The 45,000-nt window shown below is 37.6% G+C and carries 32 protein-coding genes, 2 tRNA genes, 5 rRNA genes and 2 riboswitches (2 of these 41 running past the window's edge); of the genes, 33 read left to right on the top strand and 6 right to left on the bottom strand.

The window, feature by feature from the left end; genetic code table 11:
- The 9 genes from WCV66_RS02030 to tsaD all read left to right on the top strand — a co-directional run.
- Positions 1–777, top strand: a 23S ribosomal RNA gene (locus tag WCV66_RS02030) (it extends 2,153 nt beyond the left edge of the window).
- 209 nt (positions 778–986) lie between these two features.
- Positions 987–1,102 (top strand): 5S ribosomal RNA (gene rrf / locus WCV66_RS02025).
- A 40-nt stretch (positions 1,103–1,142) separates the two neighbouring features.
- Positions 1,143–1,219, top strand: a tRNA-Met gene (locus WCV66_RS02020).
- A gap of 3 nt (positions 1,220–1,222) precedes the next feature.
- Positions 1,223–1,299, top strand: a tRNA-Asp gene (locus WCV66_RS02015).
- 213 nt (positions 1,300–1,512) lie between these two features.
- The gene (thiL, locus tag WCV66_RS02010; RefSeq protein WP_338787797.1) at positions 1,513–2,496 is read left to right on the top strand and encodes a thiamine-phosphate kinase; all 984 of its coding nucleotides are present in this window, start codon (positions 1,513–1,515) and stop codon (positions 2,494–2,496) included.
- A gap of 15 nt (positions 2,497–2,511) precedes the next feature.
- Positions 2,512–2,985 (top strand): tRNA (adenosine(37)-N6)-threonylcarbamoyltransferase complex ATPase subunit type 1 TsaE, encoded by a 474-nt coding sequence (gene tsaE, locus WCV66_RS02005; protein ID WP_338787796.1) that lies wholly within the window; start codon positions 2,512–2,514, stop codon positions 2,983–2,985.
- A complete protein-coding gene (gene tsaB / locus WCV66_RS02000) occupies positions 2,966–3,655 on the top strand; it encodes a tRNA (adenosine(37)-N6)-threonylcarbamoyltransferase complex dimerization subunit type 1 TsaB (RefSeq protein WP_066335712.1) in 690 nt (229 codons plus the stop codon). Before tsaE ends, tsaB begins: the two co-directional genes overlap by 20 nt.
- A gap of 13 nt (positions 3,656–3,668) precedes the next feature.
- Positions 3,669–4,121, top strand: coding sequence for a ribosomal protein S18-alanine N-acetyltransferase (rimI, locus tag WCV66_RS01995; protein WP_338787795.1), 453 nt, complete (start codon positions 3,669–3,671; stop codon positions 4,119–4,121).
- Complete coding sequence (gene tsaD, locus WCV66_RS01990) at positions 4,118–5,140, top strand: tRNA (adenosine(37)-N6)-threonylcarbamoyltransferase complex transferase subunit TsaD (protein WP_338787794.1); 1,023 nt, start codon at positions 4,118–4,120, stop codon at positions 5,138–5,140. Before rimI ends, tsaD begins: the two co-directional genes overlap by 4 nt.
- A 605-nt stretch (positions 5,141–5,745) precedes the next feature.
- Here tsaD and WCV66_RS01985 read toward each other — a convergent pair.
- Positions 5,746–7,683: an ABC-F family ATP-binding cassette domain-containing protein gene (locus tag WCV66_RS01985; protein ID WP_338787793.1), complete on the bottom strand. Its 1,938-nt coding sequence runs from the start codon at positions 7,681–7,683 to the stop codon at positions 5,746–5,748.
- A gap of 384 nt (positions 7,684–8,067) precedes the next feature.
- Between WCV66_RS01985 and moaC the strand changes: the two genes are divergently transcribed.
- From moaC to tatC, 4 genes are all read left to right on the top strand, one after another.
- Positions 8,068–8,562, top strand: coding sequence for a cyclic pyranopterin monophosphate synthase MoaC (gene moaC / locus WCV66_RS01980; protein WP_066335697.1), 495 nt, complete (start codon positions 8,068–8,070; stop codon positions 8,560–8,562).
- A gap of 197 nt (positions 8,563–8,759) precedes the next feature.
- Positions 8,760–9,404, top strand: a complete 645-nt coding sequence (locus tag WCV66_RS01975) for a redox-sensing transcriptional repressor Rex (protein ID WP_066335693.1) — start codon at positions 8,760–8,762, stop codon at positions 9,402–9,404.
- Between the two features lie 23 nt (positions 9,405–9,427).
- A complete protein-coding gene (locus WCV66_RS01970; protein ID WP_066335688.1) occupies positions 9,428–9,622 on the top strand; it encodes a twin-arginine translocase TatA/TatE family subunit in 195 nt (64 codons plus the stop codon).
- A 17-nt stretch (positions 9,623–9,639) separates the two neighbouring features.
- Complete coding sequence (tatC, locus tag WCV66_RS01965) at positions 9,640–10,398, top strand: twin-arginine translocase subunit TatC (RefSeq protein ID WP_066335685.1); 759 nt, start codon at positions 9,640–9,642, stop codon at positions 10,396–10,398.
- 4 nt (positions 10,399–10,402) lie between these two features.
- Here the strand turns inward: tatC and WCV66_RS01960 are convergent, their stop codons facing one another.
- Together WCV66_RS01960 and WCV66_RS01955 are read right to left on the bottom strand one after the other, a co-directional pair.
- Positions 10,403–10,606, bottom strand: coding sequence for a YdiK family protein (locus WCV66_RS01960; protein ID WP_066335683.1), 204 nt, complete (start codon positions 10,604–10,606; stop codon positions 10,403–10,405).
- Entirely contained in the window at positions 10,603–11,337 is a 735-nt protein-coding gene (locus tag WCV66_RS01955; protein WP_338787792.1) for a type II CAAX endopeptidase family protein, read from the bottom strand. The genes WCV66_RS01960 and WCV66_RS01955 overlap by 4 nt, the downstream gene beginning before the upstream one ends.
- A 332-nt stretch (positions 11,338–11,669) precedes the next feature.
- On the opposite strand from WCV66_RS01955, the gene groES reads away from it, so the two are divergent.
- The 4 genes from groES (at position 11,670) to WCV66_RS01935 (ending at position 14,310) form a co-directional block, all read left to right on the top strand.
- On the top strand, positions 11,670–11,954 hold the full coding sequence (gene groES / locus WCV66_RS01950; protein WP_026561982.1) for a co-chaperone GroES: 285 nt from the start codon (positions 11,670–11,672) through the stop codon (positions 11,952–11,954).
- 57 nt (positions 11,955–12,011) lie between these two features.
- Positions 12,012–13,649: a chaperonin GroEL gene (gene groL, locus WCV66_RS01945; protein ID WP_066335680.1), complete on the top strand. Its 1,638-nt coding sequence runs from the start codon at positions 12,012–12,014 to the stop codon at positions 13,647–13,649.
- Positions 13,650–13,786: 137 nt separating this feature from the next.
- On the top strand, positions 13,787–14,014 hold the full coding sequence (locus WCV66_RS01940; protein ID WP_338787790.1) for a hypothetical protein: 228 nt from the start codon (positions 13,787–13,789) through the stop codon (positions 14,012–14,014).
- A gap of 23 nt (positions 14,015–14,037) precedes the next feature.
- The gene (locus tag WCV66_RS01935; RefSeq protein ID WP_338789384.1) at positions 14,038–14,310 is read left to right on the top strand and encodes a tyrosine-type recombinase/integrase; all 273 of its coding nucleotides are present in this window, start codon (positions 14,038–14,040) and stop codon (positions 14,308–14,310) included.
- Between the two features lie 655 nt (positions 14,311–14,965).
- On the opposite strand, the gene WCV66_RS01930 is transcribed toward WCV66_RS01935, so the two are convergent.
- The gene (locus WCV66_RS01930; protein WP_338787789.1) at positions 14,966–15,457 is read right to left on the bottom strand and encodes a hypothetical protein; all 492 of its coding nucleotides are present in this window, start codon (positions 15,455–15,457) and stop codon (positions 14,966–14,968) included.
- Positions 15,458–16,043: 586 nt separating this feature from the next.
- Between WCV66_RS01930 and WCV66_RS01925 the strand changes: the two genes are divergently transcribed.
- Both WCV66_RS01925 and WCV66_RS01920 read left to right on the top strand, forming a co-directional pair.
- The gene (locus tag WCV66_RS01925; RefSeq protein WP_338787788.1) at positions 16,044–16,460 is read left to right on the top strand and encodes a hypothetical protein; all 417 of its coding nucleotides are present in this window, start codon (positions 16,044–16,046) and stop codon (positions 16,458–16,460) included.
- An 819-nt stretch (positions 16,461–17,279) separates the two neighbouring features.
- The gene (locus WCV66_RS01920; RefSeq protein ID WP_413789655.1) at positions 17,280–18,302 is read left to right on the top strand and encodes a DUF3231 family protein; all 1,023 of its coding nucleotides are present in this window, start codon (positions 17,280–17,282) and stop codon (positions 18,300–18,302) included.
- 274 nt (positions 18,303–18,576) lie between these two features.
- Here WCV66_RS01920 and WCV66_RS01915 read toward each other — a convergent pair whose 3' ends face one another.
- Positions 18,577–19,746, bottom strand: coding sequence for a DUF4317 domain-containing protein (locus WCV66_RS01915; RefSeq protein ID WP_338787786.1), 1,170 nt, complete (start codon positions 19,744–19,746; stop codon positions 18,577–18,579).
- Positions 19,747–20,056: 310 nt separating this feature from the next.
- Between WCV66_RS01915 and WCV66_RS01910 the strand changes: the two genes are divergently transcribed.
- Positions 20,057–20,944 carry a DMT family transporter gene (locus WCV66_RS01910; protein WP_338787785.1) on the top strand — a complete coding sequence of 296 codons (888 nt, stop codon included), beginning with the start codon at positions 20,057–20,059 and terminating at the stop codon, positions 20,942–20,944.
- Between the two features lie 221 nt (positions 20,945–21,165).
- On the opposite strand, the gene WCV66_RS01905 is transcribed toward WCV66_RS01910, so the two are convergent.
- Complete coding sequence (locus WCV66_RS01905) at positions 21,166–23,685, bottom strand: NB-ARC domain-containing protein (RefSeq protein ID WP_338787784.1); 2,520 nt, start codon at positions 23,683–23,685, stop codon at positions 21,166–21,168.
- 261 nt (positions 23,686–23,946) lie between these two features.
- Between WCV66_RS01905 and WCV66_RS01900 the strand changes: the two genes are divergently transcribed.
- The 13 genes from WCV66_RS01900 to WCV66_RS01840 form a co-directional block, all read left to right on the top strand.
- A complete protein-coding gene (locus WCV66_RS01900; protein ID WP_066335665.1) occupies positions 23,947–25,008 on the top strand; it encodes an NAD(P)-dependent alcohol dehydrogenase in 1,062 nt (353 codons plus the stop codon).
- Positions 25,009–25,300: 292 nt separating this feature from the next.
- A complete protein-coding gene (locus WCV66_RS01895) occupies positions 25,301–26,695 on the top strand; it encodes an MFS transporter (protein WP_338787783.1) in 1,395 nt (464 codons plus the stop codon).
- Between the two features lie 141 nt (positions 26,696–26,836).
- A complete protein-coding gene (locus WCV66_RS01890; RefSeq protein ID WP_413789654.1) occupies positions 26,837–27,769 on the top strand; it encodes a carbohydrate kinase family protein in 933 nt (310 codons plus the stop codon).
- A 251-nt stretch (positions 27,770–28,020) separates the two neighbouring features.
- A complete protein-coding gene (locus tag WCV66_RS01885; RefSeq protein WP_338787781.1) occupies positions 28,021–29,019 on the top strand; it encodes a DUF3231 family protein in 999 nt (332 codons plus the stop codon).
- Positions 29,020–29,277: 258 nt separating this feature from the next.
- Positions 29,278–30,240: an AAA family ATPase gene (locus WCV66_RS01880; RefSeq protein ID WP_066335648.1), complete on the top strand. Its 963-nt coding sequence runs from the start codon at positions 29,278–29,280 to the stop codon at positions 30,238–30,240.
- Positions 30,240–31,460: a DUF58 domain-containing protein gene (locus WCV66_RS01875; RefSeq protein ID WP_338787780.1), complete on the top strand. Its 1,221-nt coding sequence runs from the start codon at positions 30,240–30,242 to the stop codon at positions 31,458–31,460. Before WCV66_RS01880 ends, WCV66_RS01875 begins: the two co-directional genes overlap by 1 nt.
- The gene (locus WCV66_RS01870) at positions 31,457–33,667 is read left to right on the top strand and encodes a DUF3488 and DUF4129 domain-containing transglutaminase family protein (RefSeq protein WP_338787779.1); all 2,211 of its coding nucleotides are present in this window, start codon (positions 31,457–31,459) and stop codon (positions 33,665–33,667) included. Before WCV66_RS01875 ends, WCV66_RS01870 begins: the two co-directional genes overlap by 4 nt.
- Positions 33,668–33,693: 26 nt before the next feature.
- Positions 33,694–33,795, top strand: a riboswitch (purine riboswitch).
- A 384-nt stretch (positions 33,796–34,179) separates the two neighbouring features.
- Complete coding sequence (gene guaA / locus WCV66_RS01865; protein ID WP_396652627.1) at positions 34,180–35,700, top strand: glutamine-hydrolyzing GMP synthase; 1,521 nt, start codon at positions 34,180–34,182, stop codon at positions 35,698–35,700.
- 83 nt (positions 35,701–35,783) lie between these two features.
- A riboswitch (purine riboswitch) is annotated at positions 35,784–35,885 on the top strand.
- A gap of 167 nt (positions 35,886–36,052) precedes the next feature.
- The gene (locus WCV66_RS01860; RefSeq protein ID WP_338787778.1) at positions 36,053–37,375 is read left to right on the top strand and encodes an NCS2 family permease; all 1,323 of its coding nucleotides are present in this window, start codon (positions 36,053–36,055) and stop codon (positions 37,373–37,375) included.
- Between the two features lie 341 nt (positions 37,376–37,716).
- Positions 37,717–39,266: ribosomal RNA gene (locus WCV66_RS01855) — 16S ribosomal RNA — on the top strand.
- A gap of 363 nt (positions 39,267–39,629) precedes the next feature.
- Positions 39,630–42,560: ribosomal RNA gene (locus tag WCV66_RS01850) — 23S ribosomal RNA — on the top strand.
- An 80-nt stretch (positions 42,561–42,640) separates the two neighbouring features.
- Positions 42,641–42,756, top strand: a 5S ribosomal RNA gene (rrf, locus tag WCV66_RS01845).
- Together the 16S, 23S and 5S rRNA genes form the textbook arrangement of a ribosomal RNA operon.
- Positions 42,757–43,661: 905 nt before the next feature.
- Positions 43,662–45,000 carry the 5' portion of a DUF6044 family protein gene (locus WCV66_RS01840; RefSeq protein ID WP_338787777.1) on the top strand. The gene runs 338 nt beyond the window's last position, so the window shows 1,339 of its 1,677 coding nt (coding positions 1–1,339); its start codon is at positions 43,662–43,664; its stop codon lies off the right edge, out of view.

Here is a 45,000-nt window from a genome sequence, read left to right as displayed (position 1 = left end):
AGGAGCCTGAGAAGCCGGAGCGCTAGCTTCGGTGGAGGCGTCGGTGGGATACTACCCTGGCTGTATTGAAATTCTAACCCACAGCCCTTATCGGGCTGGGAGACAGTGTCAGGTGGGCAGTTTGACTGGGGCGGTCGCCTCCTAAAATGTAACGGAGGCGCCCAAAGGTTCCCTCAGAATGGTTGGAAATCATTCGTAGAGTGTAAAGGCACAAGGGAGCTTGACTGCGAGACCTACAAGTCGAGCAGGGACGAAAGTCGGGCTTAGTGATCCGGTGGTTCCGCATGGAAGGGCCATCGCTCAACGGATAAAAGCTACCCCGGGGATAACAGGCTTATCTCCCCCAAGAGTCCACATCGACGGGGAGGTTTGGCACCTCGATGTCGGCTCATCGCATCCTGGGGCTGTAGTCGGTCCCAAGGGTTGGGCTGTTCGCCCATTAAAGCGGTACGCGAGCTGGGTTCAGAACGTCGTGAGACAGTTCGGTCCCTATCCGTCGTGGGCGTAGGAAATTTGAGAGGAGCTGTCCTTAGTACGAGAGGACCGGGATGGACGCACCGCTGGTGTACCAGTTGTCTTGCCAAAGGCATAGCTGGGTAGCTATGTGCGGAAGGGATAAGTGCTGAAAGCATCTAAGCATGAAGCCCCCCTCAAGATGAGATTTCCCATAGCGTAAGCTAGTAAGATCCCTGAAAGATGATCAGGTTGATAGGTCTGAGGTGGAAGCGCGGTGACGTGTGGAGCTGACAGATACTAATCGATCGAGGACTTAACCTAAATAGAAAAGCGGAAGAAGCCCGCTTAAATCCATAGGGAATTGGAGCGATCGAGAAGAAGTCGTTCTTTGACTTCGTACGAGAGAGTGAAATTACCGTAGGATTTGGCTTCTGTAGCTGGACAAAGTAAAAGCGTAAACTCAGTTAAGTGAATTGAATTGTGAATCGTTATCTAGTTTTGAAGGAATATCCCTTCAACTTAATATTTTATCTGGTAATGATGGCGAAGAGGCCACACCCGTTCCCATGCCGAACACGGAAGTTAAGCTCTTCAGCGCCGATGGTAGTTGGGGGTTTCCCCCTGTGAGAGTAGGACGTTGCCAGGTGATTTCTTAAGTTAATTAATAACTAAATACTTTTTATTATCGCGGGGTGGAGCAGTCTGGTAGCTCGTCGGGCTCATAACCCGAAGGTCGCAGGTTCAAATCCTGTCCCCGCAACCAAATGGTCCGGTAGTTCAGTTGGTTAGAATGCCTGCCTGTCACGCAGGAGGTCGCGGGTTCGAGTCCCGTCCGGACCGCCATTTTTTGATTGTTACGAAACATAGATGTTTCGTTTTTTTTATGTCCTTTTTTAATTACCTTTGAGCAAAAAAAATTGTAATGCCAACATAAAGATAAATGTGATACGATAGAATGTGAAAAACTTGGATAAACTACAACTATTAGCTAAACTAAAAAGAGATCATTCCTTAGGAAACAATTCCTAAGGTTTTTTCATAATTTAGGAGAAAGACATGGATGAATTTGATTTTATTAGTAAAATAAAACCCAATCGAATATTTCAAAAAAATGTAAAAGTAGCAATTGGTGATGATGCTGCTGTTTATGAGCCTTCAGTTCATAAAAATCAAGTAGTATGTGTTGATTCAATGGTAGAAGGTGTACATTTTCTTAAAACTTTATCTTCTCCGCGAGAAATTGGTTATAAGTCGTTAGCTGTGAATATAAGCGATATTGCAGCAATGGGCGCAAACCCTATCTATTATTTGGTTTCTATTGCTATTCCATCTAGTTGGGAAGAACATGAGCTTTTAGAGATATTTAAGGGAATGCAAGAGCTTGCGGAAATGTATCAAATGGATTTATTAGGCGGTGATACGGTTTCTACTGCAGACAAGCTTACTATAACAGTTACGGTTATTGGTGAAGTAGAACCCAACGTACTGACGCTTAGAAGTAATGCTAGAGATGGAGATATCGTTTTTGTTACAGGGAATATTGGAGACTCTTCTGCTGGATTAGCTGTATTATTAGACCAAGTAGCGATTGAAGATAAAAAGAATAAGAATTATCTTATTAATCGTCATAAGAAGCCAATTCCACAGGTTAAAGTGGGTAGGCTTATCGCAAAACTGGAAAGAGCTTCTTTAAATGATATTAGTGATGGTTTAGCAAGTGAGCTTCATGAAATTGCTGATGCAAGTCAGTTAGGAATAGAAATTAATGAAATTGATCTTCCAGTTAGTAGTGAATTGCTCTTATTAAAGAATTTTAATGATATAAACAAGTGGATCCTTTTTGGTGGTGAGGATTTTGAGTTAGTTGGTACTACCTCAATAGAATTATGGACTGAATTAAAACAAGCATGTGATGAGCAAATGATTAAAATTACCAAGATTGGCCTGGTTACTTGTAGCCATTCTGGCGTTTTACTAAAGAGAGAAAATCAAGAAGTGATAAAGCTTGAAAAGTCTGGTTACAACCACTTCAATAGATAAGTAAGGTGAGTAAGAGTGGAAGAATTCGAATTTAGTACAAATAGCTCTGAAGAAACATTAGAAATTGCAAAGCGCCTTTCTGAAAAGGTGAAAAAAAGTGATGTTGTGACACTTGAAGGGGATTTAGGTGCAGGAAAAACAACATTTACAAAAGGTTTAGCAAAAGGTTTAGGAATAAAGCGCAATGTAAACAGTCCGACTTTTACAATTATTAAAGAGTATAAAGATGGAAGATTGCCTTTATATCATATGGATGTTTATCGTTTAGAGGACGCTGATGAAGATTTAGGCTTTGATGAGTATTTTCATGGAAATGGAATTACAGTGGTAGAGTGGGCACATCTAATAGAAGACCAATTACCAAGTGAACGATTGGATATAAAAATCTTATATGTAAATGATTCAACAAGGAAAATCATGATGACTCCATATGGTTCTCATTATGTTGAAATATGTAAGGAGTTAAGCAATGAAAGTATTAGCAATTGATACGACCAATTATGTGCTCGGAATAGCGTTAGTCGATGAAGGAAATGTAATTGGTGAGTATATTACAAATTTGAAAAAGAACCATTCTGTACGTGCAATGCCAGCTATAGATAGGTTACTAAGTGATTGTGACGTAACCCCGCAGCAGCTTGATAAAATAGTGGTAGCTACTGGTCCTGGATCATATACTGGGGTTCGTATCGGAGTATCAATCGCGAAAACAATGGCATGGTCTTTGAAAATCCCAATAGTAGGTGTCTCTAGTCTAGAAGTGTTAGCAGCAAACGGAAGATATTTTAATGGATTCATTTCTCCTATATTTGATGCGAGAAGAGGCCAAGTTTATACTGGCTTATATCAATATGCTAATGGAGGATTAGTAACAATTAAAAACGATCAAAATCTTTTACTTGCTGATTGGCTAAAAATACTTGAGGATAAAAAGGAACGGGTTTTATTTGTAGGTAATGACGTTGTGATTCATAAAGAAACAATTGTTAGCACGTTAGGAGATATGGGTGAATTTGGACAAGTTACGTTAAATAACCCGAGACCAAGTGAACTAGGGTTAATTGGCTTAACAAAAGAAGCGTCAGATGTCCATTCCCTTGTTCCAAATTATATCCGACTAGCTGAAGCAGAAGCAAAATGGCTAGAACAGCAAAAGTAAGATGGTGGAGAACTTGGATAGTAGGTTTACGATAAGAAAGATGCAAAGAGAAGATGTTGAAGAGGTTTATCAAATCGAATTGCTTTCATTTTCAGCACCTTGGTCGAAAGAGTCATTATTTTATGAACTCGAGCAAAATTTATTTGCAAAGTATTTAGTAGTGGAATTTGAGGGGAAAGTAATTGGCTACTGCGGCTTATGGGTGATTATGGATGATGCACAAATTACAAACATAGCAGTACACCCCGATTATCGTAAAATGAAGATTGGTGAAGCTCTTCTAAGGTTTTCAATCCAGTTAAGTAAAGAAATGAATGCAAAACGGTTATCCTTAGAGGTAAGAGTTTCTAATCATATTGCACAATCTTTATATAAAAAGGTCGGGTTTTTATCAGGTGGAATAAGAAAGAGATATTATACAGATAATCAAGAAGATGCTTTAGTAATGTGGGTGAATTTAGTATGAATCGAACAGATCAATATATATTAGGTGTTGAAACAAGCTGTGATGAAACAGCTGTAGCTATTATTAAAAATGGTCGTGAAATCGTAGCAAATGTAGTAGCCTCACAAATTGAGAGTCATAAGCGATTTGGAGGTGTAGTCCCTGAGATTGCTTCTAGACACCATGTTGAACAATTAACAATTGTCTTTGAGGAAGCAATGAAACAAGCGAACCTTGACTTTAATGACTTATCAGCCATTACTGTAACTGAAGGACCAGGTCTGGTTGGTGCCTTATTAACAGGGATTAATGCCGCAAAAGCATTAGCATTTTCCCATGGTATACCACTTATAGGTGTTCATCATATAGCCGGCCATATTTATGCAAATCGTCTTATTAAAGAGTTAGAGTTTCCGTTATTAGCTTTAGTGGTATCAGGTGGGCATACTGAGCTTGTTTATATGAAAGAACATGCTAATTTTGAAGTGATCGGTGAAACATTGGATGATGCAGCAGGGGAAGCATATGATAAGGTTGCAAGAACTTTAGGGCTCCCTTATCCTGGTGGTCCACATATTGACCGATTAGCACATGAGGGAAAACCAACAATTGATTTGCCAAGAGCTTGGTTAGGTGCAGGATCATTTGATTTTAGCTTTAGTGGACTCAAATCAGCAGTTATAAATACGCTGCACAATGCAAAGCAAAAGGGAATAACATTGGAAGCTAAAGATGTTGCTGCTAGTTTTCAAGCAAGTGTTATTGATGTGCTCGTGACAAAAACATCACAAGCTGTGGATAAATATCCTGTAAAACAACTGTTACTAGCTGGTGGTGTTGCAGCAAATAAAGGCTTGCGTACAGCTTTAGAAAAAGAGTTTTCTTCAAGGGATGGGTTAGAATTAATTATTCCACCTTTGTCCCTCTGCACAGATAATGCAGCAATGATTGCGGCTATTGGTAGCATTCTATATGATAAAGGCATTAGAAGTGATTTAGCTTTAAATGCGAATCCTGGACTTGAATTAACATCATATTAAAAGGTGGCTCAATTGGGTCATAACCTTCCTAGTTTACTTATATATAGATCTTTTACCTTGTATTGATCTATATATTGAGCTGAAGGTATGATTGAGTCACCTTTTTTATATGTAAATGAGAGTTATGAACAAAGTTATCCACAGAATATGCACGATATTTGTAGAATTGTGTAAAACGAGTAAAAATCCTGTCATATCAGCATAGTTTAGGTTGTGTATAACTAGGATAGTTTTTAGATTTTTTGTGGATAATGTGTATAAGTCTGTTGATATGTTGGAAATAAAGGAATTATAGTGTGGATAAAAGTAAAGAAAACCTTACTGATCTCTCTATTATTATCTATGCGTTAAAAATATGTCGAAAGATATATGTAACTCACATTTAAAGTAAAAAACAGCGAAGTTGCTTCGCTGTTTTTTTAAAAAGTAAAGAAGTATAACTTTTATACTTAGTTTTGGTGTCTAGCTCCAGCGCCTAGCGCCTAGTGAACTTCACACTCCTTATACGCTAAGTCAACATCGAATCGCTAACGCTCTTCGTGTTTCCTTTATCTCATACGGAGTGCTCTTGTTTCTCGTCGCTGAGCAAGCCGCTTCCGCTTTTCTTAGTGTAACTCTTCCCATTCATTCATTAAATTTTCTAGCTTTGATTGAAGAAGTTCATTCTCAGAGTTAATTCTTTGTACTTCTTCATGATTTTGATAGATGTTTGGATCACAGAGAAGAGCTTCATTTTTTTCAATTTGTTCCTCTATATGACCTATCTCAGCCTCGATCTCTTCTATTCTTCGTTGCTTCTGTCTTTCAAGCTTTTTTTGTTCTTTTTCTTGTTGATAGGAAAGTTTACCTTCTGGCTGTGCTGTCATCACCTTTTGAGAAGCCGATTTTCCCCCAGCCTCCTGTTCTAACCGTTCTAGCTCTAATTGTTCTTCCTTTTTAGTTAGGAAATAATCATAGTCTCCTAAGTACTCTCTCAAATTATTAGGTGAGAGTTCAAATACTTTTGTAGCGATTCTATTGATAAAATAGCGGTCATGTGAAACAAATAAAATTGTTCCAGGGTAATCAATTAATGCGTTTTCTAAAATTTCTTTACTATCTAGATCAAGATGGTTTGTCGGTTCATCCAGAATAAGAAAGTTCGCGTTTTGAAGCATTAGTTTTGATAGAGCAAGTCTCGCTTTTTCTCCACCACTGAGAGTTGAAACAGACTTTAAAACATCGTCACCAGAAAATAGAAAGTTTCCTAGAACTGTACGAATTTCCTTTTCGGTCTTCTGTGGATATTCATCCCAAAGCTCGTCCAGCACACGCTTATTAGATGTTAAATCTGCCTGCTGTTGATCGTAATAGCCAATTTGCACATGGGAGCCAAGGGCAAATGAGCCAGTTAATGAGTCGAGCTTCTGAACAATAGATTTGAGTAATGTAGATTTACCAATACCATTTGGGCCAACTAGTGCGATACTATCACCACGTGAAATAGAAAAGGATATGTTTGAAATGACAGGATGAACCGAGTCATATGAAACAGAGATGTCTTTAGCCTTTAAGACATCATTTCCACTTTGTCTTTCAATATCAAATTGAAAGTTGGCTGATTTTTCGTCACCAAGTGGCCTATTCATTAAATTCATTTTCTCTAACTTTTTTCTTCTGCTTTGTGCGAGCTTAGTTGTCGAAGCACGGGCTAGGTTACGTTGGATAAAGTCTTTTAACTTAGCTACTTCTTCCTGTTGTCTTTCATAGCTTTTAAGCTCTTTTTCGTAGTTTTCTGCTTTATACTGTAAGTAGCTGCTGTAATTACCGAGATATTTTGTACTCGTATGTCGACTAATCTCGTATACTTGGGTTACAATTTTATCCAAAAAGTATCTATCATGAGAAACAATTAAAATCGCTCCAGGGTAGTTTTGCAAGTATTGTTCAAGCCATGTCAAGGTTTCAATATCTAAGTGGTTAGTTGGTTCATCTAATATTAAAAGGTCAGGGCTTGTTAATAGTAATTTCCCTAGTGCGAGGCGGGTTTTTTGGCCACCACTCAACGAAGATATTTTAGTACCTGGATCAAACTCGCTAAATCCGAGTCCATGAAGGATAGATCGAATATCAGCTTCATATTGATAGCCACCATTTTCTTTGAATTTCACTTGTAAGATGTCATATTCTTTTAGGAGTTTCTCGAATTTAAGTGATTCATGGGCAGGGTCAACTGTTGCCATTCTTTGCTCAACAAGTCTCATTTCTTTTTCCATTAACTGAAGCTCTTTAAATACTAAATTCATTTCTTCCCATATTGATAATTGAGATTCTAATCCCGTATCTTGAGCTAAGTAGCCGATTGATACATCTTTTGGTTTAATGATATCACCAGAATCATGTGACATGACTCCAGCAATTATTTTTAAAAGGGTTGATTTTCCAGCCCCATTACGTCCCACAATGGCAACTTTGTCTCTTGTTTGTACTTCTAGCTTAATATTCGATAAAATAGGGTCAGCGCCGAAATATTTACTAAGTTGATTTATTTGTAACAATATCATTGTTTTCACCTCTACTAATGCTTTAAGTTTAGCTTAATAGGGACTTATGGGCAACAAAGATACAATAGATATCTATATTGTTGGACGGAGTGTTCTTTTTCTACGTCTCTTAGCAAGGCGCTTGCGCTTTTGTTCTCGTTTAGGAAATTATAAAATTCTTAAACTGTGGATAAGCGCACGACATCCAGCTCCAGCGCCTAGCCCCTCGAGGTCATAAGCTAATTTAGAATTGAAGGCAAAGAACGCCTTCTATTCTAAATCATCTTATGCTTGTCGGGGCTGTTCAAGGCGCTTGCGCTTTTGGTCTATCCATATAATTGTCACAATAACAAACAGACAGATTTTAAAAAATAGTGTATAGTCTACGTATAAGGAGATATGAATATGTCAGAATTTACCCATTTTAATGAGCAAGGCAGAGCGAAAATGGTTGATATCTCTGCAAAAGAAATAACAGTTAGAACAGCACGTGCAAAGACAAGCATTCAAGTGACAAAAGAGGTATATGAAAAGATCACCAATCATGAAATTGGAAAAGGTGATGTATTATCTGTTGCACAGGTTGCTGGTATAATGGCAGCTAAACAAACATCAAATGTCATCCCTATGTGTCATCCTATTCCAATTAAAGGTGTAGATATTGAGTTTGAATGGGAAAAAAGTGATAGTACATATATACTTTTGATAAGTTCAACTGTAAAAACAAAAGGCAGTACAGGTGTCGAAATGGAAGCGTTAACCTCTGCAAGCATTTCAGCGCTTACAGTTTATGATATGTGTAAAGCTGTGGATAAAGGGATGGTTATCGGACCAACCTATCTAGTAGAAAAAACTGGTGGCAAAAGTGGAGATTTCATCAGGGAAGATATAATGAGCTAGTGAATAACAAATAGTTGATTGATAAAACATCTTAGTTAAAAGCAACTAGTTCTTGCAATAAATAGTATTTATTATGTTGCGCCGTTCACGCCGCCATATTGGTGTTGGGCTTGTAGTTATACACAGTTCTTCCCTTCATTTTGGATGGTGACGTTGGTACGTCATAGCACGTTTTGTATGAATGTGAGGGATAAAGAGTGAATATAGAACAATCTAAAATTCCGCAGGCAACTGCTAAGCGTTTGCCTTTATATTACCGGTTTTTAAAAAATTTACACTCATCTGGCAAGCAGCGTGTTTCTTCTGCCGAGCTAAGTGATGCTGTAAAGGTAGATTCTGCCACTATTCGGAGAGATTTCTCATATTTTGGTGCGCTAGGTAAAAAAGGGTATGGTTATAATGTGAATTATTTGTTATCCTTTTTTAGAAAAACATTAGATCAAGATGAAACAACGAAGGTATGTTTAATAGGTGTCGGTAATTTAGGGACAGCTTTTTTACATTATAATTTTACCAAGAATAATAATACTGTTATTTCACTTGCATTTGATGTTGATAATAAGAAAATTGGAACAGAAATTGGTGGAGTTCCTGTCTATGATTTAGATCATCTCGAAGAAATTATTCCAGAGGATGTAACTGTAGCAATTTTAACAGTACCTGCAACTGTCGCTCAGTCTATTACTGACAGACTTATTGTCAAAGGAATTAAAGGGATCTTAAACTTTACTCCGGCCAGATTAAATGTTCCAGATGAAATACGGATCCATCATATTGATTTAGCGGTTGAGCTTCAGTCGTTAGTTTATTTTTTAAAACATTATCCTAATGAAGATAAATAATAAAGACAGGGAGGTGGATTTCGATGCCAACACTTGGATTCGGAAGCCTATTATTAATTGCATTTGTTGCATTACTTATTTTTGGACCAAAAAAGTTACCTGATCTTGGTAAAGCAGTAGGTAATTCATTACGTGAATTTAAAAATGCAACAAAAGGTTTAGCAGATGATGAAGAAGATGATGTGAAAAAGATAGAAAAGAAGGACGAAGTCAAGTAAGATAGGATGAAACCGATATGAAAAATAATGAAATGTCGGTCATTGAACATATAACAGAGCTTAGAAAACGACTTGTTATTGTTGTCGTTTTCTTTTTCATAGCTATAATTGCTGGCTTTTTACTTTCAAGACCGATTATCGTTTATTTACAGCAAACAGATGAAGCAAAGAATTTAACACTAAATTCGTTTAATTTAACAGATCCATTAATGGTTTACATGCAATTTGCGTTTCTTATTGCATTTGTCATAACGTCACCTGTTATTTTGTATCAGCTATGGTCGTTCGTTAGTCCGGGCTTATACGAGAAAGAAAGGCGCGTTACTTTAAGTTATATCCCAATGTCACTAGGGTTGTTTTTTGTCGGGGTTTCCTTTTCATATTTTATCTTGTTTCCATTTGTGGTTGATTTTATGGAAAGGATCTCAAATGATCTAGAAGTTAATCAAGTAATTGGAATTCATGAATATTTTACTTTTTTATTGCAGCTAACTGTTCCGTTTGGGCTGCTGTTTCAGTTACCTGTAGTTATTATGTTTCTTACAAGATTAGGAATTGTTACGCCGATGTTCTTATCTCAGGTGCGAAAATATGCCTACTTTGTTCTACTTGTCATTGCGGCACTTATTACACCACCAGAATTAACATCACATTTAATGGTTTCGATACCGTTGTTTATTTTATATGAAATTAGTATTTGGGTATCCAGAATTACATATAGGAAAGCTCAGAAGCTAAGGTTCGAGGAAGAGAATGCAAAAAATGAGACTGAATAAAGTCTCATTTTTTTTTGTTCATTTTTTTGATTTTACTAGATAGGATAAACATTCTAATTGCCACTCCGATATCAAAGGTTGCAATTAGAATTAAAACGATTGTCGGAAAAGAAAAAATTCCATTTTCAGCACTGTTAATTGCTAAATACGTAAACAGCAACCCCATCGTTAAATAAAAGAATCCCATGGATATAGGGTTTGTTCTCATGTTAAAAGGCCTCCAATAATAACTTGCACTTGCTGCATGTCTTCAACTTGCTTCATCATTTTTTCAATGTCCTCACGAAATACAGTTTGAACTATGATTACCATCGTATTCATTGCCACATGGGCAAAGATAGGTACTATGATCCGCTTTGTTTTTACATATAAAAAGGCAAAGGTAAAACCCATCGACGCATATAAAAGAAGGTGCTGAGGCTCACCATGCAAAAGCGAAAAAAGAAGTGAGCTGATAAGGCCAGCAATGATAAAGTTCGTCCTTTTATATAACACACCAAAGATTATTTTTCGGAAAATGATCTCTTCTAATATCGGTCCGATAATTGAAGTAACAATAATGACTAATGGTGTTACTTCGATGACACTAACAATCATTTCTGTGTTTTCTGATCCAGGCTCTACACCAAATAGATTAATTTCGATGTTTGCAGCAAGGCTCTGGGCGAAAATAGCTAATAAGAATCCGCCAATTGCCCAACCGACAGAAGCGCCAACAGATGAAGGTTCCCCGCGAAGTAAACTCTCATTCTTACGTTCTTTCCTTAATAAAAAGAGAATAATGATAAACGCAAGGGTAAAGCTAAAGATTGTCCAATATGCAAATCTTTCAACCTGTGTAGCTCCTATATCTAAAAAATGAAATAATCTGATCCCAGCAACCCCTGAAAGCTGCATGAGCATATATGTTAATAAAATAAACCAATAATGCTTTTTCATAGAGGCCTCCTTCATTTGACTAATGATGAGATATTTGACAGAAACATCTGATCAAGGAATTGAACTTGGGCAAAATTAATCAAACCCTATTGTATCATACCTTCCTATTATCATATGTATGATAACTATGGTGAATTAATCAAAAGTTGTTTATTCAATTTACAATTTAGACATAATCTATTAGGCAAGTTCTTCAAAAAAATTTTAACTTCAGACTTGAAATTAGAAGAGATCTTATATAATATAATAATTGTGTTAGCACTCAAGGACAACGAGTGCTAATAAAAAGGAAAAATAATCATTTTTTAACGAATTTGAGGAGGTTGTTTCACTTGTTAAAGCCATTAGGTGATCGCGTTATTATCGAGTTAGTTGAATCAGAAGAAAAAACTGCTAGTGGTATCGTCCTTCCAGATAGTGCGAAAGAGAAGCCACAAGAAGGTAAAGTAGTAGCTGTTGGTACAGGTCGTGTATTAGATAGTGGAGAAAAAGTAGCTCTTGAAGTAGCAGAAGGCGATCGTATTATCTTCTCAAAATATGCTGGTACTGAAGTGAAATATGAAGGTACAGAATACTTAATTTTACGTGAAAACGACATTTTAGCTGTTATCGGTTAATAGAAACAGCACACATATCATAGAAAACATTTAAAACTTTGAGGAGGTCTTGTAAAAATGGCTAAAGATATTAAATTCAGTGAAGATGCTCGTCGTTCAATGCTTCGTGGTGTTGATGCATTGGCAGATGCTGTTAAAGTTACATTAGGACCTAAAGGACGTAACGTCGTATTAGAAAAGAAATACGGTTCTCCTTTAATTACAAATGATGGTGTTACAATTGCGAAAGAAATCGAATTAGAAGATGCTTTCGAAAACATGGGTGCTAAGCTTGTTGCTGAAGTTGCTAGCAAAACAAACGATGTTGCTGGTGACGGTACAACAACTGCAACTGTTTTAGCTCAAGCAATGATCCGTGAAGGCTTAAAGAACGTAACTGCTGGAGCTAATCCAATGGTTGTTCGTAAGGGAATTGAAAAAGCTGTTGCTGTTGCTTTAGAAGAGCTACAAGCGATTTCTAAACCAATCGAAGGTAAAGAATCTATTGCACAAGTTGCTGCAATCTCTTCAGCTGATGAAGAAGTAGGTCAATTAATCGCAGAAGCAATGGAACGCGTTGGTAACGACGGTGTTATCACAATTGAAGAATCTAAAGGTTTCTCTACTGAATTAGAAGTAGTAGAAGGTATGCAGTTTGACCGTGGTTATGCATCTCCATACATGGTAACTGATTCTGATAAAATGGAAGCAGTTCTTGAAAACCCATACGTATTAATCACTGATAAAAAAATCACAAACATTCAAGAAATCTTACCTGTTTTAGAGCAAGTTGTTCAACAAGGTAAGCCTCTATTATTAATTGCAGAAGATGTAGAAGGTGAAGCATTAGCTACTCTAGTAGTTAACAAACTTCGCGGAACATTCAATGCAGTAGCAGTAAAAGCACCTGGCTTCGGTGATCGCCGTAAAGCAATGCTTGAAGATATTGCGATCTTAACTGGCGGTGAAGTTATCACTGAAGAATTAGGTTTAGATCTTAAATCTGCTAATATTGATCAATTAGGCCGTGCATCTAAAATTGTTGTTTCAAAAGAAAATACAACAATCGTTGAAGGTGCTGGAGAAGCTGAACAAATTGCAGGCCGTGTAAGCCAAATCCGTGCTCAATTAGAAGAAACTACTTCTGAATTTGATAAGGAAAAATTACAAGAACGTTTAGCTAAACTAGCTGGCGGTGTAGCAGTAATCAAAGTTGGTGCTGCAACTGAAACTGAATTAAAAGAGCGTAAACTACGTATCGAAGATGCTCTAAACTCTACTCGTGCTGCAGTAGAAGAAGGTATCGTTTCTGGTGGTGGTACTGCTCTAGTAAATGTATATAACAAAGTAGCTGCACTTCAAGAAGAAGGCGATACTCAAACAGGTATCAACATCATTCTTCGTGCACTTGAAGAACCAGTTCGTCAAATCGCACACAATGCAGGACTTGAAGGGTCTGTTGTTGTTGAGCGCTTAAAGAAAGAAGAAGTTGGAATTGGCTTCAACGCTGCAAACGGCCAGTGGGTAAACATGTTTGAAGCTGGTATCGTTGACCCAACTAAAGTAACTCGTTCTGCGTTACAAAACGCAGCTTCTGTAGCAGCTATGTTCTTAACAACTGAAGCTGTTATTGCTGACAAACCTGAAGAAGGTGGCGGCGGCATGCCTGATATGAGCGGCATGGGCGGTATGGGTGGAATGGGCGGCATGATGTAAGGCTTTTGAGCCAAACATCTGAGAAATAGTTAATGCTATTTTTCACCCGATTTCACTTAAGTTGTGAAGTAGTCATGTGAAAAACTTATATCGATAGCAATAACCACTTCCTATAAAAAATTAGGGAGTGGTTTTTTATGTTGTTAAAATTTGCGTATCAAGACTTTTTGGATGACAGACGTTTCAAGAATACGACCAAGACGAATATCAAAAATTATGAAATGCTTTTAGGGAAGTTTGTGGATTATTGTATTGAGAATCAAGTGGTTAATGTTGAAGAGATTACGTATAGTCATGTTAGGCAATATCTTTTAAATTGCCAAAAAAAGGTAACGAAGCGAGTACCATCAACTCAAAACTATTAAGAGTTCGTGCATTTTTGAATTATATGGTGGAATGTGAAGTCATTAAAAACAATCCTGCGAAAAAAGTTAAGAGGCAAAAAGATGATGTAAAGATTGATGTTTTTAGTGATGAGCAAATTAAACAAATGTTGAACTTTTACAGACGTATCAAACAAAGAGATAAAAGTTATGTTGCTTATCGTGATTATATGATTATTGTGACCATTCTTGGTACAGGGATAAGAAGAGGTGAGATTATTAATCTTAAATGGTCTGATGTTGACTTCATTAACAAAACAATTTCTATTTTTTGGTAAGAGTAGAAGAAAGGATACTATTCCAATTACAGATAAGTTGTCAAAGGAATTAGCGGGATACAAAACCTTCTGTAAACAATATTGGGGAACTTTAAGTGATTATGTTTTTGTGAAACGGGATAACACCATAATGACTGATAATTCATTGATGTTAGTTTTCAGATATTTAGGGCAAAAAAATGAATTTCAAAGATGTTCGTGTTTCCGCTAATTTGCGGCAGGTTGGAAAAAAGTGAATAATAAATAAGATAGCCAGTTGATATGACTGTTATACCTATGCATATCTCATGTGGAATTTACTTCATAAAGAGTAATGGAAAGAGAAAATCCGATCCCAATTCAGGATCGGTTTTTTTATAGTTTCTTATGTAATATACTTTATAAAGAGAAAAAGAGTGTTGAGATTTCAAGAATTTCCATTTACCGATAATTTTAATAGCCGCTTCAATTTTGTCTCGATTATTTTTATTTCGAGTAAAGTTTAATTAGTTTATCTACACCATGGGTTCTATTTGTAATCTTATTACTTTTTGCTTGGTCATATAGAGTTTCAACATTATCACGAGCATTTCATCAATTGTGTCTATCAAATGGACAAGGTTTTTTGTTTTTAAATTTGAATAATTATGCCAGACAGGCATTTTCTATAATAACCCTAACACAAGACTATTATTCTATAGGGTGTGGTTTGGGCTGGGATACTTTTTGTGGCAGGTCCGTAAATAACAATTAGATCTCGGTTCGCAGGGGTTCTTGAAAAGAGTTGCCCATTTGTTAATACTATTTGAGTATATGGAGAAATATTTAATCGTAATCGTCCATCACTACTCTCCAACTCACTATTAAAATAATCTACTTTTACATTCTGATATGGGCTATCTTTTACCATGACAAGTGCTTGATATTGTGGAGGGTAGATAAGAAGAGCAGGTGCATTTCCGTCATAATATCCAGTCACTCGATCTCCTACTGCCACCATTACATGGTCTACAAAGTAAGTTGTGGGTGACACCACGAAATTTACTAATGCTCCCAATCCGTTTTCTACAGATATTAATTTATAACAGCCTTCTCCTTCACCATTTTGACCTGTAAAAAAATCACTAATCATAGTGACAGTCCCTTGAAAAGAATAAAAATTTGTCATACAATACCTCCATTGCTTACACATTTGAACTTAAGCAAGCGTCACTTTTCAACAGAGCTTAGCATTTATCCTGCTTTATTTCGTATATGAATTGTTGAAATTCCCATCTCAAATTATTAGTGTAATATGATCTGTGAAGATTCTGGTTTCAACGTTTTTTCTTTGTTTTAAATAGACGAAATCAATTATATCGTCACCTATAACGTCACCTTGCTTCTTGTCAAGCAACACTACGTTACCAGAATAAGTATAGTTACCATACGTTTGTTCTTGAAATTGCCTGTACAAATAACTCCGCCCTTATAAACATTTGGTAATTAATTTATGTACCATATGCAGGTAAATACCTATATGACACCATAAGTTAAGAAAATGTTTTGTATAGTTATGTTTAGGGGATTCAAAAGTGAAAAAATGTGTATTATTAATAAACCATGAAAGGGCTATTAATTTGTGAGGTCTGCAAGGATCTTTTCCAAGAAACAACTATTTTATAGGTAAACACACATTTCTTAGAGTACAAGTTGATGGGTAAATGACTAAAGAATATGATGATGTGAGATTAAAAAGAAAAGGAGCTCATTTTATGTATCCTAGTCATATAAATCTGTATTATAATTATCCGAATATTCAAGAAGCTTATTTATATTCAACTCCATTCCAAGCTGAGAATTATTACTTTGCAAACCCTGATGAAAGACAATTTGGTGGGTTTCCATCTCCGCATGCACCACCTAGTCAAGGTTCAACGGCAGGACCACCAACTTCACCACCGCCATCTTTTCTTCCTCAACAACAAGTAGAAGCATATGCAGTTGACCCAGGTGGTATTGCAGGATGTTTATTCAGATACACGTATGTATGGATGAGAGGTTTTGAACAATTTTGGTTTTATCCAACATTTGTTGGTCGAAACTCTGTCGCAGGCTATCGTTGGACTGGATTTAGATGGGTGTATTTTGGAATAGACCTACGACAAATTCAATCGTTTACTTGCTTTTAATAAGAAAGGGTTTGTGAATGAATATATTAATAAGTGAGTTCTGAATGTCATAAATATCGAAAGGTTTAATTGTTTAAAAAAATAAGTGATTTATACCTTTTCATTTTATAAACAAGGAGATCTAAAAATAATTAGTAAATTAAAGGAAAATAAAATAACTTTTAATGTGTTTTAAAAGGGTGGGAAAAGACCTACCAAATGATCAAAAAAAATGCTCATGATTTTGCTCATCGCCTTTTTTTCTTCAGTTTTGAAATATTTTAAGTGAAAGATGAAAAACCTATAATATCAATGATTCTATAAATGTATTTTCCTTTATTAAATATCTTGATGAATGTGCGGCATGATGTAAGGCATTTGAGCCAACAGGTGAACTTGTCAAGTAAATGCTTTTTTCTAAACGATAGACTACTTCCTAAATCAAAAAAGTAACATCAGGTTATAGATCTTACAGACATAAACTTGTAAAACATTATTATACCGCAATTTTAGAACATGAAGTTAAAAGTATTACACACTCTCATCTTACGGGCTTTATGATGTAATAAACATCATAAAGCCTTGACATATAGGGATTTTTAAGAATAAAATCATAATTTTGCCCATAGGTAGGCAAAAAATGCTCACTTTTTTCTCGAAAATCACCATATCAGAGAAGGTCTTTCATCAGTTTACAACTGGTGGGAGGCCTTTTTTTCATTTTGGCGGTCATATGAGCGTAGATATTCAATGTAACATATCACTTTACATAAAATTAAATCTTAACGGTAATCCTAAACAAAAATGCGTGAAAGGGGATTACTGATGGATTTAAATCCAATGGATATTTTAAAACCCATTAATTTAAGCACAAAAGAATTAGATGAATCTCAATCTTTAACATCAGTTGAAATGGGTAAACTTTGGGCTACTTATAATGGAAACAGCATGTCAATTCAAATCCTAAGTTATTTTCTTCGACATTGTGATGATGAATATATTAAGACGCTATTGGAAAATGGTATAGCATTAAGTAAGGATTTTATACAGAGGATAGAGGTTTTTTTAAAAAAAGGTAATTTCCCAATACCTGTAGGATTCACTAATGATGATGTAAATCTAGGTGCCCCACGTTTATACGAAGATGTATTTTATGTACACTATTTGAAATATGCAGCTAAGGCAGGGCTTAGCATTTACGCCGTGGCAATCCCATTAGTAATGAGGGAAGATATAAGAGAATTTTTTGTTTATTGTATGCAATCCACAACTATCTTCTTGGGGCAGATAAATAATGTTTTATCTGAAAAGAAATTAATTTCAAAACCTCCTATTATACCAACACCTGAAGGAACTGATTATATTCAAAAACAGAATTACTTAAAGGGTTTTGTTGGTGATGTCCGACCATTACATGCATTAGAAATTACTCATCTTTATGATAATATTGAAAATAACACAACAAGTAAGGCGTTATTATTGGGATTTTATCAGATCGTTAAGGATGAAAAGATAAAGGCTTTGTTTAAACGAGGTTTAGAGATGACTGATAAAGCAGTTAAGCAATATATGGAAAAATTTCATAAAGAAAACCTATTATCACCGTCATTTATCGACCATTTAGTCACAACGTCTACATATCCACCTTTTTCCGATAAAATAATGTTATTTCATAAGGTTGACATGTTCTCCATGAAAATAAGGTCGTTTGGAAATTCACTAGCGGTAAATGGAAGAAGAGATTTAGCAATGTTATATGGAAGAACTCTCATAAACATTGGATTATTTGTTGATGATGGTGCAAATATTTTAATTGAAAAGGGATGGATGGAATCACCTCCAAAAGCATATGATCGAACTTAATTATTAGCCAATTTGTCAGTTCTGTTGCTATTTATGGATTTTAGATCGTTCATCGTTTTTTTTACTTAATTTTATAAACTTGTGAAAATAATTCTCTGTGAGGTAAGTATCTGATAATTTTTAAAAAAATCAATCATTAGAAGAAAATTTGTTTTAAGTATTTTTTTTGCTCATAAAAGAGTTCTGAAGATACTTCCTTTAACCAAGTGAAGAAGCTTCAGAACCGTGGCCATTCCTATGTTAGTATTAAATATAACCAACTTTTCTTGTTTATTTAGTTCCCACCAAAAGCTTCTGGAATCATTGTAAAGCCTTCGATGACTGTATCTTCTTCTACTTCAATCATGAGGTAGCGTTTACCACTTAAATTAACTTGTTTGACGTATCTTAAATCTTGTGGACTTATAGAAATATTCGCTATTTTCGTGTTGATTTTAATTGATTTTGAAGTATACTTCGGGATGACGCTACTTGCTTTTAACTCATATTTGTCATCATCAATTACTTTTTGGAAGGCTGTTTCTACCTTTTCCCCATTTATATCTTCAAGGCCGCTTATCTTTAAAACACGTTCAATGTCTTTGGAGTCTAATTTTGGTTGTTCTTCTTCTTCATTTTCTTCTATCATACGGTTAATCTCTTCATACACATTAGAAAGAGTAGATGTATTTAATTGATCTCCTGTTGCTTCTTTAATAATTTCCTCAAAAACAATTTTGTCATCTTTTGCAGTCATTGTTTCTTCGCCATTTAAAACTTCCTCGATGAATTGGTGATCCGGCTCATGTACCTTTCCAGATGAATACAGAATGTGGTTGACATCTGCTACATTATCGGTAAAACAAGGAAATAGAAAACCGGCGATTGGAGCATTAAGGTTAATAATTGGGTCGACAACAAAACTGTACTTGAACTCTCTCTCGACATAGTCAAAAAGCAATTCTTTTTTTGGTTCTTGTGTATTATTTAGACTGCACAGAATGAATGGATGGGAGTAAACGGTATCTCGTTCACTTATCTCAGCCTCTTCATTTTTTCGTTTTGTTGGCTTTAAATATTCACCACGAATGAATGTAATGACAATATCCATCTCGTATTGTTGATTTACAAGCATTTTTCCTACAATTTTTAACATTTGCTCTTTCCAACCGTCCAAATCGCTGAGTAATCCTTGATGCAAAATTAGCTGACTGTTATTTTCAGCATCACGTTGAAATTTTAATTCAAAGAGCTTTTCATCCAATTGGCCGGCAAGTAATTTTTTAAAGTTATTCAAAAATAACTCTTGTTGATCTTGGTCAAGCATTTCAAAAGGTTGACTTTGGTGATGATAAATGTCACTTGATTCCTTCATAATATATACATTAAAAATTTCGGAGATCTTGAGTAAATCATTATTTATTTTGAATTGTTTTCGAATCTGCGCTATGTCTTTTTTGTTCATGACTAAATACACTCCTAAGCTTTACCTGATTTGTAAATTAGAAGGTAGAGAGTAAATCATTACTCAATTGATTGCTCTCTACCCTTTGAGAGTTTGAAAGTATCATTTATTTTAACATAAATTGTTATATATAATTAGGTGTACTTAAGTGTGAAGAAAATTTGCTTCTGAGTGTAGATAGTTTAAATCCTAATAAACAGAAAGTTCTAAAATATTTTGAATAGAGTTGTATCTAAAATGGAAAATTGTCAAATTTGAATTTTTTATTATCGTTAGATATATTGTACTAAAGACACGGGGAGAATCATGAATGAATGGATTGATGCTTTTTTTATGTATTATTTGGGGTTTTAATTTTGTAATTATGAAACTGGGCAATGATGTGTTCCCACCTGTTTTGTTTGCAGCCTTTCGGTTTTTGCTTGGGGCAATTGTACTTTTTGGGTTAACCTATATTAAAAAAATCCCGCTGCCAGGTAAACGGGAACTTAAATGGTATATTCTCTGCGGCTTTCTGCAGACAACTTATTTTAACATTGCTATCCAAATTTCATTAAATTATATAAGCGCGGGGCTTACTTCTGTTTTAACCTATAGTATGCCATTGTTTCTTTCACTTATGGCACATTATTTCATTCCTGGAGAAAAATTGACTGTAAGTAAAATCATTGGAATCTCGATTGGAATAGTAGGGTTGTTTTTAGCAATGGATATTCAGTTTGGAGGAAATATATGGGCTCCCATTCTTGCGTTAAGCTCTGCAGTAACATGGGCGCTATCAAGTTTAATATTCAAAAAGAAATTGCAAGGCTGTGACACTGTTCAATTTACTACATGGCAAATGGGAGCGGGAGCTATTGGCTTGTTTATGTATTCGATTAGTTTTGAACATGGCCAGTCACATTGGAGTCTTATGGCTGTAGTATACCTTTTATATTCCGGAATTTTGGCCTCTGCATTAGCTTTTGTTATATGGTCTCATATTCTTTCTAAAATGGAAGCCAGTAAAGCATCAATTTCTTTGCTAATTGTACCCGTAGTTGGTACTCTGTCAGGAATACTATTTTTAAACGAAGATTTGAATGCTATTACATTGATCGGAATCATTTTAGTGCTTTTAGGAGTTTGGCTAGTGAATTATACAGGTTCTGCCCGTATCTCATTACAAAGTCATCCATTCTTAAAGGTGAAAAAATAGTGTTGGGTGGGGATTTTTCAGGAGTTAACCTATAAATCTTCAATGGTAGTATTAAAAATTATATTATCTAAACACACTAAATCTCTTTTATTGTAAATATAAAAAAGCATGAGTCTATTCCGATATTGAACTCATGCCTTGAAAGTTGTTAAAACTAAATTTGATTTTAAGAGCTAAAACCATAAAGAATCGCCTAAAAATGCTATAATTATGGCTTCTATTTAACTATTTTCAATGAACTCATTAAGCAGTTCCACTTCTTTTCGAATACTAATGGTTGGTTCCCATGAATCGATAAGGTTGATAGCCTTTTGATTTGATTTTTGTGCTTTTGTATAATCTCCTTTGCGTGATAACAATAGGGCAATTCCATAATGATAATAGATTAACTCAATCTGATTCGCTTTATTTTTGTCATAAAGAATATGATTAAAAGTGGCTTCTGCTTTCTCAAATTCGTTACAATTCACATATGCGATACCTAGATTAAAATATGCTTCAATGGTTTTTTCGCCGCCATACATTGTGCTGATTTCATTGGCCGCTTCGTATAATTGGATTGCCTCTTCATCTTTTCTACGCAACAAGCAAAGGTCTCCACGAACTAATAAAACTCTATGTTGAATAATCGGGGTAGTCGATATATTTTTTACTTCCTCTAGAATAGCTTCTGCTTTCTCTGAATTGCCTACTTTTAAAAACAGTTTCGATTTTAATGCGAGTCCCCAAACCTTTAAATCGTAGACATCCGTGTGGTGCGAATTCAATTGCTCTAGTATCTTAAGCCCACTTTCTATTTGAAGTAGGGCTCCATCCGAGTCATTAACCTCCATAAGTGCCCAGCCTACTGTGTCAATTCTAAAAAAGGCTTCTAGCGTATTTTTACCCAATTGATTGGCGTAATCAGCAGCTTTAAGTCCAAATTCGATCCGTAACGGCAAGTTAATCCGGCTTAAAAAGTGACTAATACGGGTTACCAGTTCAATTAATAGCTCCGTTTGTCCAGTTTCACTTGCCCACTTTATGACCTTAAGTATGTTTGGCCATTCTTTTTTCATTTGCTCCAAATCTCGACCAAGCAAATAACTCCAATAAATAGAATTTGGTTGCTCTCGTTTTAAATGAGTTTCTAAATAGTTGATATAATATTGTCCCCATCGATTGCGTGCTTCCTTCTTAAACTCTTGATTTTCGGACAGGTGTTGTTCGCCATATGCAACAACGGTTTGATGTCCAAAATAATGTATTTTTCCCTCTATACGCTCTGGTTGAATCAGTGCATAGGTCCGCATCTGTTCAACAGCATAACGAAAATTCCGAGCATCTAATCCCGCGGCTGCAGCCCAACTCTCTTCATCAGGAGGTTTACTAAAAAAGCACAGCACTTGCCATAGACGTCGGGTATCTTCATCACATCGATTCCATGTTCGTCCGAAAAGGAAATCAAATAATTCTAACAGTGAGTAGCCAGCTTTACCTAGATCCCGAATAAGTTGTTTTGCAGGAATGTCATCATCTGCAATGTAGGCAATGCTAAGCGCCATAGCTTTAGGATTACCGGCAGTCGCCAAAATTAGCTGGTGCTGAATTTCAGGGGAGATATTCAATAACTGTTCCATCTTTTCTCGTTTGTTTGGAGAATTACACGTTTTTAAATAACGATGCACTTCGTAGGATAGAAAATCAAGTGCTTCAGCTTTTTCAAGACCCATTAGTTGAATGGTAGCCATTTCCTGAAAAACTTCTCTATATTTTTGGTTTAAGTTCTCACGAGATGTTAGGATTACTTTTACACCTTGAGGTAGGTTGGTAATGAATTCGTGAATTTCGCGATCAGCAGTATCAATGCTGTCTACAATGAGCAATACTGGTTCTTCCCTAGAGTAATTTGCTAATGCATTACGTACAACAAAACGTTTTTCATTAATCGATTTATCTATTTGTTCAACGCGTCCAAGCTGATAGGCGATTGTATTTAAGAAATCGCTAAAGGTTATCCCTTTCCAATCAGCACTGACCCAAATGATACAACTAAATGTTGGCCAACCTACGTCGGCACGAATAGATTCTCCAAAGGGATTCCCAGTACAGGAGTATGCTACTTCAAGTGCTATCGTCGTTTTTCCCATTCCAGCCCATCCGGTAATTAAACATACTGGGGAGGGAGAAAGCATCCACTGCTGGATAGCCTCCAAGTCAAATTTCCGTCCGATGAAGTTCCCTGACCAACGTGTTGGTAAGTTATGTATCAATGGTTGTTCCTTACTTGTACTATTTTCATAATTTGACATATCAAACAATCGTTTCATGACGATCTCAATATCTTCATCAAGCGGTGCACCGAAGGTCTTATCATTTTGTAACGTTTTCGCTTTTTTAAGGCATGAAGCTACCCACACAGGTAATGCAGGTTTTATGACAGGGATGGTAGTCGTCTCCAGTATTTTTGTAAACCACTGTATATTCATGTCACTTTTTTCAAGAATGATCCAGATAATGCCGAATAGTTTTCCGTCGTCAATCCGCCCAGGAATATATTTTTGGCCCATTTGCCCTAGCCAGCTTTTAATGGTGTTAGAAGATACCCCCAGATAAGCAGCGATTTTATCTAAATAAGATTGTAATGCTGAAATTTTTTCGTTTTTTATCCTGCTGATCTTATATTCAGGATGGAGCTTTAATGACTTCACACCAGATGATAACAATTCTGCAAACTTTTTCTGGTCTTCAAGTTCTGCCATAATCTACACACCTCCTTTACTCTTTATTTTATCAATTCATGTCTATTTGTATATGAAAAATCAAAAAAGTACAGTGTAACTGTACTTTTATACAGTATAAAAAGCTACTGAACCTTCAGGTGAGAATGTAGAATTAGTTTGTGACAGGGGATATTCTGAAATGTATACACTTACATCGGAATACTTCGAATAAAAATTAATTCTAATTAAAGCGTTTTATTACAGTATTATAGAAATTTTATAAAAGAAAGGAAATTACAGATGAATAACACAGTACCTAAAACCATGAAAGCAGCTGTTATGCACAGCACAAGAGAAATTAGTATTGAAACATTGCCTGTACCCCAAATCGATCATAATGAAGTTTTGATTAAGGTGATGGCAGTTGGCATATGTGGTTCGGATTTACATTATTATACCCATGGTAGAATTGGTAAATACGTAGTGGAGAAACCAATTATCCTTGGCCATGAGTGCTCAGGAGAGATAGCTGCGGTTGGATCTTCTGTTAATAACTTTAAAATCGGCGATCGCGTTGCTGTTGAACCAGGTGTAACCTGCGGACACTGTGAAGCGTGCAAAGAGGGACGTTATAACCTTTGTCCAGATGTGGAGTTTTTGGCAACACCACCAGTTGACGGCGCGTTTGTACAATATATAAAAATGCGACAAGACTTTGTCTTTTCAATCCCTGATAATCTTACCTATGAAGATGCTGCCCTAATAGAGCCCTTTTCTGTTGGGATTCATGCAGCAATGAGAACGAAGCTTCAACCGGGATCAACAATTGCGATTATGGGAATGGGCCCGGTTGGTCTAACGGCTGTTGCAGCAGCCAAAGCGTTTGGAGCAAGCAAAATCATTGTGACTGACTTGGAGCCATTACGGCTTGAGGCTGCAAAACAAATGGGTGCAACTCATGTTATTAATATTCGGGAACAGGATCCACTTATTGAAATCAAAAACATCACAAATGGTATAGGAGTTGATGTTGCTTGGGAAACAGCTGGAAATCCAGTAGCGCTTCAATCCGCGTTAGCTTCCGTTCGTCGTGGTGGAAAGCTTGCTATTGTGGGGCTACCTGCTCAGAATGAAATCCCGCTTAATGTACCACTCATCGCGGACAATGAGATAGATATTTATGGCATCTTTCGGTATGCTAACACATACCCAAAAGGGATTAATTTCCTCGCTTCTGGTATCGTTGACACTAAGCATCTTGTGACGGATAGATATTCGTTAGCAGACACTCGCGAAGCAATGGAACGTGCACTCAATTTTAAGAATGAGTGTTTAAAAGTTATTGTAAATCCAAATGACTAATACTGAGATAAGGATGAATAAATCTATAAACTAGGGGGCTATTCTTCATACCCCCACCAATTAAAAGAAACTAGAGTAAATCTCTAACATTAGAAAGCGGTTTAACTCTCTTGGAGCGGATTTGATATCGATAGAAGAATAACTAATAACTAAATCAATCCGTTTGTGTTGTAGATGAGTTCTATTATAGGAAGAGGAATTGATGACATTGATTTTTGTTCACAATTCCATTATAGACTTGAATACTTCCAATAACACTTATTATTGAAACCGGATTCTGGAGGTATAAACGATGATAGAAGCAGAACAATTAGTAGTAACGAAGTCTAAAGACAAAAATAAAACCAACTCTAGAGCTAGTTTATCCTGGTTAGAACGAATTGGATATGGACTTGGTGATATGTCGTATAATATTGTTTTCCAATTTGTTAATGCATATCTACTATTCTATTATACAGATGTCGGTGGTATTCATCCCGCGGTTATCGCAACCTTATTCTTGGTAGTAAGGGTTTTAGATGCTATTTTTGATCCTATCATGGGTGTCATTTTAGATAAAACCAACACTAGGTGGGGGAGAGCAAGGCCATATTTGTTGTGGGTTTCACTTCCTTTTGCATTATTCACTTTCTTGTGTTTTACCACTCCTCAATTTGGACCAACTGGAAACATTATCTATGCGTACATTACTTATATTTTACTCGGCATGTCCTTTAGTATGCAAACGATTCCAGTTAACAGCTTAACAGGACGGATTACGAACGATGTGCAGGAAAGAACAGTATTAACTACCACTCGAATGATATTGGTTTATATTGGGATCCTCCTTTCCATTGCGTGTGCAACACCACTAGCAACAGCTCTAGGTGGCGAGAACCAAGCACTTGGATTTCAGATGACTGCTCTAGTCTACGCTATTGTAAGTATCGTTTTGAATCTCTTTAGCTTTATTACAGTACGAGAGCGGATCGTTCCTAAAATGAGCAAGAAACATGGAATGAAAATGACTTTATCTGTTTTAATTAAAAACAAGCCTTTGTTAATTCTAGCTTCATCATTTTTAGCGTTCGCTATTGGATTTAATATTAAGCTCAGTACAATGGTTTACTACTTTACGTACAATGTTGATCAAAAGGAATTGGTGTTTTTTGGAACCGTTCTATTCTTTGGTGCAGCGTTAATTAGTAACGTATTTATCCCTGTAATTTCTGAAAAATGGGGTAGAAAGAACGTGATGATTATCTCGGCTGCTATCTCTCTTGTTTCGTACGTCGGGCTACATTTTACTCCCTATTCTTCAATCACGCTTATTTTAATTTGGTTATTTGCTTCGGGATTCTTTACTACTCCATTGAATACGCTTGCTTGGGGGATGATTGCAGATTGTGTCGATTATGCTGAATGGAAAACTGGAGTTCGGGCAGATGGAGTTGTGATTTCCAGTATGAGTTTTACGAATAAATTAGGAGTTGCACTTGCTGGGTCGTTCTCTGCCATTTATTTAGGAATAGCAGGATATGTTCCTAATGCTGAGCAAACAGTAACTTCACTAAACGCTATTAAAAATATGAATGCATTGATACCTGGACTTTTTATTTTACTTTCGATTGTAATTATTTGCTTCTATCCTATAACTGAAAAGGGATATAAAAAAATGATTTCAGAGTTGGAGCAAAGGTCTAACTAGGAGTGAATATCGTTATTCATTCATTAACTAGTGATGTAAATCTTTCTTGGACTAACATAAATTTAGATTAAGTAAAAGAGTGTGATATATGTGCAAAATAGTAGTGAAAGTCTTTCAGTTGTATGTGTTGGAGAGTTATTAATGGATTTCTTTTGTACTGATATTGACGTTGATTTAATAGAGGGAAGCCAATTTTTAAAAAGTGCTGGTGGTGCACCGGCCAATGTTTCAGCTGCTATTGCAAAATTAGGAGGAGACGCCTCCTTTAGCGGAAAAGTAGGTAAGGATCCCTTTGGCTATTTCTTGAAACAAACATTAGAAGCTGTAAACGTAGATACCTCTATGCTTGTTATGGATGAGAAAGCAACAACTACACTAGCTTTTGTTTCATTAAAGAAAAATGGAGATCGTGACTTTGTATTCCATAGGGGAGCAGATGCATTGTTAACATTAGGTGATATTGATCAGGATAAAGTAAGTCAATCTAAGATTCTCCATTTTGGTTCGGCTACGGCTATGTTATCAAATCCATTTTGTACAACCTATTTAAATCTCATTTCTAATGCGAAAGATGAGGGGCAATTTATATCTTTTGATCCTAACTATCGAGGCGATTTATGGGCGGGGAGATCCCATGTGTTTGTCACATTCGCTAAAAAGGCAATTGCTTTAAGTGACTTTGTTAAGGTAAGTGATGAGGAGCTGGAGATAATCACAGGTACTAAAGATTATGAAGAAGGTGTTAATATCCTTCATGCACTTGGAGCAGAGATTATAGCTGTTACCCTAGGTAAAAGAGGAACACTGCTGTCTAATGGCAATAGAAATGAAATTGTAGAAAGCATTCCTGTTACATCAATTGATTCTACAGGAGCAGGAGACGCTTTTGTCGGTGCGACCTTATTTAGGTTAGCAAAAACTGAGCATATTAAATCTATTTATAAAGATTTTGAGCAGCTACGTGATATTGTGTCTTATGCGAATAAGATTGGAGCTCTCGTTTGTACAAAAATAGGAGCAATTGAAGCACTGCCGAGTATTAAAGAGGTGGAAAGTTCTATGTATCAAAAGTAATGAAGGGGATTTATAAGAGAATAATACAAAATTTTTAAAATCTCTATTATAAAAATTGCTCATACTTTTGATCATAGGCATTTTTTTAGTGAAAGATGGAAACACTTTTCATTACTAATGTGATCAACTTCTATTATACATATTTTTATTATCATTTTAATCTTCTAGGAAGTTTGTGACGTTGGGCGAAAATATTGATTCATAAAATTGATCTCAATGGTTACATTAAGAAAAAACTAGGAGGTTTTAATATGACTTCAAGGTCAGCGCCTATCACTTCATCTGAATTAGCTAACCTATGGATGGCTTATCAAGAAAAAACCATGATCGTCAGAGTATTGGAGCATTTTATAGAGCATGCCTCAGATGAAGAAAAGCAGCTTTTACAATCGCATTATAATAGTGCTTTAAATAATATAGAGATGATTACAAGTATTTTACAACAAGAAGGCGCAGTTGTTCCTATTGGTTTTACAGCAAGCGATGTACATAATGGTGTTCCGAAGTTGTATGATTACATGTTCGATATCATGTATTTGCATATGATGACTAAAGTGGAAATGAGTCTTTATGCACTTTTTACAGGTATGTCCTATCGAAAAGATATTGAAGATTTTTTTATAAGTTTGACGTCGGAATCCCAAGCGATGAACAGCCAAGCAACACAATTCCTATTAGAAAAAGGGGTTCTGGCACGTCCGCCTTTTGTAACAATGCCAAAAGAGGTTAATTTTGTACAAGATAAAAATTATATGGGTGGGTTATGGTTTAGTGAAAAGAGATCTTTAAATACGGTTGAAGTTTCTCTTATCCATCATGCTGTTGAAACAAACCTTGTAGGGATGCAATTAATGATTGGCTTTGCTCAAGTTGCTTCTGATCAAGAGGTCCAAGACTTTCTGGCAAAAGGAATGAAATTATCAAAAAAAATTGAAATCGATCTAGGTGAATTTTTACGCGAAAGCTTTATTGAACCCCCAGCTACTCATGCAGGAAAAGCAACAACATCAAAAACAGCACCATTTTCTGATAAATTGATGATGTATAACACCAGTTTATTAGCTTCATTTGGTCTCGGGAGTAATGCATTAGGCGGTGCATTTAGTTTACGAAGTGACTTACCGACAAAAATGGCCTTTATTGCGAAAGATATTTTCACTTTCGCTCAAGATGGTGGGAAAATTATGATCAAAAATGGCTGGATGGAAGAACCACCACAGATTGAAGATCGAAATCAACTAACAAAATAATTGATTTATAAAACATAAACAAAAACAAATTTCTAATAAGTGTTCACTAGGTAGTTAATGTACATCCTTAGTTTGGAAAATAAATGAATATCGCTAATGCACTAACTAGGTTTCTCAACAGTTTACTGAACTTTGAGAAGCCTTATTTTATTTTATTTTAAAAATTAGAAAGTATTGTAAATTGCAAAAGGGTTTTGATAAGTTTCTCAGAATACTATAATAGGAAGTAAGGTAGATACTCATCCTAGGAGGAAAATCATGTCTCATATTGAAGAAATGCATCCAAAACTCAGACGAGTTATTGAAAATATTGAAAACGTTATGATTGGAAAGAGGGATGTTAGTGTATTAAGTCTTGTGGCGTTACTCGCAAATGGTCATGTTTTACTTGAAGATGTGCCTGGTGTAGGAAAAACGATGATGGTTCGTGCACTTGCAAAATCGGTAGGGGTAGAATTTAAACGAATTCAGTTTACTCCAGATTTACTCCCGTCAGATGTAACAGGTGTGTCGATTTATAATCCTAAGGAATTAAGGTTCGAGTTTCGGGAGGGTCCAATTTTTGGTAATGTGATTTTGGCAGATGAAATCAATCGTACATCGCCAAAAACGCAATCTGCCTTACTTGAAGGGATGGAAGAGGGGAGTATCACGGTTGATGGTATAACAAGAGTGCTTGCTAAGCCGTTTTTTGTTATGGCAACACAAAACCCAGTAGATTACGAGGGAACGTATCCATTACCTGAGGCACAGCTTGATCGATTTTTGTTTAAGCTAAGAATGGGTTACCCATCCAAGTCGGAAGAATTTGAAGTACTGACACTAGCGGAAAAAGAAAGACCAATTCATAAAATTGATAGTGTCATTACAAAAGAGGAATTAGTTGAACTTCAAAACGAAATTCAGCATGTGTTCGTAGATGAAACGATTAAGAATTATATAATAGATATTACTGGAAAAACAAGAAAGCATCCATCCATTTATTTAGGAGCTAGTCCTCGTGCTTCAATTGCACTAATGAAGGCAGCTCAAGCGTATGCTTTTATTACTGGAAGAGATTATATCATTCCAGATGATATTCAATTTTTAGCACAGTATGTGTTACCACATCGGATTATTTTAAGATCAGAAGCAAAATTTGAGGGGAAAACTGCTGAAGAAATCGTAAGTGATATTATCATTAGGACAACTGTGCCGGTGCAAAGGTCGTTAAGTCGTTAATGTTGAATTCCTTCAAGAAATTTAGTACAGGTTGGAAGCTTGTTTCCCTCATATTTCTCACATTAGCAGCATTTAGCTATGCGATGTTTCAAGGTGGATTTGTTAGCTGGTTTCTCTTCTATAGTTTTTTACCCTTTGCGATTTACTCACTTTTGTTAATGTTATATCCTGTTCGTGGATTCAAAGTTACTAGAACCGTCAATCAAGAGCAATTTACTGTTGGTCAAACACTAATTAGTACAATTACGATAAAAAGAAAATTACCATTTCCTTTATTTTATCTGTTAGTTGAGGATGAACTTTCTGAAAAGCTCCAGGCTAGTGAAATGGTGGAAGGACCAAAAAAACTCTTTTTTCCATGGTTTAAAAGAAGAATTTCTTTTAGCTATGTTTTAAATCAAATGCCTCGGGGAGAGCACCATTTTTCCACGATTCGTATTAGAACGGGAGATCTCTTTGGAATGATTGAAAAAGAGGTGTTCTTTGAGGTGGAGAATTATTTTCTCGTTTACCCCTCAATAGTAAGTTTAGTCTATCATCCAAATCAAAGGCAATTTGAACAAGGATCTGCCTCTAGTTTAGCGAAATACTGGCAGGATTCGACGATGGCAGTTGGCGTAAGGGAGTATCAGCCCGGGGATAAGTTTGCTTGGATTGATTGGAAAGCTACTGCGAGAAGAGACTCAATCATGACAAAGGAATTTGAACAGATGCAAAGTCATGATGTTGTCATCATTTTGGATCGTACAAAGTCGGTTATGTTTGAATCGATGATTACGTATACAGCTTCTTTAATACGGGCAATTATTAGAAGTGGGGCTCGTGTTGGTCTTGTTTCAATTGGGAAAAGTAAAAATATTTTTCAATTACATGCTGATGAGCAGCATAGTAGGGAACTTTTGTATCATCTTGCAAAAGTTGATTGTGATAGTAACGAACCTTTATCAACTATTTTACAAAACGATCTATTGAAAACGGAAATGAAGCAAGTTACAAATATCATTGTTTCTAGCCATCTATCAGTAGATTTTGTACGTAAACTCGAATATCTTGTGAAACAGCAGCAAAAGTATATACTGTTCATGATTAAAAAAGGTCATGAAGAAATCTCAAAAGAAGAGACTGTTTTAATCGAGCGATTGAAAAAGCATCATATTGAAGTGAAAGTTGTTAGTAGTTTAGCTACTAATAAAGGGTTTAAAGAGGTGAAAAGCTCGTGACAACTCAAATTTCTCATGATGGGAAAGCAACTGCCTTCGTCTATTACTTATTTGCGTTTATGCTGTTATGGGAGTGGCTAAGACCACTTCAAGAATTTACAGATACTGCAAATACGTTTATTTTTGTTTTCTTTATCGGAATAAGTTTCTTACTTATTTTCTTTAAATCTCGTTGGTATGTTACTTTTCCAGTCAAGATAATTATCATTTTATTTATGCTACACGGTCTCTATTTCGAAGGTGTGTTTTTTAGTTTCCTTTGGGTAAAAGAGCTAGTTCAGGATATTATGTTTAATATCAGTTTAATTCCAGGTGCTGACTGGGAAACTATGACTCCTTCATTTAGATCATTCTTGTTTTTTATTTTATTATGGTTACTAGTTTACTTGATTCATTATTGGATTCTATTTCAAAAACGTATATTTGTTTTCTTTGTGTTAACGCTTCTGTATATTACTGTTTTAGATACTTTTACACCATATGATGCCACATTCGCAATTGTACGAATTGTATTAATTGGATTTTTTATGCTTGGTTTGCTTTATTTTGATCGTTTAAAAAAGATAGAAAACTTAAAAGTGAAGGGAATGGCATCCTTCCGTTGGATATTACCACTATTTGCCTTCATTTTCCTGTCAATGTTTCTAGCGTTTTTAGCACCGAAGGCTTCGCCGCAATGGCCAGATCCCGTTCCATATATTACAGCTATTGGGCGCGAGGATGAAGATGAAGGTGGTTTGAAGAAAATTGGTTACAGCCAAAATGATGAGAAGCTTGGTGGAGGTTTTATCGGGGACGATACAGAGGTTTTTACACATGTATCAACAGATCGACATTATTGGCGGATTGAAACGAAAGACGTTTACACTGGGAAAGGGTGGGAGGTATCTGACCCAGAAGCAAGCCTAGAGGAACTAAAATTTGATGAATTAAATTGGACTGATGATAGAGTAGAGACGAAAAGTCTGGAATCGACAATAACCATTGATAAAAGCTATCGCCATCTCCATGTGATGTATCCCCTTGGCTTAACATCTGTTCAAACGGATAACAATATGGGTTTTTATTTTAATCGAAATACCGAATTAATTACTCCTTTCCAGGAAGATGAGGGTTCACGGGCGGAGTTTATGACCTATGAAGTTGGTTATGAACTCCCTTCATATCCCCTTAATGAAATGAGGAAGGAGCAAAAGTTTTCTAATGTCCCTGAAGGGTTTATTGAACGATACACACAATTACCTGATTCACTACCTAGCCGTGTGAGGGATCTTGCAGTTCAGATAACTGCAAATGCAGATAATCAATTCGATCAAGCAAAGGCAATTGAGAATTATTTAGGGTCAGTTGAATTCACATATGATAAGGAAGAAGTCGCCATCCCAGGGGAAGATCAAGATTATGTTGATCAATTTTTATTTGAAACATTAAAGGGGTATTGTGATAACTTTTCAACATCAATGATTGTTTTATTACGTTCAATTGATATCCCTGCAAGATGGGTCAAAGGTTATACAGAAGGGGATTTCATTAATAACGTAACTAGTACTGAAAAGGAATATCAGGTTACAAATAATAATGCCCATTCATGGGTTGAAATCTATTTTGATGGTGTTGGCTGGGTTCCTTTTGAACCAACTAAAGGTTTTGTAAATCCTTATGATCTTACTTTTGACTATAAGAATACTGAAGTCGAACAAGATCAGATAGGGGAGGAAGATTCCAGTACTGAAAAAGAGGAACAAGAGCAAAAACCAACACCAGAAAAACCTGAGAAGGAAGAGCAAGGAACAACTGCCTCCTCAGACAATAAAGGATTAAGCTTGTTTAACTTTCAATTAGGTAGTGTTAGTTTATATGGCACGCTTTTGTTTATTCTTTTACTTGGTTTTGCAATTTATAAAACTAGAATGAAATGGCTACCAAAATTTATAATTAATAAATACAAAAAACGTACAGATGATGAAGTATTTTTCCAAGCATATGAGTCACTATTAAAACAATTTGATCGTTACGGAATAAAAAGAAAGGAAAGCCAAACCTTACGAGAATATGCTCATTATATTGATCGTTATTTTAATATTGTGCATATGACAGCATTGACGAGAAACTATGAAAAGGCATTGTATCGTCGAGATAATGCAAAAGAGGAATGGCAAAGATCAGTTGAATTGTGGGAAAATTTAATTAAAAGGACATCATCTTGACCATTGTATAAGAGATTGATAGAATAAATAAAATTATATAAATCCTTCATATATCCTCGAAAATATGGTTCGAGAGTCTCTACCGGGTAACCGAAAATAACCTGACTATGAAGGCAGAATAAGTTCGCGCATGTGACTAGAATTCTGCCTTCTTTTTATTTGAAGGCCAGGAGTCTAGTTTTTTTGCTATTTAGGCTAAGCTATATACTTGTAAGTATTTTTTGGGTTATGATGCTTTGTATGATAGCTAGTCTTTAGTATGAAAGAAATGGGGACGGAACTACGCTAATTAATTAGCATAACCAGACTATTTCCGAATTAGATAGTTGAGCTTCTATAGGCTAGAATAGAGCTTGCTCTTTTGCGAGGCCATATAGGAAAGTGACTTGTTTTAAAACTCAGCTTTTTCCTTATTTTAATGGTGACGTGAATTTGTTAAATGAGTTTTGTATAATAAGTAATATTGTAGTGATAATACGGATGAGGTGACGATAGTGGCAAACATTCATGAAATGGTAGTAGTTTTAGACTTCGGGAGTCAGTATAATCAATTAATTACTAGACGAATTCGCGAATTTGGAGTTTATAGTGAGTTGCATCCTCACACACTTACAGCTGAAGAGATTAAAAAAATGAATCCAAAAGGAGTCATTCTTTCAGGTGGACCTAATAGCGTATATGGTGAAAATGCTTTTAGTTGTGATGAAGCAATCTTTGATTTAGGGATTCCTGTTTTAGGTATTTGTTACGGAATGCAGCTTATGACACATACTCTTGGCGGAAAAGTTGAAGCAGCTGATCACCGTGAATATGGTAAAGCGACAATTGATATTCACGGAAAGCCTTCGCTTTTCTCTGACTTACCAGAGCAACAAGTTGTTTGGATGAGTCATGGTGATCTTGTAAAAGAAATCCCTCAAGGGTTTAGTGTAGATGCTATAAGTACATCATGTCCATATGCAGCAATTAGTAATGAAGAGCGTAAGTTTTATGGCGTTCAATTCCATCCAGAAGTACGCCACTCTGAATTTGGAAATGACCTTTTGAAAAACTTTGTATTTTCTATTTGTGAGTGTGCAGGTAACTGGTCAATGGAGAACTTCATTGAGATGGAAACTGACAAATTGAAGGCAAAAGTAGGTAATAAAAAGGTATTATGCGCGTTAAGTGGTGGTGTTGATTCATCAGTTGTAGCGGTATTAATCCATAAAGCTATTGGTGACCAATTAACATGTATCTTTGTTGATCATGGTCTATTGCGGAAAAATGAAGCTGAGAGTGTAATGAAGACATTCACTGAAGGCTTTAATATGAATGTTATAAAAGTTGACGCAAAAGATCGCTTCTTAAACAAATTAAAGGGTGTTTCAGATCCTGAACAAAAACGTAAAATCATCGGAAATGAATTTATTTACGTTTTTGATGATGAATCAGCTAAATTAGAAGGTATTGAATTCTTAGCTCAAGGTACACTTTACACTGATATCATTGAGAGTGGTACAGCAACAGCGCAAACAATTAAATCTCATCATAATGTTGGTGGCCTTCCAGAAGATATGGAATTTGAATTAATAGAGCCATTAAGCACGTTATTTAAAGATGAGGTTCGTGCATTAGGTACAGAGCTAGGAATTCCAGATGAAATTGTCTGGAGACAACCTTTCCCTGGTCCTGGACTAGGTATTAGAGTACTTGGTGAAATTTCTGATGAAAAACTTGAAATTGTTCGTGAATCTGACTATATCTTACGTGAGGAAATTAAAAAGGCTGGTCTAGATCGTGATATTTGGCAGTACTTCACAGTTTTGCCTGACATTCGTAGTGTTGGGGTAATGGGAGATGCGAGAACTTATGATTATACAATCGGTATCCGTGCAGTTACGTCTATTGATGGTATGACATCTGACTGGGCACGAATTCCATGGGATGTATTAGAGGTTATTTCAACAAGAATCGTTAATGAAGTAAAACATATTAACCGTGTTGTGTACGATATTACTAGTAAGCCACCTGCAACAATTGAGTGGGAGTAAAATACGAACGAAACGAACATTATTTTAAATAATGTTCGTTTTTTGTTGACGGAGGGACTTTAGGCTGATAGAATGAAAAAGGAATTAAATAAGACGAAATACATCGTATAATATTGGGGATATGGCCCAAAAGTTTCTACCAAGCTACCTTAAATGGCTTGACTACGAAGTACTAATAAATAGGTGGAAAGTACTGTTTATTACTATTTTTGTACGTCAAGCGCTCACGTTTCTATGGTGGGCGTTTTTTGTTTGAACTTATTATTTAAATGAATAGAACTCATTAGTGTATATAAAATAAACCCATATCCCTTGCGTTAACATTTGAATTAAATTTAGGAGGACAATCATAATGAAGAAGTATTTTCAATTTGATGAATTAGGTACTACTTATCGCCGTGAAGTTATTGGTGGATTAACGACTTTCTTATCGATGGCATATATTTTGTTCGTAAATCCAACTACATTGTCAATGAGCTCGATCCCTGATTTACCAGCAGAAATGAGAATGGATCCAGGTGCGGTCTTTACAGCTACTGCGATTGCTGCAGCAATTGGTTCTCTATTAATGGGCCTTTTAGCAAAGTATCCAATTGCACTTGCTCCAGGTATGGGATTAAACGCATTTTTCTCTTTCACAGTTGTATTAACGATGGGCGTACCTTGGCAAACTGCTTTGTCTGGTGTGTTGGTATCGGGTTTAATTTTTACTCTACTTACTTTGTCGGGCTTACGCGAAAAAATCATTAATTCAATTCCTGCAGAACTAAAATTTGCTGTAGGAGCTGGAATTGGACTTTTCATTACATTTATCGGGTTTCAAAATGCAGGTATTATTGTAAATAATGATGCAACACTTGTTGGATTAGGAGATTTATCAAACCCACAAACACTTCTAGCTATATTTGGAGTGGTTCTTACAATCATACTAATGGTTCGTGGCGTTAAAGGTGGAATTTTCTACGGAATGCTGATTACGGCAATTATAGGAATGTTCTTTAATCAAATTGACGTACCTGATAAGATTGTCGGTTCGATCCCAAGCTTAGCACCAACATTCGGGCAAGCATTTATGAACTTGGATCAAATTTTTACAATACAAATGCTGGTTGTTATCTTAACTTTCTTATTTGTAGATTTCTTTGATACTGCAGGTACTTTAGTAGCGGTAGCGAATCAAGCTGGTTTAATGAAGGAAAACAAATTACCAAGAGCAGGGAAAGCGTTGTTTGCTGATTCAGCAGCAACAGTTGTAGGTTCCATTTTAGGGACATCAACTACTACTTCTTATATTGAATCCTCTGCAGGAGTTGCGGCAGGTGCTCGTTCCGGATTTGCTTCAGTAGTAACAGCAGTTCTCTTCTTGCTAGCATTATTCTTTTCTCCATTATTAGGAGTTATAACACCTGCAGTAACTGCACCAGCTTTAATTATTGTAGGTATATTAATGGTTTCGTCATTAGGGAAGATTGATTGGGAACGTTTTGAAATTGCAGTTCCAGCATTTTTAATAATTATTACAATGCCATTAGCATATAGTATTGCAACTGGTATTGCGATTGGATTCATCTTCTATCCTATTACAATGGCTCTTAAAGGCAGGGCTAAAGAAATACATCCAATAATGTACGGATTGTTTGTTGTTTTTGTTTTGTATTTTATCTTCATATTATAGAGAGTAATCATAAAGAGGAAGATAGTGAGGTCACACTGTCTTCCTCTTTTACTATTTTGAGAATTAATCTTTATGAATTAATTGTTGACTCTATTATTTATAACTGTTATAGTAATAAAGGTCATCCGAGAGGCAATCATAACTCAGAGATTGACACAAAAAAACATTTCGAAATATGTTGACATTTTATTTTGAAATGTGTTATATTATTAAAGTCGCTTCTGAGAGAAACGACTAACGATGATCTTTGAAAACTAAACAAAACCAAGCGTGCCAACGTTAATTTTTAATTAACAAAAACGTACTATATAGTATAAAACTTATGAGCTATATCAAACACTTTATTGGAGAGTTTGATCCTGGCTCAGGACGAACGCTGGCGGCGTGCCTAATACATGCAAGTCGAGCGAATCGATGGGAGCTTGCTCCCAGAGGTTAGCGGCGGACGGGTGAGTAACACGTGGGTAACCTGCCTGTAAGATTGGGATAACTCCGGGAAACCGGAGCTAATACCGGATAACATTTTGAACCGCATGGTTCAGAATTGAAAGATGGTTTCGGCTATCACTTACAGATGGACCCGCGGCGCATTAGCTAGTTGGTGAGGTAACGGCTCACCAAGGCAACGATGCGTAGCCGACCTGAGAGGGTGATCGGCCACACTGGGACTGAGACACGGCCCAGACTCCTACGGGAGGCAGCAGTAGGGAATCTTCCGCAATGGACGAAAGTCTGACGGAGCAACGCCGCGTGAACGATGAAGGCCTTCGGGTCGTAAAGTTCTGTTGTTAGGGAAGAACAAGTACCAGAGTAACTGCTGGTACCTTGACGGTACCTAACCAGAAAGCCACGGCTAACTACGTGCCAGCAGCCGCGGTAATACGTAGGTGGCAAGCGTTGTCCGGAATTATTGGGCGTAAAGCGTACGCAGGCGGTTTCTTAAGTCTGATGTGAAAGCCCACGGCTCAACCGTGGAGGGTCATTGGAAACTGGGGAACTTGAGTACAGAAGAGGAGAGTGGAATTCCACGTGTAGCGGTGAAATGCGTAGAGATGTGGAGGAACACCAGTGGCGAAGGCGACTCTCTGGTCTGTAACTGACGCTGAGGTACGAAAGCGTGGGGAGCGAACAGGATTAGATACCCTGGTAGTCCACGCCGTAAACGATGAGTGCTAAGTGTTAGAGGGTTTCCGCCCTTTAGTGCTGCAGCAAACGCATTAAGCACTCCGCCTGGGGAGTACGGTCGCAAGACTGAAACTCAAAGGAATTGACGGGGGCCCGCACAAGCGGTGGAGCATGTGGTTTAATTCGAAGCAACGCGAAGAACCTTACCAGGTCTTGACATCCCACTGCCCGGTATAGAGATATACCTTTCCCTTCGGGGACAGTGGTGACAGGTGGTGCATGGTTGTCGTCAGCTCGTGTCGTGAGATGTTGGGTTAAGTCCCGCAACGAGCGCAACCCTTGATCTTAGTTGCCAGCATTTAGTTGGGCACTCTAAGGTGACTGCCGGTGACAAACCGGAGGAAGGTGGGGATGACGTCAAATCATCATGCCCCTTATGACCTGGGCTACACACGTGCTACAATGGATGGTACAAAGGGCTGCAAGACCGCGAGGTCAAGCCAATCCCATAAAACCATTCTCAGTTCGGATTGCAGGCTGCAACTCGCCTGCATGAAGCTGGAATCGCTAGTAATCGCGGATCAGCATGCCGCGGTGAATACGTTCCCGGGCCTTGTACACACCGCCCGTCACACCACGAGAGTTTGTAACACCCGAAGTCGGTGGGGTAACCGTAAGGAGCCAGCCGCCTAAGGTGGGACAGATGATTGGGGTGAAGTCGTAACAAGGTAGCCGTATCGGAAGGTGCGGCTGGATCACCTCCTTTCTAAGGAAAATGAGGCACACTTGGTTTTTGTTTAGTTTTGAGAGATCATACTGATCTTTCAATATGTAAGAAAAGACATAGGAGTTTAAATGCATCTAGCATTTGCACATCCTGTGCTTTATGTTCCTTGAAAACTAGATAACGATAACAATTCAAGTAATTCACTGAGTTTAAACGCTTAGTTTAGTGATTCTCTTAGTAATATTAACGGATATTCAGTAAGTACTGATATCTTGAGACGAAGGAGAAGCGAGAAGTTCGAGGCGATGAGTGGTCGAGGAGCGGAATGTACGTTTTGTGTACATGAGCACCGCAGAACACGAAGTCAACGAAGAAATTCGAAGCTTATCATTCGTCGAAGAAGGTTAAGTTGTTAAGGGCGCACGGTGGATGCCTTGGCACTAGGAGCCGATGAAGGACGGTACTAACACCGATATGCTTCGGGGAGCTGTAAGTAAGCTTTGATCCGGAGATTTCCGAATGGGGAAACCCACTGCTCGTAATGGAGTAGTATTTTTACCTGAATACATAGGGTAATAAAGGCAGACCCGGGGAACTGAAACATCTAAGTACCCGGAGGAAGAGAAAGCAAACGCGATTTCCTGAGTAGCGGCGAGCGAAACGGAATTAGCCCAAACCAAGAGGCTTGCCTCTTGGGGTTGTAGGACACTCTATACGGAGTTACAAAGGAACGAAGTAAATGAAGAGGTCTGGAAAGGCCCGTCAAAGAAGGTAACAACCCTGTAGTTGAAACTTCGTTCCCTCCAGAGTGGATCCTGAGTACGGCGGGACACGAGAAATCCCGTCGGAAGCAGGGAGGACCATCTCCCAAGGCTAAATACTCCCTAGTGACCGATAGTGAACCAGTACCGTGAGGGAAAGGTGAAAAGCACCCCGGAAGGGGAGTGAAATAGATCCTGAAACCGTGTGCCTACAAGTAGTCAAAGCCCGTTAATGGGTAATGGCGTGCCTTTTGTAGAATGAACCGGCGAGTTACGATCCCGTGCAAGGTTAAGTTGATGAGACGGAGCCGCAGCGAAAGCGAGTCTGAATAGGGCGAAAGAGTACGTGGTCGTAGACCCGAAACCAGGTGATCTACCCATGTCCAGGGTGAAGTTCAGGTAACACTGAATGGAGGCCCGAACCCACGCACGTTGAAAAGTGCGGGGATGAGGTGTGGGTAGCGGAGAAATTCCAATCGAACCTGGAGATAGCTGGTTCTCTCCGAAATAGCTTTAGGGCTAGCCTTGAATTTAGAGTCTTGGAGGTAGAGCACTGATTGGACTAGGGGCCCCCAACGGGTTACCGAATTCAGTCAAACTCCGAATGCCAAAGACTTATATTCAGGAGTCAGACTGCGAGTGATAAGATCCGTAGTCAAGAGGGAAACAGCCCAGACCACCAGCTAAGGTCCCAAAGTATACGTTAAGTGGAAAAGGATGTGGAGTTGCTTAGACAACCAGGATGTTGGCTTAGAAGCAGCCACCATTTAAAGAGTGCGTAATAGCTCACTGGTCGAGTGACTCTGCGCCGAAAATGTACCGGGGCTAAACGTATCACCGAAGCTGTGGACTGTTCTTTTAGAACAGTGGTAGGAGAGCGTTCTAAGGGCTGTGAAGCTAGACCGTAAGGACTAGTGGAGCGCTTAGAAGTGAGAATGCCGGTATGAGTAGCGAAAGAGGGGTGAGAATCCCCTCCACCGAATGCCTAAGGTTTCCTGAGGAAGGCTCGTCCGCTCAGGGTAAGTCGGGACCTAAGCCGAGGCCGAAAGGCGTAGGCGATGGACAACAGGTTGAAATTCCTGTACCACCTCCTCACCATTTGAGCAATGGGGGGACGCAGAAGGATAGGGTAAGCGCGCTGTTGGATATGCGCGTCCAAGCAGTTAGGCTGACAACGAGGCAAATCCCGTTGTCACATAAGGCTGAGCTGTGATGGCGAGGGAACTATAGTACCGAAGTTCCTGATTCCACACTGCCAAGAAAAGCCTCTAGCGAGGTGAGAGGTGCCCGTACCGCAAACCGACACAGGTAGGCGAGGAGAGAATCCTAAGGTGAGCGAGAGAACTCTCGTTAAGGAACTCGGCAAAATGACCCCGTAACTTCGGGAGAAGGGGTGCTTTTTAGGGTGAATAGCCCGGAAAAGCCGCAGTGAATAGGCCCAGGCGACTGTTTAGCAAAAACACAGGTCTCTGCGAAGCCGCAAGGCGAAGTATAGGGGCTGACGCCTGCCCGGTGCTGGAAGGTTAAGGGGAGAGGTTAGCGTAAGCGAAGCTTTGAACCGAAGCCCCAGTAAACGGCGGCCGTAACTATAACGGTCCTAAGGTAGCGAAATTCCTTGTCGGGTAAGTTCCGACCCGCACGAAAGGCGTAACGATCTGGGCACTGTCTCAACGAGAGACTCGGTGAAATTATAGTACCTGTGAAGATGCAGGTTACCCGCGACAGGACGGAAAGACCCCGTGGAGCTTTACTGTAGCCTGATATTGAATTTTGGTACAGCTTGTACAGGATAGGTAGGAGCCTGAGAAGCCGGAGCGCTAGCTTCGGTGGAGGCGTCGGTGGGATACTACCCTGGCTGTATTGAAATTCTAACCCACAGCCCTTATCGGGCTGGGAGACAGTGTCAGGTGGGCAGTTTGACTGGGGCGGTCGCCTCCTAAAATGTAACGGAGGCGCCCAAAGGTTCCCTCAGAATGGTTGGAAATCATTCGTAGAGTGTAAAGGCACAAGGGAGCTTGACTGCGAGACCTACAAGTCGAGCAGGGACGAAAGTCGGGCTTAGTGATCCGGTGGTTCCGCATGGAAGGGCCATCGCTCAACGGATAAAAGCTACCCCGGGGATAACAGGCTTATCTCCCCCAAGAGTCCACATCGACGGGGAGGTTTGGCACCTCGATGTCGGCTCATCGCATCCTGGGGCTGTAGTCGGTCCCAAGGGTTGGGCTGTTCGCCCATTAAAGCGGTACGCGAGCTGGGTTCAGAACGTCGTGAGACAGTTCGGTCCCTATCCGTCGTGGGCGTAGGAAATTTGAGAGGAGCTGTCCTTAGTACGAGAGGACCGGGATGGACGCACCGCTGGTGTACCAGTTGTCTTGCCAAAGGCATAGCTGGGTAGCTATGTGCGGAAGGGATAAGTGCTGAAAGCATCTAAGCATGAAGCCCCCCTCAAGATGAGATTTCCCATAGCGTAAGCTAGTAAGATCCCTGAAAGATGATCAGGTTGATAGGTCTGAGGTGGAAGCGCGGTGACGTGTGGAGCTGACAGATACTAATCGATCGAGGACTTAACCTAATAAAAGCGTTAAATAAAGTGAATTGAATTGTGAATCGTTATCTAGTTTTGAAGGAACATCCCTTCAATTTCATAAATTATCTGGTAATGATGGCGAAGAGGCCACACCCGTTCCCATGCCGAACACGGAAGTTAAGCTCTTCAGCGCCGATGGTAGTTGGGGGTTTCCCCCTGTGAGAGTAGGACGTTGCCAGGTAAGAGAGAAAAGGATCAGTAGAGATACTGATCTTTTTTGATATTTTTTAAGCCGAAAGGTTTATTATTTAAAACTGAAGACAAATTTAACCTATTAGCATGAGGCTTGGGAGAAGCATATAAAGGAACTTCTACTAAAAACCGCCACGTCCTGTGGCAACGAAGAAGTCAGCACATCCTGTGCAAGTGAGGAAGCGCAGAGAGTGAAGACCGGAATGTGCGTTCTTGGCACATGAGGATCTGAATGAACAAGCTGACGAAGAGATTCGCCGCTTATCGCAAGCCGATATCCGAACACGGAAGTTAAGCTCTTCAGCGCCGATGGTAGTTGGGGGTTTCCCCCTGTGAGAGTAGGACGTTGCCAGGTAAGAGAGAAAAAGATCAGTAGAGATACTGGTCTTTTTTTGTAGACTTTTTTATTTACCGAAAGGTTTAGTGATTTAAAACTGAAGACAAATTTAACTACTTGCCTGAGATATTCTTGGCACAAGAGGATATGAATGAACGAGCTGACGAAGAGATTTCGCCGCTTATCGCAAGCCGATATCCGAGCACGGAAGATAAGCTCTCTCCGCCGATGGATATATAATAAGGATCTCTTGCAAAAACACCACGTCCTGTGGCAACGAAGAAGTCAGCACATCCTGTGCAAGTCTTGTGAGAGTAGGACGTTGCCAGGTAAGAGAGAAAAAGATCAGTTGATATACTATTCTTTTTACTTTTCCTCTGAAATGAATTATCAATATACGTTAAGTGTATGTTGCAGAGAATTGAGGTATACTTTCTTGCCAGCTAAGCAATTTTCTTGAACTAAATTTGTAAAATTGACCACTTTTTAGTATTTTTCTTCAATTTCAGTAAATGTTAATAGTACGTTTCATGTAATGCATAAATTTAGAGGTGTGAATGTTGTCATTAAGTTATTTTAAGTCAGAAAAGAAGTTAATCATATTTTCCTTATTAATCATCTGTATTTATTTAGTTCCACTTTTTATTTTTGGGGAAAAAGCCCATATTCGAGTGCATGACAATCTGGATTCTAATATGGCCTGGTACAAAGTTTTGAGTGCTAGTGGACAAATTCATGGACCTAAAAATGCAATTATTCCACAAGTAATAAATGGTCTACCTAGAAATGCATATGGAACTGAATTTAGTCTTATTGTTTGGTTGTATTCAATATTCCCGACTATGACAGCTTACGCAATTAGTCAAATGATTACACGAATTTTTGCTTTTATAGGAATGTATTTATTACTAAAAGATCACTTTATTAGGAAAAAGGATTTTATGGTCTTCAATGTAGGTGTAGCTTTAGCATTTTCCTTAACGCCTTTTTGGCCATCAGGAATGTTGAGCACATTAGGTATGCCGTTAGCACTTTGGGCATTTTTACATATAAGACATCGAAATGGTACTTGGAAGCATTACCTTGTTTTAACTCTTCTCCCCTTGTATTCGAGTATTGTACTAGGTTTTTTCTTTTTCTTATTTGCAATGGGAATATTTTGGGTAGTTGATCTTTTTAGAGGGAAACTAAACGTTCACTTTCTACTAGCCATTATTTATATGACCTTGTTATATCTTGTGGTGGAATATAGATTAATTTACTCCTTTTTATTTGATGATGAACCTAATAGTAGAGATGAATATTTCCATGCGAGGCTTTCCTTGTGGAGAGTTATTCGCTTAACTTTTAAGAACTTTGTGCTAGGACATACACATGTTATGACTGTGCACGGCCTTTTTATAATAGTTGTAACTTTGATTGCTTTATATCTGGTAATAGTCAAAAAGGTTTGGAAACAGGAAGGAGTATTTATATTCCTTTTATTACTTAACTTTATTTTGTCAGCGTGGTATGCCTTTTGGTTTTATAAGGGGTGGCTTCCATTAACGAGGAAGTTACATTTTATGGATACGTTTAATTTTGCTAGGTTTCAATTTTTGAGACCATTAGTTATTTATGTTGGGTTTGCATTGGGTTTAAAAATCATATGGGATCATAGTAAAAGATGGAGACAATATGCAATATTCTTTTTAATAGCTCAAATCTTATTATTATTTTGTTTTAATGATGAAATTATTTATCGGAAAAAGCCTTCAGTGTCGGAGTTCTACTCTGAGGATCTCTTCGAAGAGATTGAATCACATATTGGTTTACCCCAAAAAGATTATCGTGTTGCTAGTATTGGAATCCACCCTGCAATTGCTCAATATAACGGGTTTTACACGCTTGATACCT

This window comes from Metabacillus rhizosphaerae (assembly GCF_037201795.1).
Taxonomy (GTDB): Bacteria; Bacillota; Bacilli; order Bacillales; family Bacillaceae; genus Metabacillus; species Metabacillus rhizosphaerae.
The sequence above is the reverse complement of the archived record's forward strand: the minus strand, read 5'-3'. Positions and strand labels throughout refer to the sequence as shown.

Bases quoted from the DNA above. Each gene is read 5' to 3' on its own strand.
- WCV66_RS01880 (WP_066335648.1), top strand. From the start codon at position 29,278: ATGTCTCATATTGAAGAAATGCATCCAAAACTCAGACGAGTTATTGAA.
- WCV66_RS01875 (WP_338787780.1), top strand. From the start codon at position 30,240: ATGTTGAATTCCTTCAAGAAATTTAGTACAGGTTGGAAGCTTGTTTCC.
- WCV66_RS01890 (WP_413789654.1), top strand. From the start codon at position 26,837: ATGGATTTCTTTTGTACTGATATTGACGTTGATTTAATAGAGGGAAGC.
- WCV66_RS01915 (WP_338787786.1), bottom strand. From the start codon at position 19,746: ATGAACAAAAAAGACATAGCGCAGATTCGAAAACAATTCAAAATAAAT.
- moaC (WP_066335697.1), top strand. From the start codon at position 8,068: ATGTCAGAATTTACCCATTTTAATGAGCAAGGCAGAGCGAAAATGGTT.
- tsaB (WP_066335712.1), top strand. From the start codon at position 2,966: ATGAAAGTATTAGCAATTGATACGACCAATTATGTGCTCGGAATAGCG.
- WCV66_RS01895 (WP_338787783.1), top strand. From the start codon at position 25,301: ATGATAGAAGCAGAACAATTAGTAGTAACGAAGTCTAAAGACAAAAAT.
- WCV66_RS01900 (WP_066335665.1), top strand. From the start codon at position 23,947: ATGAATAACACAGTACCTAAAACCATGAAAGCAGCTGTTATGCACAGC.
- WCV66_RS01910 (WP_338787785.1), top strand. From the start codon at position 20,057: ATGAATGGATTGATGCTTTTTTTATGTATTATTTGGGGTTTTAATTTT.
- WCV66_RS01985 (WP_338787793.1), bottom strand. From the start codon at position 7,683: ATGATATTGTTACAAATAAATCAACTTAGTAAATATTTCGGCGCTGAC.
- WCV66_RS01935 (WP_338789384.1), top strand. From the start codon at position 14,038: ATGGTGGAATGTGAAGTCATTAAAAACAATCCTGCGAAAAAAGTTAAG.
- thiL (WP_338787797.1), top strand. From the start codon at position 1,513: ATGGATGAATTTGATTTTATTAGTAAAATAAAACCCAATCGAATATTT.
- WCV66_RS01925 (WP_338787788.1), top strand. From the start codon at position 16,044: ATGTATCCTAGTCATATAAATCTGTATTATAATTATCCGAATATTCAA.
- WCV66_RS01920 (WP_413789655.1), top strand. From the start codon at position 17,280: ATGGATATTTTAAAACCCATTAATTTAAGCACAAAAGAATTAGATGAA.
- WCV66_RS01860 (WP_338787778.1), top strand. From the start codon at position 36,053: ATGAAGAAGTATTTTCAATTTGATGAATTAGGTACTACTTATCGCCGT.
- WCV66_RS01960 (WP_066335683.1), bottom strand. From the start codon at position 10,606: ATGAGAACAAACCCTATATCCATGGGATTCTTTTATTTAACGATGGGG.
- groL (WP_066335680.1), top strand. From the start codon at position 12,012: ATGGCTAAAGATATTAAATTCAGTGAAGATGCTCGTCGTTCAATGCTT.
- WCV66_RS01885 (WP_338787781.1), top strand. From the start codon at position 28,021: ATGACTTCAAGGTCAGCGCCTATCACTTCATCTGAATTAGCTAACCTA.
- WCV66_RS01940 (WP_338787790.1), top strand. From the start codon at position 13,787: ATGTTGTTAAAATTTGCGTATCAAGACTTTTTGGATGACAGACGTTTC.
- tatC (WP_066335685.1), top strand. From the start codon at position 9,640: ATGAAAAATAATGAAATGTCGGTCATTGAACATATAACAGAGCTTAGA.
- WCV66_RS01970 (WP_066335688.1), top strand. From the start codon at position 9,428: ATGCCAACACTTGGATTCGGAAGCCTATTATTAATTGCATTTGTTGCA.
- WCV66_RS01905 (WP_338787784.1), bottom strand. From the start codon at position 23,685: ATGGCAGAACTTGAAGACCAGAAAAAGTTTGCAGAATTGTTATCATCT.
- WCV66_RS01930 (WP_338787789.1), bottom strand. From the start codon at position 15,457: ATGACAAATTTTTATTCTTTTCAAGGGACTGTCACTATGATTAGTGAT.
- tsaD (WP_338787794.1), top strand. From the start codon at position 4,118: ATGAATCGAACAGATCAATATATATTAGGTGTTGAAACAAGCTGTGAT.
- WCV66_RS01955 (WP_338787792.1), bottom strand. From the start codon at position 11,337: ATGAAAAAGCATTATTGGTTTATTTTATTAACATATATGCTCATGCAG.
- guaA (WP_396652627.1), top strand. From the start codon at position 34,180: ATGGTAGTAGTTTTAGACTTCGGGAGTCAGTATAATCAATTAATTACT.